Annotated in this window: 53 protein-coding genes (1 of these 53 running past the window's edge); 33 read left to right on the top strand and 20 right to left on the bottom strand. The window is 71.9% G+C overall.

Features of this window, described 5'->3' with window-relative positions; all coding sequences use genetic code 11:
• Positions 1-884, bottom strand: partial view of a phosphatidylglycerol lysyltransferase domain-containing protein gene (locus ABB07_RS17310; RefSeq protein WP_208899551.1) — the 5' end (the start) only. It extends 931 nt beyond the left edge of the window; the window shows 884 of its 1,815 coding nt (coding positions 1-884); its start codon is at positions 882-884; its stop codon lies beyond the left edge, outside the window.
• A gap of 227 nt (positions 885-1,111) precedes the next feature.
• On the opposite strand from ABB07_RS17310, the gene ABB07_RS17305 reads away from it, so the two are divergent.
• Together ABB07_RS17305 and ABB07_RS17300 are read left to right on the top strand one after the other, a co-directional pair.
• Positions 1,112-2,236, top strand: coding sequence for an alpha/beta hydrolase (locus ABB07_RS17305; protein WP_208896711.1), 1,125 nt, complete (start codon positions 1,112-1,114; stop codon positions 2,234-2,236).
• Positions 2,237-2,331: 95 nt separating this feature from the next.
• On the top strand, positions 2,332-3,828 hold the full coding sequence (locus ABB07_RS17300) for a hypothetical protein (RefSeq protein WP_208899550.1): 1,497 nt from the start codon (positions 2,332-2,334) through the stop codon (positions 3,826-3,828).
• Positions 3,829-3,902: 74 nt separating this feature from the next.
• Here the strand turns inward: ABB07_RS17300 and ABB07_RS17295 are convergent, their stop codons facing one another.
• Positions 3,903-5,234 carry a PH domain-containing protein gene (locus tag ABB07_RS17295; protein ID WP_208899549.1) on the bottom strand — a complete coding sequence of 444 codons (1,332 nt, stop codon included), beginning with the start codon at positions 5,232-5,234 and terminating at the stop codon, positions 3,903-3,905.
• Positions 5,231-5,734 (bottom strand): PH domain-containing protein, encoded by a 504-nt coding sequence (locus ABB07_RS17290; protein ID WP_208899548.1) that lies wholly within the window; start codon positions 5,732-5,734, stop codon positions 5,231-5,233. Before ABB07_RS17290 ends, ABB07_RS17295 begins: the two co-directional genes overlap by 4 nt.
• Positions 5,735-5,765: 31 nt before the next feature.
• On the opposite strand from ABB07_RS17290, the gene ABB07_RS17285 reads away from it, so the two are divergent.
• Complete coding sequence (locus ABB07_RS17285; protein WP_208899547.1) at positions 5,766-6,917, top strand: NADH-quinone oxidoreductase subunit D; 1,152 nt, start codon at positions 5,766-5,768, stop codon at positions 6,915-6,917.
• A 24-nt stretch (positions 6,918-6,941) separates the two neighbouring features.
• On the opposite strand, the gene ABB07_RS17280 is transcribed toward ABB07_RS17285, so the two are convergent.
• Positions 6,942-8,120, bottom strand: coding sequence for an SAM-dependent methyltransferase (locus ABB07_RS17280; protein WP_208899546.1), 1,179 nt, complete (start codon positions 8,118-8,120; stop codon positions 6,942-6,944).
• Between the two features lie 118 nt (positions 8,121-8,238).
• Between ABB07_RS17280 and ABB07_RS17275 the strand changes: the two genes are divergently transcribed.
• Together ABB07_RS17275 and ABB07_RS17270 are read left to right on the top strand one after the other, a co-directional pair.
• A complete protein-coding gene (locus ABB07_RS17275) occupies positions 8,239-9,447 on the top strand; it encodes a sensor histidine kinase (protein ID WP_208899545.1) in 1,209 nt (402 codons plus the stop codon).
• A 68-nt stretch (positions 9,448-9,515) separates the two neighbouring features.
• A complete protein-coding gene (locus tag ABB07_RS17270; RefSeq protein WP_208899544.1) occupies positions 9,516-10,187 on the top strand; it encodes a response regulator transcription factor in 672 nt (223 codons plus the stop codon).
• A gap of 629 nt (positions 10,188-10,816) precedes the next feature.
• Here the strand turns inward: ABB07_RS17270 and ABB07_RS17265 are convergent.
• Entirely contained in the window at positions 10,817-11,920 is a 1,104-nt protein-coding gene (locus ABB07_RS17265) for a DUF5937 family protein (RefSeq protein WP_208899543.1), read from the bottom strand.
• Between the two features lie 174 nt (positions 11,921-12,094).
• Here ABB07_RS17265 and ABB07_RS17260 point away from each other — a divergent pair, with 174 nt between their 5' ends.
• Entirely contained in the window at positions 12,095-12,295 is a 201-nt protein-coding gene (locus ABB07_RS17260) for a hypothetical protein (RefSeq protein WP_208899542.1), read from the top strand.
• Here ABB07_RS17260 and ABB07_RS17255 read toward each other — a convergent pair whose 3' ends face one another.
• The gene (locus tag ABB07_RS17255) at positions 12,296-13,477 is read right to left on the bottom strand and encodes a threonine aldolase family protein (RefSeq protein WP_208899541.1); all 1,182 of its coding nucleotides are present in this window, start codon (positions 13,475-13,477) and stop codon (positions 12,296-12,298) included.
• 263 nt (positions 13,478-13,740) lie between these two features.
• Here ABB07_RS17255 and ABB07_RS17250 point away from each other — a divergent pair, with 263 nt between their 5' ends.
• From ABB07_RS17250 to ABB07_RS17205, 10 genes are all read left to right on the top strand, one after another.
• Positions 13,741-14,706 carry a Rossmann-like and DUF2520 domain-containing protein gene (locus tag ABB07_RS17250; RefSeq protein ID WP_208899540.1) on the top strand — a complete coding sequence of 322 codons (966 nt, stop codon included), beginning with the start codon at positions 13,741-13,743 and terminating at the stop codon, positions 14,704-14,706.
• A complete protein-coding gene (panC, locus tag ABB07_RS17245; protein ID WP_208899539.1) occupies positions 14,703-15,695 on the top strand; it encodes a pantoate--beta-alanine ligase in 993 nt (330 codons plus the stop codon). Before ABB07_RS17250 ends, panC begins: the two co-directional genes overlap by 4 nt.
• Positions 15,692-17,401, top strand: a complete 1,710-nt coding sequence (locus ABB07_RS17240; RefSeq protein WP_208899538.1) for an L-aspartate oxidase — start codon at positions 15,692-15,694, stop codon at positions 17,399-17,401. The genes panC and ABB07_RS17240 overlap by 4 nt, the downstream gene beginning before the upstream one ends.
• Before the next feature lie 29 nt (positions 17,402-17,430).
• Positions 17,431-18,408, top strand: coding sequence for a carboxylating nicotinate-nucleotide diphosphorylase (gene nadC, locus ABB07_RS17235; protein WP_208899537.1), 978 nt, complete (start codon positions 17,431-17,433; stop codon positions 18,406-18,408).
• A gap of 5 nt (positions 18,409-18,413) precedes the next feature.
• Positions 18,414-19,211 carry a type III pantothenate kinase gene (locus ABB07_RS17230; RefSeq protein ID WP_055708030.1) on the top strand — a complete coding sequence of 266 codons (798 nt, stop codon included), beginning with the start codon at positions 18,414-18,416 and terminating at the stop codon, positions 19,209-19,211.
• Positions 19,212-19,471: 260 nt separating this feature from the next.
• Entirely contained in the window at positions 19,472-20,167 is a 696-nt protein-coding gene (locus tag ABB07_RS17225) for a hypothetical protein (RefSeq protein WP_208903484.1), read from the top strand.
• Between the two features lie 199 nt (positions 20,168-20,366).
• Complete coding sequence (locus ABB07_RS17220; protein WP_208899536.1) at positions 20,367-20,546, top strand: hypothetical protein; 180 nt, start codon at positions 20,367-20,369, stop codon at positions 20,544-20,546.
• 176 nt (positions 20,547-20,722) lie between these two features.
• The gene (locus ABB07_RS17215; protein ID WP_244189398.1) at positions 20,723-21,172 is read left to right on the top strand and encodes a BlaI/MecI/CopY family transcriptional regulator; all 450 of its coding nucleotides are present in this window, start codon (positions 20,723-20,725) and stop codon (positions 21,170-21,172) included.
• 9 nt (positions 21,173-21,181) lie between these two features.
• On the top strand, positions 21,182-21,715 hold the full coding sequence (locus tag ABB07_RS17210; RefSeq protein ID WP_208899534.1) for an amino-acid N-acetyltransferase: 534 nt from the start codon (positions 21,182-21,184) through the stop codon (positions 21,713-21,715).
• 214 nt (positions 21,716-21,929) lie between these two features.
• The gene (locus ABB07_RS17205; protein WP_030872805.1) at positions 21,930-22,265 is read left to right on the top strand and encodes a histone-like nucleoid-structuring protein Lsr2; all 336 of its coding nucleotides are present in this window, start codon (positions 21,930-21,932) and stop codon (positions 22,263-22,265) included.
• On the opposite strand, the gene ABB07_RS17200 is transcribed toward ABB07_RS17205, so the two are convergent.
• Positions 22,244-22,984 (bottom strand): SCO3374 family protein, encoded by a 741-nt coding sequence (locus tag ABB07_RS17200; RefSeq protein WP_208899533.1) that lies wholly within the window; start codon positions 22,982-22,984, stop codon positions 22,244-22,246. The two genes, ABB07_RS17205 and ABB07_RS17200, sit on opposite strands and share 22 nt — an antisense overlap.
• Before the next feature lie 430 nt (positions 22,985-23,414).
• Here ABB07_RS17200 and ABB07_RS17195 point away from each other — a divergent pair, with 430 nt between their 5' ends.
• The gene (locus tag ABB07_RS17195) at positions 23,415-25,940 is read left to right on the top strand and encodes an ATP-dependent Clp protease ATP-binding subunit (RefSeq protein WP_208899532.1); all 2,526 of its coding nucleotides are present in this window, start codon (positions 23,415-23,417) and stop codon (positions 25,938-25,940) included.
• A gap of 78 nt (positions 25,941-26,018) precedes the next feature.
• Here the strand turns inward: ABB07_RS17195 and ABB07_RS17190 are convergent, their stop codons facing one another.
• Together ABB07_RS17190 and ABB07_RS17185 are read right to left on the bottom strand one after the other, a co-directional pair.
• Positions 26,019-26,636: an HAD family acid phosphatase gene (locus ABB07_RS17190; RefSeq protein ID WP_208899531.1), complete on the bottom strand. Its 618-nt coding sequence runs from the start codon at positions 26,634-26,636 to the stop codon at positions 26,019-26,021.
• Positions 26,637-26,779: 143 nt separating this feature from the next.
• Entirely contained in the window at positions 26,780-27,379 is a 600-nt protein-coding gene (locus tag ABB07_RS17185) for a TetR/AcrR family transcriptional regulator (protein ID WP_208899530.1), read from the bottom strand.
• Positions 27,380-27,528: 149 nt separating this feature from the next.
• Between ABB07_RS17185 and ABB07_RS17180 the strand changes: the two genes are divergently transcribed.
• From ABB07_RS17180 to ABB07_RS17170, 3 genes are all read left to right on the top strand, one after another.
• Positions 27,529-29,085 (top strand): MDR family MFS transporter, encoded by a 1,557-nt coding sequence (locus ABB07_RS17180; protein WP_425264729.1) that lies wholly within the window; start codon positions 27,529-27,531, stop codon positions 29,083-29,085.
• A 109-nt stretch (positions 29,086-29,194) separates the two neighbouring features.
• The gene (locus ABB07_RS17175; RefSeq protein ID WP_208899528.1) at positions 29,195-29,665 is read left to right on the top strand and encodes a helix-turn-helix transcriptional regulator; all 471 of its coding nucleotides are present in this window, start codon (positions 29,195-29,197) and stop codon (positions 29,663-29,665) included.
• The gene (locus ABB07_RS17170; RefSeq protein ID WP_208899527.1) at positions 29,662-30,108 is read left to right on the top strand and encodes a VOC family protein; all 447 of its coding nucleotides are present in this window, start codon (positions 29,662-29,664) and stop codon (positions 30,106-30,108) included. Before ABB07_RS17175 ends, ABB07_RS17170 begins: the two co-directional genes overlap by 4 nt.
• A gap of 54 nt (positions 30,109-30,162) precedes the next feature.
• On the opposite strand, the gene ABB07_RS17165 is transcribed toward ABB07_RS17170, so the two are convergent.
• Positions 30,163-30,915, bottom strand: coding sequence for an SDR family oxidoreductase (locus tag ABB07_RS17165; RefSeq protein WP_208899526.1), 753 nt, complete (start codon positions 30,913-30,915; stop codon positions 30,163-30,165).
• 114 nt (positions 30,916-31,029) lie between these two features.
• Between ABB07_RS17165 and ABB07_RS17160 the strand changes: the two genes are divergently transcribed.
• Positions 31,030-31,611 (top strand): TetR/AcrR family transcriptional regulator, encoded by a 582-nt coding sequence (locus ABB07_RS17160; protein ID WP_208899525.1) that lies wholly within the window; start codon positions 31,030-31,032, stop codon positions 31,609-31,611.
• 100 nt (positions 31,612-31,711) lie between these two features.
• On the opposite strand, the gene cseC is transcribed toward ABB07_RS17160, so the two are convergent.
• The 5 genes from cseC to ABB07_RS17135 form a co-directional block, all read right to left on the bottom strand.
• Entirely contained in the window at positions 31,712-33,070 is a 1,359-nt protein-coding gene (gene cseC / locus ABB07_RS17155) for a two-component system sensor histidine kinase CseC (RefSeq protein ID WP_208899524.1), read from the bottom strand.
• Between the two features lie 10 nt (positions 33,071-33,080).
• Positions 33,081-33,785 (bottom strand): two-component system response regulator CseB, encoded by a 705-nt coding sequence (cseB, locus tag ABB07_RS17150; RefSeq protein ID WP_208899523.1) that lies wholly within the window; start codon positions 33,783-33,785, stop codon positions 33,081-33,083.
• A gap of 42 nt (positions 33,786-33,827) precedes the next feature.
• Entirely contained in the window at positions 33,828-34,472 is a 645-nt protein-coding gene (locus ABB07_RS17145) for a hypothetical protein (RefSeq protein ID WP_208899522.1), read from the bottom strand.
• Complete coding sequence (locus tag ABB07_RS17140) at positions 34,460-34,999, bottom strand: SigE family RNA polymerase sigma factor (RefSeq protein WP_055703482.1); 540 nt, start codon at positions 34,997-34,999, stop codon at positions 34,460-34,462. Before ABB07_RS17140 ends, ABB07_RS17145 begins: the two co-directional genes overlap by 13 nt.
• Positions 35,000-35,276: 277 nt before the next feature.
• Positions 35,277-36,152, bottom strand: coding sequence for an HhH-GPD family protein (locus ABB07_RS17135; protein WP_208899521.1), 876 nt, complete (start codon positions 36,150-36,152; stop codon positions 35,277-35,279).
• 181 nt (positions 36,153-36,333) lie between these two features.
• Here ABB07_RS17135 and ABB07_RS17130 point away from each other — a divergent pair, with 181 nt between their 5' ends.
• Positions 36,334-37,137, top strand: coding sequence for a hypothetical protein (locus ABB07_RS17130; RefSeq protein ID WP_208899520.1), 804 nt, complete (start codon positions 36,334-36,336; stop codon positions 37,135-37,137).
• A 195-nt stretch (positions 37,138-37,332) separates the two neighbouring features.
• Here ABB07_RS17130 and disA read toward each other — a convergent pair whose 3' ends face one another.
• Both disA and radA read right to left on the bottom strand, forming a co-directional pair.
• Positions 37,333-38,457 carry a DNA integrity scanning diadenylate cyclase DisA gene (gene disA / locus ABB07_RS17125; protein WP_055703485.1) on the bottom strand — a complete coding sequence of 375 codons (1,125 nt, stop codon included), beginning with the start codon at positions 38,455-38,457 and terminating at the stop codon, positions 37,333-37,335.
• An 81-nt stretch (positions 38,458-38,538) separates the two neighbouring features.
• The gene (gene radA, locus ABB07_RS17120; RefSeq protein WP_208899519.1) at positions 38,539-39,948 is read right to left on the bottom strand and encodes a DNA repair protein RadA; all 1,410 of its coding nucleotides are present in this window, start codon (positions 39,946-39,948) and stop codon (positions 38,539-38,541) included.
• A 200-nt stretch (positions 39,949-40,148) separates the two neighbouring features.
• Here radA and ABB07_RS17115 point away from each other — a divergent pair, with 200 nt between their 5' ends.
• Positions 40,149-41,924, top strand: coding sequence for a BACON domain-containing protein (locus ABB07_RS17115; RefSeq protein ID WP_244189397.1), 1,776 nt, complete (start codon positions 40,149-40,151; stop codon positions 41,922-41,924).
• Between the two features lie 260 nt (positions 41,925-42,184).
• Here ABB07_RS17115 and ABB07_RS17110 read toward each other — a convergent pair whose 3' ends face one another.
• Positions 42,185-42,937: a DUF3109 family protein gene (locus tag ABB07_RS17110; protein WP_425264812.1), complete on the bottom strand. Its 753-nt coding sequence runs from the start codon at positions 42,935-42,937 to the stop codon at positions 42,185-42,187.
• 188 nt (positions 42,938-43,125) lie between these two features.
• Here ABB07_RS17110 and ABB07_RS17105 point away from each other — a divergent pair, with 188 nt between their 5' ends.
• From ABB07_RS17105 to ilvD, 4 genes are all read left to right on the top strand, one after another.
• Positions 43,126-44,058 carry a Ppx/GppA family phosphatase gene (locus ABB07_RS17105; RefSeq protein ID WP_208899517.1) on the top strand — a complete coding sequence of 311 codons (933 nt, stop codon included), beginning with the start codon at positions 43,126-43,128 and terminating at the stop codon, positions 44,056-44,058.
• A 148-nt stretch (positions 44,059-44,206) separates the two neighbouring features.
• Positions 44,207-45,019: a sugar phosphate isomerase/epimerase family protein gene (locus ABB07_RS17100; protein WP_208899516.1), complete on the top strand. Its 813-nt coding sequence runs from the start codon at positions 44,207-44,209 to the stop codon at positions 45,017-45,019.
• A gap of 14 nt (positions 45,020-45,033) precedes the next feature.
• Positions 45,034-45,663 carry a TetR/AcrR family transcriptional regulator gene (locus tag ABB07_RS17095; protein ID WP_208899515.1) on the top strand — a complete coding sequence of 210 codons (630 nt, stop codon included), beginning with the start codon at positions 45,034-45,036 and terminating at the stop codon, positions 45,661-45,663.
• A 124-nt stretch (positions 45,664-45,787) separates the two neighbouring features.
• A complete protein-coding gene (gene ilvD, locus ABB07_RS17090) occupies positions 45,788-47,641 on the top strand; it encodes a dihydroxy-acid dehydratase (RefSeq protein WP_208899514.1) in 1,854 nt (617 codons plus the stop codon).
• Positions 47,642-47,696: 55 nt separating this feature from the next.
• Here the strand turns inward: ilvD and ABB07_RS17085 are convergent, their stop codons facing one another.
• Complete coding sequence (locus ABB07_RS17085; protein ID WP_208899513.1) at positions 47,697-49,793, bottom strand: serine/threonine-protein kinase; 2,097 nt, start codon at positions 49,791-49,793, stop codon at positions 47,697-47,699.
• A gap of 176 nt (positions 49,794-49,969) precedes the next feature.
• On the opposite strand from ABB07_RS17085, the gene ABB07_RS17080 reads away from it, so the two are divergent.
• The 6 genes from ABB07_RS17080 to proC all read left to right on the top strand — a co-directional run bounded on the left by ABB07_RS17080 (position 49,970) and on the right by proC (position 54,453).
• A complete protein-coding gene (locus ABB07_RS17080; RefSeq protein WP_208899512.1) occupies positions 49,970-50,284 on the top strand; it encodes an SH3 domain-containing protein in 315 nt (104 codons plus the stop codon).
• Positions 50,285-50,333: 49 nt separating this feature from the next.
• Entirely contained in the window at positions 50,334-50,858 is a 525-nt protein-coding gene (locus tag ABB07_RS17075) for an EamA/RhaT family transporter (RefSeq protein ID WP_208899511.1), read from the top strand.
• A gap of 210 nt (positions 50,859-51,068) precedes the next feature.
• Positions 51,069-51,848 (top strand): class I SAM-dependent methyltransferase, encoded by a 780-nt coding sequence (locus tag ABB07_RS17070; RefSeq protein WP_208899510.1) that lies wholly within the window; start codon positions 51,069-51,071, stop codon positions 51,846-51,848.
• Positions 51,849-51,961: 113 nt separating this feature from the next.
• The gene (locus tag ABB07_RS17065; RefSeq protein ID WP_208899509.1) at positions 51,962-52,762 is read left to right on the top strand and encodes an ABC transporter ATP-binding protein; all 801 of its coding nucleotides are present in this window, start codon (positions 51,962-51,964) and stop codon (positions 52,760-52,762) included.
• Entirely contained in the window at positions 52,759-53,550 is a 792-nt protein-coding gene (locus ABB07_RS17060; RefSeq protein ID WP_208899508.1) for an ABC transporter permease, read from the top strand. Before ABB07_RS17065 ends, ABB07_RS17060 begins: the two co-directional genes overlap by 4 nt.
• A 90-nt stretch (positions 53,551-53,640) precedes the next feature.
• On the top strand, positions 53,641-54,453 hold the full coding sequence (gene proC / locus ABB07_RS17055; protein ID WP_208899507.1) for a pyrroline-5-carboxylate reductase: 813 nt from the start codon (positions 53,641-53,643) through the stop codon (positions 54,451-54,453).
• A 58-nt stretch (positions 54,454-54,511) separates the two neighbouring features.
• On the opposite strand, the gene trpS is transcribed toward proC, so the two are convergent.
• Positions 54,512-55,540, bottom strand: coding sequence for a tryptophan--tRNA ligase (gene trpS, locus ABB07_RS17050; protein WP_208899506.1), 1,029 nt, complete (start codon positions 55,538-55,540; stop codon positions 54,512-54,514).
• Positions 55,541-55,980: the final 440 nt, after the last annotated feature.

Below are 55,980 nucleotides of genomic sequence, written 5' to 3'. Positions count from 1 at the left end.
CCGATGGGGTCGCCGCTGGCGAGCATCACGCCGGAGACGACGCGGTAGGTGACCGCGGCCTTGCCGCTGGGGGAGAAGACGACCGCCTTGTCGCGGCGCAGCGCGAAGTGGCCGAGGGAGTCGCGTCCGCCGTGCTTCTCCAGCAGGGCCCGCAGCCGGGACTCGTCCTCCTCGGTGAGGCGGGCGGCCGGGTGCTCGGGGCGGAAGGCCAGGTAGATGGTGGTGACGGCGGTGATCCAGCCGAGCGCGCCGAGGGAGAAGGCGACGGTCCAGGAGGTGTTGCCCTGGTAGTCGACCGGGCCCTCGAAGCCGAACAGGCCGTAGACGACGTGCGTCAGCCGATCGGCCAGGCTCGGATCGCCGATGGTCCGGTGCGGGTGGACGCTGACGATGACGAGTCCGAGGACGAGGGAACCCGCGCTCATGAGTACGAAGTTGGTAAGAGCGCGCCACCTGCTGCGGGGGTCCGGCAGGGCCGCGAACTGGTCGCGATGGAGCAGCAGCGGCACGAGCAGCGCCACCGCGATGAGCACGCCGACGACCGAGTGCCGGTACGCGAACTGTGCCGCCGCGCCCGCCGGCAGCAGCGCGACCGCGGCCCGCCACGCCCGGCGCTTGCACCGTTTGAGACCGTGCGCGAGCAGCAGCAACAGCACGCCGGAGCTCAGCGAGAGCGCGGCCGCGAAGGGGCCGAACGAGCCCGGCAGCACCTCGGCGATGGCGTGCATACGGCTGTGACGGAAGCGCGGGAACACGCCCGCGGCAATGTCCAGGACGCCCACGAGAGCGGCCGCCCTGCCGACGAGGACGGGAACGGCCTCGGGGCGCGGGCCGCGCAGTATGCGCCGCGCCCGGCTGGATCGGCTCGGAACCCCGCCCGACATTTCCCCATCTATCCTGACAGACATCGCATCCCGTAGTTCTGCGAGAGACCTTGGACCCGGGCCCCTATCGGGCATCCGGCGACATTGCGCCCTCTAGGACGGTGTCTCGGGGAGAGAGGTTCACTCCCCACCGGAAAGTCGGGTCAAAGGCCAAGGAAAGCCCCGGGCAAGCCTTCGCAACGAAGCGTGGGTGGCGCCGGGCGGAAAGCGCAGGCAGGAAACAGCCCATGGGACTCACGAGCAACAAAGTGCTGATGCTGGCGATCGTCCTCGCCGTGCTGCTGTTCGTCTGCACGGTGTGGTTGTGGCCGCGGCTGGCCCGGCAGAGCTGGCGGGCCGTCAGCGGGCGGGTCGGCCTGCTGCTCACCACCCAGCTGGCGCTCTTCGCCTCGGTGGGCCTCGCCGCCAACCAGGCGTTCGGTTTCTACGCCAGCTGGGCGGACCTGTTCGGCCAGGAGAACGCCCCGGGCGTGGTCGTCGACCATATAGCGGGCGGCGCCGACAGTCCCATCCAGGTGGTCGCCACGTCCAAGGTCATCGGTGCGAGCAGCACGCTGCCGCAGGTGGCCGGGCAGGTGCAGAAGGTCGATGTCATCGGCCGTACGACCCACCTGTCCACGCCGGCGTTCGTCTATCTGCCCCCGGAGTACTTCCAGCCGAAGAACAGCGGGCGCAAGTTCCCGGTGTCCGTGGTCCTCACGGGTTACCCCGGCACGGCCGAGGCGCTGGTGAACAAGCTGAACTACCCCAGTACGGCTCAGGGGCTGGCCCGGCAGGGGAAGATGCAGCCGATGATCCTGGTGATGCTGCGGCCGACCGTGGCGCCGCCGCGCGACACCGAGTGCGTCGACGTTCCCGGTGGCCCGCAGAGCGAGACGTTCTTCGCGAAGGACCTGCGCGAGTCGGTGATGGCCCACTACCGGGTCGACAAGACGCCCGCCAGCTGGGGCATCGTCGGGGACTCGACCGGCGGTTACTGCGCGCTGAAGATCGCCATGCACCACCCGGGTTCCTACGCGGCCGCCGCCGGCCTGTCGCCGTACTACAAGGCGCCGATCGACCCCACGACCGGGGACCTCTTCCACGGCGACAAGAACCTGCAGAATCGATCCGACCTGTTCTGGACGATCAAGCATCTGACCGCGCCCGAGACGTCGCTGCTCGTCACCAGCAGCAGGGTCGGTGAGCACAACTACAAGGACACGCTCAAGTTCATCAAGAGTGTGCAGGACACGAACGTGACCAGGATTTCGTCGATCATCCTTCCCAGCGGCGGGCACAACTTCAACACCTGGCGGCGGGAGATCCCCGCCACGCTCCAGTGGCTCAGCTCGCGACTGGTCGCCCACTGAGCCTCCTGGCCTGATACCGCGTGAGGCCCAGGATGTGGCCGTGTTTTTACGGGGCGGGGGTCCACGATTCGCCTACGCGCGGTAAGTTTCTGGCCATGCCACGTGGACGCCACCGCCATTCACCACCTCTGCACCGGCTGTTGCCCCCGTCGGCGATCGCCGGCGTGTCCCTCGTCTGCGCGCTGGGTCCCTGGGTGTTCTCCGAGGCCACGGTGTTGCGCGCGCTGGCCGGGGCCGCCGCGGCCACGGCCGTGGTGGGCGCGTTCGTGATGCGTCGCTGGGACATCCATGCGGGCAAGCAGGTCGCCGACCTCACACGCGCGCGTGCCAGCGACGAGTGGCGGTACGAGGAGCGGGTCGCCGAACTGGAGACCGACCTGGAGGAGTCGCGCGAGCTGCGCACGAAGCTGGAGCAGCGGCTGCGCGCCAAGCGCACGGAGCTGGCCGGCCTGCGCAACGAGCACGCGGCCCTGCTGCGCCGGTACGCCACGGCGGAGACCGAGCGCGCGAGCGCGCTGGAGGGGCGCCGGCTGCTGGAGCTCGAGGCGGCCGTGCCCTCGTCCTCGCCCGCGCTGCCGCCCGCGCGCCGCGCCGAGCCGGACCTGGAGCCGGCCGAGGTGACGGCGACCGAGGAGCCCGCCGAGGCTGCTCAGACCGCCGAGGCCGGAGCGGACTCGGGGGACGGGCCGACGGCGTACGCGGTGTTCTCGCCCGAGGGCGCACAGCTGTACCGGCGGGCCCTCATGGCCCTGGCCGGGTTCGACGGCGAGGCCTCGCGTGACCCCGAGGACGCCGACAGGGGCGCCGAGGCTTCCGTGGACACGGCCACGCCCGCGGCGTCCGATGCGGCTGCCGTGGATACGGCCCCGGAGGCGCCGGCTTCCGAGACCGGTGAGGCCGACGCCGGTGCGCCCGACGCCGGTGAGACCGGGGCCGTCGCGGGTGCTGCAGCGATCGGCAAGGCGGATGTCCTCAAGGCCGATGTCTCCGACGCGGATGTCTCCGAGGCCGCTGTCCGCAAGGCCGCTGTCCGCCAGGCCGACGCGGGCGGTGCCGAGCCCGCCGCGCAGCCGGTAGGCGCTGCGGGAGACACCGGTGACGACGCGGCGGCGGACGGTGTCACGGACGCCGCCGGTGTCTCCGTGAGCGAGGCCGGTGCGCCGGCCGGCCAGGAGGACGAGGCACAGGGGCAGCCCGGGGCGGCCGGCGGGCACGCGCGCGCGGCCGCCGACCCCATGGCACCGGCCGAGCCCGCCCAGCCCGTGGCGCCGCTGCCCGCCGGGCACTTCACGGTGCCGACCGCGGTGGCCGTCGTACCGGCCGCGCCCACCCGGCGCCCGGCCGTCGAGGGCGGATTCGACTTCTTCGGCACCCAGAAGGACGCCCCGAAGGCCGCGCTGGACTCCGTGCAGAACGAGGATCTCGCCGACGTCGTCGGCCCGGAGGCCCTCGCGGTGCACAAGGCGGAGACCGAGGCCGCGTTCAAGGACGCCGACGCGCGGTCGGCCGGTGTCGGTCAGGTCATCGACCTGACCGCGCACGACGAGACCGAGCAGATCGACGTCCAGGGACTGCGCACCGCGGCTTCCTGAGACCGCACCGGTAGAGCCGTTCAGGCCCGGCTTCCCGCGCGGGGAGCCGGGCCTCATGTCATTCCGGCCTCATGTCATCCGGTCATCCAGCGGTCGGGGCGGGCGTCCCGGCGGCCCGTACGGGACCGCTCCGCCTGGTCGTGCAGGAGCCGTGCGGCCTCCCGCGCGTCCCGCAGACCGGCCGTCACGGTCTTGTCGGCCCCGGTGTCCACGTGGACGTCGGCGAGCCGCCAGAGACGCTGCCAGGGCCCCTGACTCAGCCGCACGCTCTGCACCTTGGCGTGCGGGACCAGCGAGAGCCGGCGGCGCAGCAGACCGTGCCGGGCGGCGAACACCGCACCGGTGACCGCGACGCGGCGCCCGCGCCACCACACCGGCACGCACCAGCGGGCCCGCCCGGGCGGCCGTGACAGCTCCTGAGGCACCGTCACCCCGGGCAGCACGCGCGCGAGGACCGCCTCGGCGACCGGGAGCGGAGCGACCGGTACCAGCACCGAGTTGGCGGACCCGGCCACGTCCAGTTCCACCCGCACCCATCCCAGTCCCCGCCACAGCAGCGGCTGCACGATCCGCACGGTCTGCACCCGGCCGGGCGGGACCGTCTCGTGCGTACGGTCGAGCAGCCCGTGGTCGATGCGCAGCCCGTCCGGCGACTCGCTCACCTTCCAGTCGAACTCGCCGGCGAACCGTCCCGCGCTGCTCGCGCCGGCCGCGCCGAACAGCGGCAGGGCGGTCGCGAGGACCGTCCACAGGTTGTGGGTGGTGAGCCACAGCACGGCCGGCACGACGAGCGCGGCGCACAGCGAGCCCCAGGTGGCGCCCGTCAGCAGCAGGGAGAGCGCCAGCGCGCGTGGGGGCACGCGCAGCAGCTCCTGCGCCGGAGCCTCGCCGACTTCGCGCGCCGTCTCGGGCGCGAAACCCGCCGCGCGCGCCAGCAGCTCCGCGCGCAGGGCGCGCGCCTCCTGCTCGCCGAGGAAGGCCAGCTCGTCCTTGTCGTCGGCACCGACGACGTCGATCCGCAGCTTGGCGACGCCCGCCACGCGCGCGAGGAGGGGGCGGGTGACGTCCACGGCCTGGATGCGCTCCAGCCGGATGTGCGCGGTGCGCCGGAACAACAGGCCGGTACGGATGCGCAGTTCGGTGTCGGTGACGGCGAAGTGCGTGAACCACCAGGACAGGAAGCCGTAGAGGCCGGCCACCGGCACCAGCACCGCGAGCCCCAGCAGCAGCGCGGTGGTGGTCAGCCGCGCCAGCTGCGCCTGCGTCCCGTTCGGGTCGTGCACCGCCCAACCGGCGACCACGGCGACCGGCGCCCACGCCCGGCGCAGCGGCGTGACGGGGTGCAGCCGGCGCTCGGCCACCGGCGCGGGCGCCGGTATCTCCGCGTCGTGGTCCGGGGCCGTCACAGGCCCGCCGATCGCGCCTCGCCCAGCTCGGTGAGCCGGTCGCGCAGCCGTTCGGCCTCGGCCGGGTCCAGGCCGGGGATGGTGGCGTCGGTCGCGGCGGCCGCCGTATGCAGCTGCACGGTGGCCAGCCCGAAGCGCCGCTCGAGGGGCCCGGAGGTCACCTCCACCAGCTGCATCCGCCCGTACGGCACCACCGTCTCCTCGCGCCAGAGGACACCGCGGCTGATCAGCAGGTCGTCCGCCCGCTCGGCGTACCGCCACGAGCGCCAGTTACGGCCCACCAGCCGCCAGCACCACGCGGCGCCGGCCACGGGCACCAGGGCGAAGGCGGCCCACGGGGGACCCACGAGCAGGCCCAGGAGCAGCCCGGTGACGACGGCGAGCGCCGCCGCCCACACCACCACGAGCAGCCGCCGCACCCGCATCAGAGCGGGCCGCAGCCCCCGCCACACCAGCTCGGCCCCCGGTGTCCCGGTCTCCTCCGGGCTCCCCGTTTCCATGCGGCCAGGGTACGTAGGGGAAACTGGGGCCATGACTCCTACGACGGAGACCACGGTCGGGATCGGCGGCGCCGCGGAAAGCACCGACATGGTGCTCAACATCGGGCCCCAGCACCCGTCCACGCACGGCGTGCTGCGGCTCAGGCTCGTGCTGGACGGGGAGCGCATCGTGCGCGCGGAGCCGGTGATCGGCTATATGCACCGCGGCGCCGAGAAGCTCTTCGAGGCGCGTGACTACCGCCAGATCATCGTGCTCGCCAACCGCCACGACTGGCTGTCGGCGTTCTCGAACGAGCTGGGCGTGGTCCTCGCCGTGGAGCGGATGCTCGGCATGGAGGTGCCCGGGCGGGCGGTGTGGATGCGCACGCTGCTCGCCGAGCTGAACCGGGTGCTGAACCACCTGATGTTCCTCGGCTCCTACCCGCTGGAGCTGGGCGGCATCACCCCGGTGTTCTACGCGTTCCGGGAGCGCGAGGTGCTCCAGAACGTCATGGAGGAGATCTCCGGCGGGCGCATGCACTACATGTTCAACCGCGTCGGCGGCCTCAAGGAGGACCTGCCGGCCGGGTGGACCGCACGCGCGCGTGCCGCCGTCGCCGACGTGCGCTCGCGCATGGACGTCTTCGACGACCTGGTGCTCGGCAACGAGATCTTCCGGGGGCGCACGCGAGGCGTGGGCGTCCTCACCGCCGAGACCGTGCACGCCTACGGCGTGAGCGGGCCCATCGCACGCGCCTCGGGCGTCGACTTCGACCTGCGCCGCGACGAGCCGTACCTGGCGTACGGCGACCTCCAGGACACCCTGAAGGTCGTCACCCGGAGCGAGGGCGACTGCCTCGCCCGCTTCGAGGTTCTGCTGGAGCAGACCCACAACGCGCTCGACCTCGCGGACGCCTGCCTGGACCGGCTCGCCGAGCTGCCGCCCGGGCCGGTCAACCAGCGGCTGCCGAAGGTGCTGAAGGCGCCCGAGGGGCACACGTACGCGTGGACCGAGAACCCGCTCGGGATCAACGGCTACTACCTGGTCAGCAAGGGCGAGAAGACGCCGTACCGGCTGAAGCTGCGCTCAGCCTCGTACAACAACATCCAGGCGCTGACCGAGCTGCTGCCGGGGACGCTGGTGGCGGACATGGTGGCCATTCTGGGCTCGATGTTCTTCGTGGTCGGCGACATCGACAAGTAGGCCGGCCCCAGGGACCGGGCCGGCTCAGGCGAGCGGGTCCGGAAATCCAACTAGAGGGTCCGGAATTCCAACCGGCTGGACCAGCCAGCCGAAGTCGCCGAGACCGCCGGGGGCGGTGAGTTCGGCGGCCTCTCCAGCGCTCGCGAGGGCGCGCACGTAGGCCGCGGGGTCCGTGGAGGCAAGGGCGAGCGGGGGGCGTGCGCCGGTGATGTCGAGGGCGCGGAGAGCGGCGCGCTGCGTGAGGAGGCGCGCGGGGGGCAGTGCTGGGCGGGAGGAGGGCTCCTGCGCTGTGCCGAAGGGCGTGTGCGGCGCGTGTGCCTCATGTGCCTCGTGTGCCGTGTCGCAGGGTGCCGGCGAGGGCGGGTGCGCCGTGGCAGCCGCCGCGCACGCGTCCAGCGCGACGTGCGCCGTGATGTCGCACGACCCGTCCGGCACCGGCGCCGTCTCGCGCCCCTCCCGGAAGCCGGTCAGCGTCCCGAACGGGGGACGCGTGCCGACGGTGTGCGCGTAGTCCACGGCCACCGCGAGCCCGCGCACCACCCGCTCCACCGCCCGCGCCCACGCCAGGTCCCGGGGCAGCCCGATCTCCGCGCGCAGCCCTTCCTCGGGCGGCAGCGGCCACCACCGGGCCAGCCAGTCCGCCTCCGCGCCCGTCACCGGTTCCCCGAGCCGTTCGGTGCCGTCGTCGGCGACGAGCACCAGCCGGGGCACACCGTCCGGGTCGACCTCGGCCACGTCCACGGGCACGTTGTCCAGCCACTCGTTGGCGAACAGCAGACCCGTGACGGCGGCCGGGGGCGTGTCCAGCCAGGTGATGCGTGCGTCCAGTCCGGCCGGGCGGTCGGCGAGCTCCACGGCGTACCCACGCGCGCGTGCCGCCACGTCGGCCGGCAGGGCGGCCAGCACCCCGGTGACCAGTTCGCCCCGCCCCGCGCCCATGTCGACGAAGTCCAGCACCGGCGGCCGCCCCAGCGCCTCGTCGACCCGGCACAGCAGCCGGGCCACGGCCCGCGCGAACAGCGGGGAGGCGTGCACGGACGTACGGAAGTGCCCGGCCGGGCCCTCCGGACGGCGGTAGAAGCCGCCGGGCCCGTACAGCGCCGCCTCGGTCGCCGCACGCCAGCCGCGCCGGCCGCGCCCGGCGCGCCCGCCGTTTCCGTCGCCGGGACTCCGTCCCGCCCGCCGTGCCGTCTCATCCGTCACCGGACCAGACTAGGCACACAGGTGATCACTTCCTCCACCTTGCGGAGTACGCGCCCCGGGCGCGGATCGGCCCTCCGGTTGACCCCTGCACGCATCCGGTTTCCCTACTCTGGGTTACGTGCAGCGCCTCTACGACTTCCTCCGCCGCCACCCGACCGGGGTCGACGCCTTCTGGGCCGTCGTCCTGTTCGGGCTGTCCGGAGCGGTCGTGGCGAGCATGAGCCTGCGGCCCGGCGCGCACCGCATGCCGCTCGCCGCGGGGATGGCCGTGTCCGCCGTCCTGTGCGCCGTCGTCGCGCTGCGCCGCCGCTTCCCGGAGCCGATGCTGCTGGTCGCCCTCGCGGCCGGCCTGGCCCAGCTGGTGCTGGACGTCGAGACGACCGCCGCCGACTTCGCGCTGCTGGTGATCACCTACACGGTGGCGGCGATCGGCGCACGCTGGGCCTCCCGGCTCGCGCTCGCCGCCAGCCTCGTCGCGGCGACCCTCGCGCAGCTCCGCTGGCCGGCCGAGCACAGCAGCCTCCTCGGGCAGACCGCCATAGTCGTCTTCCAGACGGTGCCCTTCGCGCTCGCCTGGGTGCTCGGTGACTCCATGCGCACCCGGCGCGCCTACTTCGCCCAGCTGGAGGAGCGCGCGGCCCGTCTGGAGAAGGAGCGCGAGGCGCAGTCCAAGGTCGCGGTGGCCGCCGAGCGCGCCCGCATCGCGCGCGAGCTGCACGACGTGGTGGCGCACAACGTGTCGGTGATGGTGGTGCAGGCCGACGGCGCCGCCTACGTCCTCGACGCCGCCCCCGACCAGGCGAAGAAGGCCCTGGAGACGATCTCCTCCACCGGCCGTCAGGCCCTCGCCGAGATGCGCCGCCTGCTGGGCGTGCTGCGCACCGGCGAGCACCAGGAGAGCGGGGAGTACGTCCCGCAGCCCGACGTCGACCAGATCGACGAGCTGATCGAGCAGTGCCGCAGCTCCGGACTCCCGGTCGACTTCAAGGTCGAGGGCACCCCGCGCCCGCTGCCGAGCGGCGTGGAGCTGACGGCGTACCGGATCGTGCAGGAGGCACTCACCAACACCCGCAAGCACGGCGGGCCCAACGCGGGCGCGAGCGTCCGGCTGGTCTACTTCGACGACGGGCTCGGGCTGCTCGTCGAGGACGACGGCAAGGGCGCGCCGCACGAGCTGTACGAGGAGGGCGGCGCCGACGGCCAGGGGCACGGCCTGATCGGTATGCGTGAACGGGTCGGCATGGTCGGCGGCACCCTGGACGCGGGCCCGCGCCCGGGCGGAGGATTCCGCATCAGTGCCCTGCTCCCGCTCAAACCGGCGCACTGACGCGGCCGCACGCGTCTGGTTGACACCTGTAACACCGGTACCACCGAATTCCGACCGAAAGAGGCCCGATGACGATCCGCGTGATGCTCGTCGACGACCAGGTGCTGCTGCGCACCGGGTTCCGGATGGTGCTCGCCGCCCAGCCGGACATGGAGGTCGTGGCGGAGGCGGGTGACGGCGTCGAGGCCCTGCAGGTGCTGCGGTCCACGCCGGTCGACGTCGTCCTGATGGACGTCCGCATGCCCAAGCTGGACGGCGTCGAGGCCACCCGGCGGATCTGCGCCGAGCCCGACCCGCCCAAGGTGCTGATCCTGACCACCTTCGACCTGGACGAGTACGCCTTCTCCGGGCTGAAGGCGGGCGCCTCCGGTTTCATGCTGAAGGACGTGCCGCCCGCTGATCTGCTCGGCGCGATCAGGGCCGTGCACAGCGGTGACGCGGTCGTGGCGCCCTCCACCACCCGGCGCCTGCTGGACCGCTTCGCGCCGATGCTGCCGGCCACCGGCAAGGAGCCGCAGCACAAGGAGCTGGAGCGGCTCACCGACCGGGAGCGCGAGGTGATGGTGCTGGTCGCGCAGGGCCTTTCCAACGGTGAGATCGCGGCCCGGCTGGTGCTCAGCGAGGCGACGGTGAAGACCCACGTGGGCCGCATCCTGACCAAGCTCTCCCTGCGCGACCGGGTGCAGGTCGTGGTGCTCGCCTACGAGACGGGACTGGTCCGCGCGGGTGGCCACGGCTGAGACAGACGCTGCCGCCCGCTCCCGTACCCACGGCCGGGACCGGCCCTGCCACCTGCTCCCGGTGCCTTGGCTGGGACCGGACTGGGGCGGCTGCTCCCGGTGCTGTGGCTGGGGCCGGGTTGGGGCGGCTGCTCTTGGTGTCGTGGCTGGGGCCGGGTTGGGGCGGCTGCTCTTGGTGTCGTGGCTGGGGCCGGGTTGGGGCGGCTGCTCCCGGGTGCCGTGGTTCGGACTGGGCTGGGGCGGCTGCCCCGGCGCCACGGCTCGCACCGGCTGCGGTGGCGGGTGCCGGCGCGTCCATGGCGCTCCGGGGCCCGGTCGCGCCGGGGGCCCCGCGGACCCATGGCTGCGACCGGCACTGTCGGCTGCCCGGCCCGGATACGGCCAGCACTGACCCCTGTCGGCCGTCTCCCAGGCACCCTGGCACGCGCTCTCCCGCCTGCCCCGCTGGCGCCCTCGCACTGGCCCTCCCGCCTGCCCCACGGGCACCCTGGCACGCGCCCTCCCCGCCTGCCCCGCGGAATCCCTGGCACGCGCCCTCCAGCCTGCCGTGGTCACGGCCGAGCGGCACCGTCACCGGCATGACCACCGGCCCCCGGGGTCAAGGCTGACGCCCGCTGCGGTGAGGGGCCTCAGCGCAGGACGCCCTCGATGAAGTCGCTGCCCAGCCGGGCCACCGCCGCCAGGTCCAGCTGGTGCTGGACGTACCGGCCCCGGCGGCAGTCGGTGATCAGGCCCGCCTTCTTCAGCACCGCCAGGTGCCGGGATATCTCGGGCGCCGACATGCCGTGTGCGTCGGCCAGTTCGCTCGTGGTGTGCGGGGCCCGCGCCAGATGCCGGCACAGCCGCATCCGCACCGGGTGGGCCAGCGCCTCCATGCGGCGGGTGAGCTGTTCGACGGACGGGGCCTGCGGGCGGGAGCCGCTCGCCGGGTAGGTGATCGTGGGCTGCCAGCCGTACCGGTGCAGGACCATCACGTGCGGCCAGCCGAGGCTGGTCGGGACGAGGACCAGCCCGCCGTCGCCGGTCGCGGTGCGGCCCACCAGGAGTTTGTCGACCGTGATGAGCGCGGCCTCCTCGTCCAGGGAGACGGCCCCGGACAGGGCCGCGAGCGCCTCCCCGAGGCCCTTGCGGCGCAGCAGCTCGGTCTTGTGCCGGGCGTCGGCGGCGAGCTGCGGCTGGAGACGGGCCCAGGTGTCGGCGAAGAACGCCTCGTCGCAGTCGAGCATCAGCTCCCGGAACCAGGCACGGACGGCGGGCGGGTCCTCCAGCAGCCGGCGCGTGAACCGCTCCTGCACCACACCGCGCGCGGCGGCCAGTTCCAGCGAGCGGCGGCGCAGCTCCGGGTCCTCGAGCGGGCCGGGTTCCCGGACGTCGTAGCGCAACTGGCAGGTGAACTCCAGGGCCGCCGTGACGAACTGGTCGTCCGCCAGTTTGTCGAGCAGATCCAGTTCCTCGGCGAGGGTGGCGGCGGGGAGCGCGCGGCCGCCGGGGATGCCCGCGAACGGGGCGAAGACGTCGGAGAACGTCGTACGCCACAGGAAGTCGGCCTCGCACAGCCGGTCCGCCAGGCAGGGGTCCAGCCGGGAGGAGACGGCGGTCGCCCAGCCCTGCAGGCCGGGGTGGTGGCCGGGCTCGCTGAGGGCGTGCAACGCCATCCCCAGCTCCGCCAGCGGAGAGGGCACGACGACAACCCGCTCCAGCGGCAGTCCGGTGATGTCGATGGTCACGCTCATGCCCTCCATCGTGCACCCGGCCACTGACAGAGCCGCCGTGGATTGACGGCAGGTGTCAATCCACGGGACAGCCGTCCCGGCCGGCAGCAGGCTGGAGGCACCGGGGCAGCCGCGGAGCCCGGCCGGACACCCGTCCGTCACCGACCAGTTCACGTCCCGAGAAGGCGATCCGTCATGAGCATCACCCAGCAGTACCTCCTGGACGGTTACCGCGCCCGCGTGCTCGGCGAACCGGAGCCGCCCGCGCCCGGCCGGCACGACGCCGGCCTGGTCCGCGAACTGCTCGACCACCGGCGCTTCCACGCGGTCATCGCCGGGCGCCCGGCGCGAGGGCGCGTGCGGCACGCCCTGCGCCGGTGGCTGCGCGCCTTGTGATCACCCCGTGGGCAGGCGCTCCACGAAGTCGGCGACGGCCGCCCGTACGTCGTCCGCCGTCCACTCCAGGCCCGGCGCGCGCACGGCGACCTCGCTGAAGGACAACCCGGGACCGCGGCGGTCCCAGGGCACGGCGAAGAGGTAGGTCCCCGTCTCCTCGGCCTGGCGCACCGCCGCCTCCGTCAGGACGTCCGGGTCGTACGGCAGCCAGACCTGGAAGTCGTGGGTGTGCGGCTCCTCGGGGTGCACGCGCGCCCACGGGACCCCCGCCGCCGCGAAACCCTCCCGCAGCGCGGCGGCGACCACGCGCGCGTGCCGCACGTAGTCCGGCAGCCGGGGCAGCTCGCGCTCCAGACCGGCGAGCGCCGACAGCGCGGTGGGGAACTGCTGGAAGACCATGCCGCCGTACCGGTGCCGCCACGTCTTCGCCTCGTCCACCAGCGTCTTCGGACCGGCCAGCGCGGCGCCGCCGAAGCCGTCGAGGGACTTGTAGAACGACACGTAGACGCTGTCGGCCAGGTCCGCGATCTCCTTCAGGGACCGGCCGAAGTGGACGGTGCACTCCCAAAGGCGCGCACCGTCGAAGTGCACCACCGCGTCGCGCTCCCGCGCGGCCCCGACGACCTCGGTCAGCTCCTCCCAGGTGGGCAGCACGAAACCGGCGTCCCGGAGCGGCAGTTCCAGCATCAGCGTGCCGAAGGGCTCGTCGAAGTCGCGTATCTCGGCGGCGGTGGGCAGCCGGGGCTCGCCGGTCACGCGCACCGGACGCAACCCGCTGACCTCGCTGAAGGCATGCCGCTCGTGCACCTCCGGGTGGGCCAGGGCGTGCAGGGCGACCGCGCGGTTGCCGGTGCGGCCCGCCCAGCAGCGCAACGCCACCTGCTGGGCCATCGTGCCGGTCGGGAAGAACGCGGCGGCCTCCGTGCCGAGCAGGGCCGCGACCCGTTCCTCCAGGTCGGCCACGATCCCGTTGCCGTAGATGTCCCCGTGCCGGTCCAGGTCGTACACCTCGGGTGCCGCTTCCTGGAGAGCCGCCAGCCGCTCGCGGATCGTGCGCTGGAAGCCCGGGCGCGACAGCACACGCTCCGCCTTCGCGAAGGCGCCCCGGCGCCGCTCCCGCATCCGTTCCCGTTCGGACTGCGCCGTCTGCTGTCCGTCGCTCGGTTCCGCCGTGTCAGTCATGGGCGGATCATGCCGCGCGGGTGCCCGCCCGGGCAGCCGGATTTCTGCGCACGCACGCGTGGCGACTTTCTGCGCACGCACGCGTGGCGACGCTGCGAGCCGAGGCGCGGCCGGGGCACCGGTCGGACACGCGACTGCGGCCCGTACACGTGGCGTAACCCACAGCCTGTGGACAACCGATCGGCGCCGGACCGAGATAGCGTTAACATGACGAGAAATCGTCCGGTACCCAGAGCGGACTGGAACGGGAAGGCCGCCGTCGCGTGAGTACAGTCCACCAGCAAGACCTCAAGGACCGCCCAGCGCGGCTCACCGTCGGCGTCGTCGGCGCCGGCCGCGTGGGCCCCGCGCTCGCCGCGTCCCTCCAGCTCGCCGGGCACCGCCCGGTGGCCGTCTCCGGCGTCTCCGACGCCTCCCGGCGGCGTGCGGAGACCATGCTCCCGGATGTGCCGCTGGTGCCGCCCGCCGAGGTCCTGCGGCGCGCCGACCTGGTGCTGCTCACCGTCCCCGACGACGTCCTGCCGGGCCTGGTCACCGGTCTCGCCGAGACCGGTGCGGTACGGCCCGGCCAGCTGCTCGTGCACACCTCCGGGCGGTACGGCGCGCGCGTCCTCGACCCCGCCCTGCGCGCGGGCGCGCTGCCGATGGCCCTGCATCCGGCGATGACCTTCACCGGCACGCCCGTGGACGTCCAGCGGCTCGCCGGCTGCTCCTTCGGCGTCACCGCGCCCGAGGAACTGCGCCTGGCCGCCCAGGCCCTCGTCATCGAGATGGGCGGCGAGCCCGAGTGGATCAGCGAGCAGAACCGCCCGCTCTACCACGCGGCCCTCGCGCTCGGCGCCAACCACCTGGTGACCCTCGTCGCCCAGTCCATGGAGCTGCTGCGCACGGCGGGCGTCGAGGCGCCCGACCGGATGCTCGGCCCGCTGCTCGGCGCCGCCCTGGACAACGCGCTGCGCTCCGGTGACGCGGCGCTCACCGGGCCCGTCGCGCGCGGCGACGCCGGCACGGTCGCCGCGCACATCACCGAGCTGCGCAGGCACGCCCCGCAGACCGTCGCGGGCTATGTCGCGATGGCCCGCGCGACCGCCGACCGGGCGCTCGCGCACGGCCTGCTGAAGCCCGAACTCGCCGAGGACCTGCTCGGCGTGCTGGCCGACGGCACCGGCGGCACGCCCGGCCCGGGCGGCACGAACGGCACTCACGGCACCGAGGGGAACGACCGATGACCACCGCCCTGCTGAGCACCGCCGACGAGCTCCACGCGCGCGTGCGCCGCGGCCGCCGCGCCGTCGTGATGACCATGGGCGCCCTGCACGAAGGCCACGCCACCCTCATCCGCACCGCGCGCGAGATCGCCGGACCGGACGGCGAGGTCGTCGTCACCGTCTTCGTCAACCCGCTCCAGTTCGGCGCCGGCGAGGACCTGGACCGCTACCCGCGCACCCTCGACGCCGACCTGAAGATCGCCGAACAGGCCGGAGCGGACGCGGTGTTCGCACCCTCCGTGGACGAGGTCTACCCCGGCGGCGACCCCCAGGTCCGGATCACCGCCGGCCCCATGGGCGAACGCCTGGAGGGCGCCTCGCGCCCCGGCCACTTCGACGGCATGCTGACCGTCGTCGCCAAGCTGCTCCACCTCACCCGCCCCGACGTGGCCCTCTACGGCCAGAAGGACGCCCAGCAGCTGGCCCTGATCCGGCGCATGGTGCGGGACCTGAACTTCGGCATCGAGATCGTCGCCGTACCGACCGTGCGCGAGGAGGACGGGCTCGCCCTGTCCAGCCGCAACCGCTACCTCTCCCCGGACGAGCGCCGCACCGCGCTCGCGCTGTCCCGCGCGCTGTTCGCGGGCCGTGACCGGCACGCCGCGCAGGAGGCGCTGCGCGCGCGTGCCCGCGAAGTGCCCTCCACGCACGCGCGTGCCGAGGCGCTGAGCGCGCTCGGGGAGTCCCGCGCGGCCGCCGACGCGCACGCGGTCGCCACGGCGTCCCCGGGCGGCCCGGCGGCCGTCCGCGCGGCCGCCCGCCAGGTGCTGGACGAGGCCGCCCGCCTGGTCCCGCCGCTCGAACTGGACTACCTCGCACTCGTCGACCCGTCCGACTTCACCGAGATCGGCGACGACTTCACCGGCGAGGCCGTCCTCGCCGTCGCCGCCCGGGTCGGCACGACCCGGCTGATCGACAACCTTCCCTTGACCTTTGGAGCCGCCTCGTGACCAGCACAGGCACCAGCACCGGCATACGACTGCACGCGCCCGCCCCCGGCTGGGCCATCTCCGCGGACGTGGTCGTCGTCGGCTCCGGCGTGGCAGGCCTGACCGCGGCCCTGCGCTGCCAGGCCGCGGGCCTGACGACGGTCGTCGTCACCAAGGCCCGCCTGGACGACGGCTCCACGCGGTGGGCCCAGGGAGGCATCGCGGCCGCGCTCGGCGAGGGCGACACGCCCGAGCAGCACCTGGAGGACACCCTGGTGGCCGGCGTGGGCCTGTGCGACGAGGAGGCCGTACGGATCCTCGCCACCGAGGGCCCCGACGCGGTACGGCGGCTGATCTCCACCGGTGCCCACTTCGACACCGACGACGAGGGCGACATCCACCTCACCCGCGAGGGCGGCCACCACCGGCGCCGGATCGTGCACGCGGGCGGCGACGCGACCGGCGCGGAGGTCTCCCGGGCGCTCGTGGAGGCGGTACGCGCGCGTGGGCTGCACACCATCGAGAACGCGCTGGTGCTGGACCTGCTCACCGACGCCGAGGGCCGTACGGCGGGTGTCACGCTGCACGTGATGGGCGAGGGCCAGCACGACGGCGTGGGCGCCGTGCACGCCCCCGCGGTGGTGCTCGCGACCGGCGGCATGGGCCAGGTGTTCTCCGCGACCACCAACCCGTCGGTGTCGACCGGCGACGGCGTGGCGCTGGCCCTGCGCGCGGGCGCCGAGGTCAGCGACCTGGAGTTCGTGCAGTTCCACCCGACGGTGCTGTTCCTCGGCCCGGACGCCGAGGGCCAGCAGCCGCTGGTCTCCGAGGCGGTGCGCGGCGAGGGCGCCCACCTGGTCGACGCCGACGGGGTGCGCTTCATGGTCGGGCAGCACGAGCTGGCCGAGCTGGCGCCCCGGGACATCGTCGCCAAGGGCATCCTGCGGCGGATGCTGGAGCAGGGCGCCGAGCACATGTACCTGGACGCCCGGCACTTCGGCGCCGAGATGTGGGAGCACCGCTTCCCGACCATCCTGGCCGCCTGCCGCGCCAACGGCATCGACCCGCTCACCGACTTCATCCCGATCGCCCCGGCCGCCCACTACGCCTCCGGAGGCGTGCGCACCGACGCCCGGGGCCGTACCACCGTGCCGGGCCTGTACGCGTGCGGCGAGGTCGCCTGCACCGGCGTGCACGGCGCCAACCGGCTCGCCTCCAACAGCCTCCTCGAAGGCCTCGTGTACGCCGAGCGGATCGCCGCCGACATCACCGCCGCGTGGGCGGAGAACGGCCTCCACGCGCGTGTGCCCGTGCCGGTCGAGCACCCCGAGACGCCCGCGCACCCGCTGCTCGCCCCCGAGAGCCGGTTCGCCATCCAGCGGATCATGACCGAGGGCGCCGGCGTGCTGCGCTCCGAGGAGTCCCTCGCCCGGGCCGCCGAACAGCTGCAGCGGCTGCACACGGAGGCCCGCGACGCCCTGGAGGAGAACGGCAAGACCGCCGAGCCCGGCGTCGACACCTGGGAGGCCACCAACCTCCTGTGCGTCGCCCGCGTCCTGGTCGCGGCCGCGCGGCTGCGCGAGGAGACCCGCGGCTGCCACTGGCGCGAGGACCGCGCCGAGCGCGACGACACCCAGTGGCGGCGGCACATCGTCGTACGGCTGAACCCGGACCGGTCGCTGGCCGTGCACACCACCGACACCGCAGACTTCCCCCCTACCCGGTAACACCCAGCGCCCCAGGAGCAGTGACAGACGTGAGCACCGACGACCTTCCCCTCGCCCCGACCGGCGGCTGCGGCGACGGCTGTGCCTGTGGCGCGGACGGCGACGAGGAGTATCTGGAGAGCGGGCTCGACCCCGCGCTCGCCGAGCTGCTGGCCGCCGCCGGGCTCGATCCGATCGAGGTCGAGGACATCGCCAACGTGGCCATCCAGGAGGACCTGGACGGCGGGGTGGACGTGACGACCGTCTCGACCATCCCGGAGGAAGCCACCGCCACCGGCGACTTCACCGCGCGCGAGGGGGGCGTCGTGGCGGGTCTCAGGGTCGCCGAGGCGGTGCTCTCCGTGGTCTGCACGGACGAGTTCGAGGTCGAGCGGCACGTCGAGGACGGCGACCGTGTGGAGGCCGGGCAGAAGCTGCTGTCGGTCACCACGCGCACGCGTGACCTGCTGACCGCCGAGCGCAGCGCGCTGAACATCCTGTGCCGCCTGTCCGGCATCGCGACCGCCACGCGCGCGTGGGCGGACGCGCTGGAGGGCACCAAGACGAAGGTCCGCGACACCCGCAAGACGACCCCGGGCCTGCGCTCGCTGGAGAAGTTCGCCGTGCGCTGCGGCGGCGGAGTCAACCACCGCATGTCGCTGTCCGACGCCGCCCTGGTCAAGGACAACCACGTGGTGGCGGCCGGCGGCGTCGCGCAGGCCTTCAAGGCCGTACGGGAGAACTTCCCGGACATCCCGATCGAGGTCGAGGTCGACACCCTGCACCAGCTGCGCGAGGTCGTCGAGGCGGGCGCCGACCTGATCCTGCTGGACAACTTCACGCCCGACGAGTGCGCGGAGGCCGTCGGGATCGTCCACGGCCGGGCCCTGCTGGAGGCCTCCGGCCGGCTCACGCTCGACATCGCGCGCGTGTACGCCGACACCGGCGTGGACTTCCTGGCCGTCGGCGCGCTCACCCACTCCGCGCCGATCCTGGACATCGGCCTCGACCTGCGCGAGGCGGAGTAACCGCGATGCTCCTCACGATCGACGTCGGCAACACGCACACCGTCCTCGGCCTGTTCGACGGCGAGGACATCGTCGAGCACTGGCGCATCTCCACGGACGCGCGCCGTACGGCGGACGAGCTGGCGGTGCTGCTCCAGGGCCTGATGGGCATGCACCCGCTGCTCGGCGAGGAGCTGGGCGACGGCATCGACGGCATCGCGATCTGCGCGACCGTCCCGTCGGTGCTGCACGAGCTGCGCGAGGTCACCCGGCGCTACTACGGCGACGTCCCCGCCGTCCTGGTCGAGCCGGGCGTGAAGACGGGCGTACCGATCCTCACCGACAACCCCAAGGAGGTCGGCGCGGACCGGATCATCAACGCGGTCGCGGCCGTCGAGCTGTACGGCGGCCCGGCGATCGTCGTCGACTTCGGTACGGCGACCACGTTCGACGCGGTCTCCGCGCGCGGCGAGTACGTCGGCGGTGTCATCGCGCCCGGCATCGAGATCTCCGTGGAGGCGCTCGGCGTCAAGGGCGCGCAGCTGCGGAAGATCGAGGTGGCCCGGCCGCGCAGCGTGATCGGCAAGAACACGGTCGAGGCCATGCAGTCCGGCATCGTGTACGGCTTCGCCGGGCAGGTCGACGGGGTCGTGAGCCGGATGGCCCGGGAGCTCGCCGACGACCCGGACGATGTGCGCGTGATCGCCACGGGCGGGCTCGCGCCCATGGTGCTGGGGGAGTCCTCGGTGATCGACGAGCACCAGCCCTGGCTGACGCTGATCGGGCTGCGGCTGGTGTACGAGCGGAACGTGTCGCGGCTGTGAGCTGACCGGCGCGTGGTGTGACCGGCGCGTGAGCCGACCGCCGGCTGAGGTGACCGGCCCGTGGAGGACCGGTGCCTGGGAGGGGCGCCGGTTTTTCCGCCGCACGCGTGCGTGCCGCAGACCCGGTCGTGCGCGTGCCGTAGCCCCGGTCGAGGGAAACCCGGAGCGACACGCGACGGAAAGATCATCCCTATTCGTCACTTTTGTCCGATTAGCGGTAGCGTCGCCGCATGCCCACGCCATACGGATCCCGCGGCGGCATGGCGTTCGGCGTGGAGGAGCTGCGTGTGCTCCGCCGCGCCCTCGCCCTCGCCCTTCACCCCGGCCAAGCGTCCGCCGAGGACGTACAGGACTGCTTCCGGCTCGCCGAGTCGCTCGACGAGGCGATGTGCGAGGGGGCGAGACTGCGCGCTTTCCTGGTGGCCGACCTCGGCCGGTACCGGGCGGCGCTGCCGGGTACCGCCGCCGGCTACCTCACCCTTCTGGAGGAGGCGCTGGGCGCCGGGCACCGGCCGACGCCGGACGATCTCGCCGCGCTGCGGGCGCTGCGCGGGAACCCGGCGGCGGCCGCGCTGCTGGACCGCTGCCAGGCGCTGGCCGAGCAGGATGTACGGGCCCGGTTCGCGCAGGGCGCGCGCAAGGTGCCGGCCCCCGCCGTACCGCCCTCTCGCACCCGCCTGCTGGCCCTCCCCGGCGGCGGCGGAGCACCCGGGCCGGCGCAGGACCAGGAGCGCGCCGGAGAGCCTCAGAAGCCCGCACAGAAGCCCCCGCAGAAGCCCGCCCCGAAACCCGCGCCGACGCCCGGGGAGCGGCCCGGCACGGAGCCCGGGGCGCCGAAGCGGCCCATCCCCACGCCGGGGGAGGTCTTCCCGCGCCGCAAGCCGGCCCCTCCGGCGAACCCGACCGAAACCCGCACTGAAACCCGCACCGAAACCCGCCAGCTGGCCGCCGGCTGACCATCCCCGCCCTCCGGCCGGCCCCGCCCTGCCGCCGGCACCACGTGTACAGCCACCGTCGCCGGGCCGGGTGGCCCTGGCGGGCCGGACGCGCCGTCGGCGGCTCGCGCGTTGCCGGAGGCGCAGGTGGGGCGATGGGGCCGAGGGGTTTGCGCACCCCCGCACCTTTCAGGTGTGGTCCCGTGGCTACTCTGGGGGCATGGACTACGTCTCCGCGCTCGTGCCCCCGGTCGTGATGGCCGTGTTCTTCATCGGCGTGGTCAGGGTGATCGTGAAGACCCAGGGCGGGGCCGCCAAGGCCAAGGAGGACGCGGCCGTCGACGCCGCCCTCGCGCGCGCGGAGAGCGCGCGTCAGACCTCCGTCGGCGGCGACGCCTGAGACAGTCTGCAGAGCCCCCCTCCGTAACTGCGGGCTCTGCGCCCCGTAACTGCGAGCTCTGCGCCCCTTTTGTTCGCGTTCGCGGACTTAGTGCACGTCCGGCACGCCATTGCCGGGATCTCCCACTATTGTTCTGAGTTGTGCCTCGCCCATTGGGAGAACTCGAAGACGCGGTCATGACGCGGGTGTGGAAGTGGAACCGCCCGGTGACCGTTCGAGAAGTCCTGGAAGACCTCCAGCAGGAACGCTCGATCGCGTACACCACCGTGATGACCGTTTTGGACAATCTCCATCAGAAGGGCTGGGTGCGCCGGGAGGCGGAAGGGCGGGCCTATCGATATGAGGCCGTCTCGACGCGAGCCGCCTACGCCGCCGCCCTCATGAACGACGCCTGGTCGCAGAGCGACAACCCGGCCGCCGCACTCGTCGCCTTCTTCGGGATGATGAGCGAGGAACAGCGCCAGGCGCTCCGGGACGCGGTACGCATCGTCCAGGGCCCGGAAACCCCGCAAGCCCCGGAAGCCCGGCAACAGGAAGCCGTACAACAGCAAGCCCCGGAACAGGAAGCGCCCGAAGCCCGGGAAGAGGAGAACCCCGGCTCGGCACCTGACGCGGACGGGCGATAGCGTCCGCTCATGTCAGCAGAGCGCCCCGAAGTCTCCGCAAAAGCCATCACGGTCCGCCGCGCCCGGACCAGCGATGTCCCGGCCGTGCGCCGCCTCCTCGACGCCTACGCCCGCGACCGCATCCTGCTCGACAAAGCCACGGTCACCCTTTACGAGGACATCCAGGAGTTCTGGGTCGCGGAACGCGACGACAACGCCGAGGTGGTCGGCTGCGGCGCGCTGCACGTCATGTGGGAGGACCTCGCGGAAGTCCGCACTCTCGCGGTGAAGCCCGGCCTGAAGGGCGCCGGCGTCGGCCATCAGTTGCTGGAGAAGTTGCTGCAGACCGCCCGCTGGCTCGGCGTTCGCCGGGTTTTCTGCCTGACCTTCGAAGTGGACTTCTTCGGGAAGCACGGCTTCGTGGAGATCGGGGAGACGCCGGTCGACACCGATGTGTACGCGGAGCTGTTGCGTTCCTATGACGAGGGCGTCGCGGAGTTCCTCGGTCTCGAACGAGTGAAACCGAACACCTTGGGCAACAGCCGGATGCTTCTGCATCTGTGATCGTCATTGCCCGGGTGCCCTATGTCCGAAACGCGCATGTTTCCGGACGGAGGGGCTCCGTCGCTCCTCTACCGCTCCTCTCCCAGGGGTTTGTGTTTTTCCGGCAAAAGCGGTTTGCTTTCCGACGTACTGCAGTACTGCATATAACAGGGGCGGCGAAACGGCGGACGCCGCACACCCCTGGCCCTCAACGTTATCGATGAAAGGAAATCCGGTGGCACAGAAGGTTCAGGTCCTTCTTGTCGACGACCTCGACGGCGGCGAGGCGGACGAGACGGTGACGTTCGCGCTGGACGGCAAGACGTACGAGATCGACCTCACGACTGCCAATGCGGACAAGCTGCGCGGCCTTCTCGACCCCTATGTGAAGGGTGGCCGTCGTACCGGTGGCCGTGCTTCGGGCGGACGCGGAAAGGCGCGTGCCGCTTCCGGCGGCAGCCAGGACACCGCGGCGATCCGCGCCTGGGCGAAGGAGAACGGTTACGAGGTCAACGACCGCGGCCGTGTTCCCGCGTCCATTCGCGAGGCTTACGAGAAGGCCAACGGCTGATCCCGCCGGCAGGCGGCCGGCAGTCCCGCGCGCGGGCGCCGCAGCCGGACCCGGTGACACTGAGCTGCCACCGTGTCCAGCAGTCGTACGAGATCGGGGGCGCCCTTCGCGCGCCCCATGGCCGGCATCGCCGGCAACGAGGCCTCGGCCTCGCCTCCGGGCCCAGGGGGCCGCAGCCATACGGCGGCCCCCTGCATGGACCCGGCCCACCCGGCCCCCTGCATGGACCCGGCCCACTCGGCCTCCTGCCCGGACCCGGCCCACTCGGCCTCCTGCCCGGACCCGGACCGTCCGGCTCCCTCGGGCACGTTCGCCGGCGGGACCGGCGCCTCCATCGCGTCGCCCGCCCCCAGGACCCGTAGGTCGAGGGCCACGGCGCTCCACTCCAGCCAGTCCAGCAGCCCCGGCAGCTCCTCCGCGCTGCCCGCGGCCACCAGCAGCTCCATCCGGCCGCCCCGAAGGGCCACCGGAGAGCCCGGCGCGAGATGCCGGAGCGCCCCCGCGCCCGCCTCGGCCGGCACGTCCAGGACGTCGAACCGCACCCCGGTGAGCAGCCGCAGCGGCCGTCCGGGCACTGTCGCCCAGCCCAGATCGTTCTCGTACCAGTGCCGGACCCGGGCGTCGGGGCCGGCCAGGAGATCACCGGTGTCCGGTACGTCCGGATCCAGAGGGCGACGGGGAAGGGGGACCGTTGAGGCCGTGTGGACCGAGCCAACCATGCCAAGCGCAACCGCCGAAACGACCGCCGGGTTACGCCAGGTGTCAACGTGATCGCGCAGAGTGTAGAAAGAGGGGCGCGCGGGAGCGCGGGGGAGGCGCAAGGTTGTTCGCCCATAGCGGAGGGAACCGGTGCGCGCCGCATGGAGTGTCAGTCCCAGCGGGTAAGACATCCCTAGTGGGAGGGGGCGACACGCAGGACGGGACGTCTCACGTTCGCCATCGGCGTACTGGCGAGTGGGGTAACTGCCTGGCCTGCGGGAACATCGTCTCGCACCATCGGGTTGGAGCAGATGTCGGCGCACACGGTCAGGAGGCCATCGACGGTGTCGGCAGTTGGAATGAGCGGTCCCCGCTTGCGGGACTAAGCTGCGGAAGGACAGGGAGGGGAAGTTCCCCCCACTGCCTGACCGCTCTGAGGAGCGATTAACGATGTTCGAGAGGTTCACCGACCGCGCGCGGCGGGTTGTCGTCCTGGCTCAGGAAGAAGCCCGGATGCTCAACCACAACTACATCGGCACCGAGCACATCCTCCTGGGTCTCATCCACGAGGGCGAAGGTGTCGCCGCTAAGGCCCTGGAGAGCCTCGGCATTTCGCTTGAGGCGGTCCGCCAGCAGGTGGAGGAGATCATCGGCCAGGGCCAGCAGGCCCCGTCCGGGCACATCCCCTTCACCCCCCGTGCCAAGAAGGTCCTGGAGCTGTCGCTCCGCGAGGCCCTTCAGCTGGGCCACAACTACATCGGCACGGAGCACATCCTGCTCGGCCTGATCCGCGAGGGCGAGGGCGTCGCCGCCCAGGTCCTGGTCAAGCTGGGCGCAGACCTCAACCGGGTGCGGCAGCAGGTCATCCAGCTGCTCTCCGGTTACCAGGGCAAGGAGACCGCCACCGCCGGCGGCCCGGCCGAGGGCACCCCCTCGACCTCTCTCGTCCTGGACCAGTTCGGCCGGAACCTCACCCAGGCCGCTCGTGAGTCCAAGCTCGACCCGGTCATCGGGCGCGAGAAGGAGATCGAGCGGGTCATGCAGGTGCTGTCCCGCCGTACCAAGAACAACCCGGTGCTGATCGGTGAGCCCGGCGTCGGCAAGACCGCCGTCGTCGAGGGCCTCGCCCAGGCCATCGTCAAGGGCGAGGTGCCCGAGACCCTCAAGGACAAGCACCTCTACACCCTGGACCTCGGCGCCCTGGTCGCCGGTTCCCGCTACCGCGGTGACTTCGAGGAGCGCCTGAAGAAGGTGCTCAAGGAGATCCGCACCCGCGGCGACATCATCCTGTTCATCGACGAGCTGCACACGCTGGTCGGTGCGGGTGCCGCCGAGGGCGCCATCGACGCGGCGAGCATCCTCAAGCCGATGCTGGCCCGTGGCGAGCTGCAGACCATCGGTGCGACCACCCTGGACGAGTACCGCAAGCACCTGGAGAAGGACGCGGCCCTGGAGCGCCGCTTCCAGCCCATCCAGGTCGCCGAGCCGTCCCTGCCGCACACGATCGAGATCCTCAAGGGCCTGCGCGACCGCTACGAGGCGCACCACCGCGTCTCCATCACGGACGAGGCCCTGGTCCAGGCGGCCACCCTGGCCGACCGGTACATCTCCGACCGCTTCCTGCCGGACAAGGCGATCGACCTGATCGACGAGGCCGGTTCCCGGATGCGCATCCGCCGGATGACCGCTCCGCCGGACCTGCGCGAGTTCGACGAGAAGATCGCCGCCGTCCGCCGGGACAAGGAGTCCGCGATCGACTCGCAGGACTTCGAGAAGGCCGCCTCCCTGCGGGACAAGGAGAAGCAGCTCCTTGCCGCCAAGGCCAAGCGGGAGAAGGAGTGGAAGGCCGGCGACATGGACGTCGTCGCCGAGGTCGACGGCGAGCTGATCGCCGAGGTCCTCGCCACGGCGACCGGCATCCCGGTCTTCAAGCTGACCGAGGAGGAGTCCTCCCGTCTGCTCCGCATGGAGGACGAGCTCCACAAGCGGGTCATCGGCCAGAACGACGCCGTCAAGGCGCTGTCGAAGGCGATCCGCCGTACGCGCGCGGGCCTGAAGGACCCCAAGCGTCCCGGTGGTTCGTTCATCTTCGCGGGCCCGTCGGGTGTCGGTAAGACCGAACTGTCCAAGGCGCTCGCCGAGTTCCTCTTCGGCGACGAGGACGCGCTGATCTCCCTCGACATGTCGGAGTTCAGCGAGAAGCACACGGTGTCGCGTCTCTTCGGTTCGCCCCCCGGCTACGTGGGCTACGAAGAGGGCGGCCAGCTGACCGAGAAGGTCCGCCGCAAGCCGTTCTCCGTCGTCCTCTTCGACGAGGTCGAGAAGGCCCACCCGGACATCTTCAACTCGCTGCTGCAGATCCTGGAGGACGGTCGCCTGACCGACTCCCAGGGCCGGGTCGTGGACTTCAAGAACACGGTCATCATCATGACGACCAACCTCGGCACCCGGGACATCTCCAAGGGCTTCAACCTCGGCTTCGCCGCCGCGGGTGACACGAAGACCAACTACGAGCGCATGAAGAACAAGGTGTCGGACGAGCTCAAGCAGCACTTCCGCCCCGAGTTCCTCAACCGCGTCGACGACGTGGTGGTCTTCCCGCAGCTGACGCAGTCGGACATCCTGCGGATCGTCGACCTGATGATCAGCAAGGTGGACGAGCGCCTGAAGGACCGGGACATGGGCATCGAGCTCTCCCAGTCCGCCAAGGAGCTGCTGGCCAAGAAGGGTTACGACCCGGTGCTGGGCGCGCGTCCGCTGCGCCGCACGATCCAGCGCGAGGTCGAGGACACGCTCTCGGAGAAGATCCTCTTCGGCGAGCTGCGTCCCGGTCACATCGTGGTCGTGGACACCGAGGGCGAGGGCGAGTCCCAGACCTTCACCTTCCGCGGTGAGGAGAAGTCGGCGCTGCCCGACGTCCCGCCGATCGAGCAGGCGGCCGGCGGTGCCGGGCCGAACCTGAGCAAGGAGGCGTAAGCCTCCGGCCGACGGGCCGAGTCGAAGGGGCCGGTGCTCACAGCACCGGCCCCTTCGCATGCCCGCACGGGCCGTGGCTTACGACAACTGCCCGTTGTAGTCCGGCAGTTTGAAAGTCTTCTCGGCGTGGCCGCCGGACAGGTCGGTGGCGCTGTTGCCGATGTTCGCGATGATCGTGTAGCCCTTGTTCTCGATGTCGGCGCGCTGGGCGGTCTTGTAGGCGGCGACGTCCTTGAAGAGGTCGAACAGGCCGCGCACATAGAGGCCGGAGACGTCGTAGCCGTCGTGTTCGAGGTTGTACTCGGTGGGCAGGTAGATGATGCCCGGGCGGGCCGTGACGAAGAACAGCGAGACGCCGTGCTCCTGGGCGTACTTCGCGACGTTCAGGACCGGCTTGTTGGCCGGCTGGGGGTAGCTGAAGCCGAAGTCGGTCTCCAGCGTGGTGTTGTCGATGTCGAAGACGATGGCCTGCTTCTCGCCCGGTGCGGCGTCGGCGATCCGCTCCTTCAGATACGGCAGGGCCTGGTCCATCACGGCCTGGCAGTCCTTCTGCCAGGTGGCGTAGTCCACCTTGGTGGCGGAGCCGCCGGTGGCCGCCGTGTCGTCCGCCGCGTGGGCCGGGGCGGCCATCGCGGCCAGGGCGGCCACGGAGACGGCGGTGGCGGATATGCGGTGCGCCCAGGGGCGTCTGGTCATCGGTGGGGGGTCCTCTCACGTCCGTACGCGTGCCTGAAATGTCAGGGGCATGATCTGAGGTGAGGATGGCGCGAGAGGAACCGTAGGGTTACCGAACGGTAGGTGGCCAGAGGTGTGCGTCACATTTCGTGTCGCGGTCCGGGTCAGTCCTGCCGGCGGGCGTGTTCATGTGCCTGGGTGATCAGGTCCAGGGCCACTTCGAGAACCGCCGTGCGCTTCGTCTCGAAGTCGCCCTGGAGGTCCTGCATCAGGAACATCCCCGCGTGCAGGGTGAACATCGCGCTGACCGAGCGCACTTGGTCGACGAGTTCGGCCTTCGGGTCGATCAGGATGTCCCGCAGATCGCGCATCCGGTCCTTGAAGGTGTCACCGATGCGCAGGTCCCGGACCGTGCCCTGGTTGTCGTGCATGAAGCGGAAGAGCGGTTCGGCGTCGGCGAGCACGCGGCTGTAGCGCCGTACCACCTCCTCCTTGGTCTCCAGGGTGTGTGGCTGCCTGCGACCCCACTCGATCAGGTCCTCGATCGGTTTCGTCAGGTCCTCGAAGAGGCTGACGATGATCTCTTCCTTCGTCTTGAAGTGGTAGTACAGGGCCGCCTTCGTGACGTCGAGACGCTCGGCGATCTCGCGCAGGGAGGTCTTCTCGTAGCCCTGCTCCGCGAAGAGTTCGAGCGCGACGTCCTGGATGCGCTGGCGGGTGTTGCCGCGGCGCTGGTGCTTGGTGCCGTCCATGGTGACGCCCATCCTCGTACTCCTTGCGCTCCCGCAGAAACTTACTTGACGCCCGGCTAGTGACGGGTCTACCTTCCCCAGTGTAGTGAACTAGCCGGGCGGCAAGTAAGTAGCCGCCGCAGGGGGATTGGGAAGAGATGGCGGACACGGTCGAAAGCGTCATGGAAAGCAAACAGGAGGGCAAACAGCCCAGAAGCGTGCGCGTCGTCCTGCTCGCGCTCATGATCGCGATGATGCTCGCGATGCTCGACAACATGATCGTGGGTACGGCGATGCCGACGATCGTGGGCGACCTGGGCGGCCTGGAGCACCTGTCCTGGGTGGTCACCGGCTACACCCTGGCCACCGCGGCCTCCACCCCGATCTGGGGCAAGCTCGGCGACATGTACGGGCGCAAGAGCTCGTTCCTCGCCTCGATCGTGCTCTTCCTGATCGGCTCGGCGCTCAGCGGCATGGCCCAGAACATGGGCGAGCTCATCGGCTTCCGGGCCGTGCAGGGCCTGGGCGCGGGCGGTCTGATGGTCGGCGTCATGGCGATCATCGGCGATCTGATACCGCCGCGGGAGCGCGGCAAGTACACCGGCATGATGGCCGGTGTCATGGCGCTGGCGATGATCGGCGGCCCGCTGGTCGGCGGCACCATCACCGACAACTGGGGCTGGCGCTGGTCCTTCTACATCAACCTGCCGCTCGGCGCCGTGGCCCTGGCCCTGGTCAGCGCCGTGCTGCAGCTGCCGAAGAAGCGGTCGCAGGCGCGCATCGACTACTGGGGCGTCCTGCTGCTGACCGTCGGCATCACCTCGATCGTGCTGGTCACCACCTGGGGCGGCTCCGAGTACGCCTGGACCTCCGCGCGGATCATGGAGCTGATCGGCATCGGCGTGGCCGCGCTGATCGGCTTTGTGTTCTGGCAGTTCAGGGCCGCCGAGCCGGTGGTGCCGATGCACATGTTCGCCAGCCGCAACTTCACCCTGATGTCCGTCATCGGCTTCATCACCGGCTTCGTGATGTTCGGCGCCACGCTCTACCTGCCGCTCTACCAGCAGTCGGTGCAGGGCGCCTCGGCGACCAACTCCGGTCTGCTGCTCCTGCCCATGCTCGGCGCGATGCTCGTGACCTCGATGGTCGCGGGCCGGGTCACCACCAACAGCGGCCGCTACAAGGTCTTCCCGATCGTCGGCGGTGCGCTGATGATCGTCGGGCTGTATCTGCTGTCGCTGATGGACACGGGCACCACCCGGCTGACCTCCGGCATCTTCATGGCGGTGCTGGGCCTGGGCATGGGCTGCCTGATGCAGATCACCATGCTGGTGGCGCAGAACAGCGTGGAGATGAAGGACATGGGCGTCGCGTCCTCGTCCACCACCCTCTTCCGTACGCTCGGCTCCTCCTTCGGCGTGGCCATCATGGGCGCGCTGTTCAACGACCGGGTCAAGCACGTCATGGCCGAGCGGGCCGGCGCGCTGGGCAAGGGCGTCACCGAGAAGTCCGCGCAGCTGGACGCCAAGAGCCTGGCGAAGCTGCCGGCTGTGGCGCGGGAGGCGTACCAGCACGCCGTGTCCGCCGGTACGCACTCGGCCTTCCTGCTGGGCGCGGTGGTCGCGGTGATCGTGCTGATCGCGGCGCTGTTCGTGAAGGAGGTTCCGCTGAAGAGCGGGAAGCCTTCGGCGGACAGCGGCGACGAGGTGGCTCCGGTGCAGGTCGTCGAGGCCGTCTGAACCGCTGCTGAGCCGAAGACCCCGGGCAGGTGTCCGCCCCTGGGGTCTTCTTCTTACGTGTTTGCGCTGGTCGAAGCCATTGTCAGTGCCCCGTGCCACCATCGGCTGCATGGACAAGGTACGGCGGCTGCGTCTGGCCAAGGACGCCATGGACCGGGACTGGGCGGACCCCGGTCTCGATCTGGACGCCGTCGCGGCGTGTGCCGGGTACTCGCGGTATCACTTCCTGCGGGCCTTCAAGGACGTCTACGGCGAGACGCCGGGCCAGTATCTGACCCACCGGCGGATCGAGCGGGCCGAGGAGATGCTGCGCTGTGCCAATCTCACCGTGACCGAGATCTGCACCCTGGTCGGCTTCAGCAGCCTCGGCACGTTCTCCGCCCGCTTCAAGGCCCGCACCGGGCTCACCCCGAGCGAGTACCGCGCGCGGCACGTGGGACGCGGGGCCTCGCTGATACCCGGGTGCTACGCCATGCTCTGGGCCGGCGGATTCAGCACCGCAAGATCGGAGAAGCGCCCCGGGGCCGGCCCTGCCTACGGTGACGAGAGGAAATCCGCCGACAGGAGAGCAGAACCATGATCAAGGGGCTTGCCATCACCACCGTCTGGGTCCTGGACCAGGACCGGGCCAAGGAGTTCTACACCGAGAAGCTGGGGCTCGAGGTGCGTACGGACATGACCATGGGGGACGGCGGCATGCGCTGGCTCACCGTCGGCGCCCCCGGCCAGCCCGACGTGGAGCTGACGCTGATGGTGCCCGGGCCTCCGGCGATGGACCCAGAGTCCGCGGAGATGATGCGGAAGCTCGTCGCCAAGGGGGCGCTCGGCGCGGGGGTGCTGGCGACCGATGACATCCACGGCGACTACAAGAAGCTCAAGGAGCGCGGGGTGGAGTTCCTGCAGGAGCCCCAGGAGCGGCCGTACGGCACGGAGGCGCTGTTCCGGGACGACTCCGGGAACTGGTTCTCGTTCACCCAGCGGCGGGAGGGTGGCCTGGATCTGGAGCGGGACTGGGCCTGCTGAGCCCTGCGCCCTGCCCTGAGCTCTGAGCCCTGCGTCCTGCGGACGGGGCGCTCGTCAGCGGCCCGTTGCCAGCGTCGCCCCGCCCGTCGCCTCCAGGACCACTCCGGTCACGAATGCGTTGGCCGCGAGCATGTGGATCGCCCGGGCGATGTCCTCCGGGCGGCCGACGCGGCCGACGGGGGTGGTCGCGGCGAAGCCGTCGAAGAGGGACTGGCGCTGTTCCGCCGGCACGCCGTCCCACCAGGGCGTGTCGACGACGCCGGGGGAGACGGCGTTGATCCGGAGCGGGGCCAGTTCCACCGCGAGGGGCGGGACCATCGCCTCCAGGGCGCCGTTGATCGCGGCGAGGCCCGCGGTGCCGGGCAGGGCGGCGCGGGCGGAGGCGGCGGTCACCAGCGTCACCGAGCCGTCGCGGCGCAGCGCCGGCAGGGCGGCCTGGAGCACCTGGACGTGCGGCCAGAACTTGCCGTCGAAGCCCTTCGCCAGTTCCGCCAGGTCGAGTTGGGCGAAGGGGCCGCCGCCCTTGCTGCCGCTGAGCGCGAGGACCAGGTGGTCGACGGGGCCGGAGCCGGCGAAGAAGGCGTCCACCGCGGCACGGTCGGCCGCGTCCAGCCGGTACGCCGAGACCTTGCCGCCGATCCGGTCCGCCGCCGCGTCGAGGCGGGGCCGGCTGCGGCCGGTGATGACCACCTCCGCGCCGTCCGCCGCGAAGTGGGCGGCCGACGCCTCGCCGATGCCGGAGCTGCCGCCCATCACGACGACGCGCTGTCCGGCGAGGTGGTTCACAGGGCTGTTCGCGGTGCTCATGAGGAGTGGCCTCCCACTTTGTCGAGAACATCGGTCTCGTTAAAGTGTTACCGAGACCGTTAGTCTCGTCAAGCGTGTTTCGGCGTGCCGTCACGCCTCGGGGAGGATGGGCCCGTGCACGACAGCAACGAACCCCGCCCGCACACCGGGCGCCGCCGCAATGAGGCCGCGCGCCGGGCGATCCTCGACGCCGCGCTGGAACTGCTCGCCGACGCCGACGGCGCCCCGGTGAGCGTGGAGACCATCGCGCGCGCGGCCGGGGTGGGAAAGCAGACCCTCTACCGCTGGTGGCCCTCGAAGGGAGCCGTCCTGCTGGACGCCCTCACCGACCGCGCCGCCCAGGACGTGCCCGCGCCGGACACGGGCAGCCTCCGGGCGGACCTGCGTGAGCTGGCGGTGGCCACGTTCGAGGCGTCGCGGCGTCCGCCGTCCGGCCCGGCTCTGCGCACCCTCGTCCGGGAGGCGGCCCGGGATCCGCATCTGGCCGAGCTGATGCGGACGTTCACCGAGTCGCGCCGGGCGGCTGTCCGGCGGGTCCTCGAACGGGGCCGGGAGCGAGGGGAACTGTCCGCCGACCGGGATGTCGACCTGCTGGTCGATCAGTTCTACGGGTTCTTCTGGTACCGGTTCCTGCTGGAGCACGGGCCGTTGGACAGGGCCACGGCGGTGGCGCTGGCCGACTCGCTGCTCGGGTAGCGCTTCGAGGGCCTGGTTGCCGTGCGTGGCCGGTTTCGGCGCCGTTGCGTTTGCTCGCGCCCCGCGGCGGCAGCCGCACATCGGGCACCGCCCCGCGCCCCTACGGGGTGCTGCCCCCCGACAACGGCATCATCGGATGGCTGCCCGTCGCGGTGGGCGCGTGTTCCGGGAGCCACAGGACCGCCACCGCGCCCTCCGCCGGGGTGCCGGCCTGGGTGCCCGCGGGGCGTACGTTGCGGAACGTCAGGCGGGCGCCCAGCACCCGGGCCTGGCCCGCCGCGATGGTCAGGCCCAGCCCGTGCCCCGTACCGGCGCGGTCCTTGCTGCCCGTGCGGAAGCGGCTCGGACCCTCGGCGAGCAGTTCCTCAGGGAAGCCGGGACCGTGGTCGCGGACCCGGATGACCCGGCCCTCGACGGTCACCTCGATCGGCGGCCTGCCGTGCCGGGCGGCGTTGGCGAGCAGGTTGAACAGCACCCGCTCCAGGCGGCGCGGGTCGGTGGTGACCTCCGACTCGTGCACCACCCGTACCTCGATCTCCGGGTCCTTGGCGGCCACGCGCCGGGAGACGAACTCGCCGAGCATGATGTCCTGCAGCTCCGCCCGCTCCGAGGCGCCGTCCAGGCGGGCCACCTCCAGGACGTCCTCGACGAGCGTCCGCATGGCCTTCGCCCGGTCCAGGACCAGTTCCGTGGGGCGGCCGGGGGGCAGCAGTTCCGCGGCGGTGAGCAGGCCCGTCACGGGGGTGCGCAGCTCGTGGGCGATGTCGGCGGTGACCCGCCGCTCGGCCTCGAGCCGCTGCTGCAGCGCGTCCGCCATGGCGTCGACCGCCCGGGCCAGATCGTCGGTCTCGTCCCGGACGACCCCGCCGATGGCCTCCCGCACCCGGACGTCGGTCTCGCCCTTGGCGACCTGGTTCGCGGCGGCCGCCGCCTTGCGCAGCCGCCCGGAGAGCTGCCCGCCGATCAGCACGCCGAGCGCGCTGCCGCCGAACACGACCGCGACGGAGCCGATGACCAGCGCCTGGTCGAGGTCCTTCATCACAGCCGTGGAGCGGTCCGGCAGGGGGCCGTGCGTCGACAGCACATGCCCGTCCTTGGTCGGCAGGGCCGCCCAGATGTCCGGCACCCCGCCGTGGTCGATGACGTCGCTGGCCTTCCTGCCGTCCACCATCTTCTGGCGCAGCGCGGCCGGCAGCTCGGGGTCGTCGACCTTGACGTTCGGGAAGTTCGGCCGCCGGCTCGTCTCGTAGTTGCGCTGCGCCCACTGGAGCCGCTGATTGGCCAGGTCGCGTGCGTTGTCGAGCATCGAGACCCGGGCCGCGTTGTGGACGACCAGGCTCAGCGTGATCGCGACCAGGCCGGCCACCAGCGCGATCGCCGCGCTGAGCTTCCATCTGAGCCCGGTGTGCAGGCCCGCGCGCTCCATGCGCCGGACCGAGTGCCGAAGGATCCCCCGCATGCCGCCCCGCTCAGGCCTTCAGCTTGTAGCCGAAGCCGCGGACCGTCTCGATCCGGTCCTGGCCGATCTTCTGGCGCAGCCGCTGCACATGCACGTCGACGACCCGGGTGTCCCCGCCCCAGCCGTAGTCCCAGACCCGCTCCAGCAGCTTGTCCCGGGAGAGCACGGTGCCCGGCGCCGAGGAGAACTCCAGCAGCAGCCGCATCTCGGTCGGGGTGAGCGCGACCGGCTGCCCGGCCCGGCGCACCTCCATGCCCTCGGTGTCGATCTCCAGGTCCCCGAAGGTGAGCACGCCCCCGCTCACCGGGTCCTCGGCCGCCTCGGCCCGGTCACCGCCGCCCGCGTGCCCGAAGCGGCGCAGCACCGCCCGGATCCGCGCGACCAGCACGGCGCCGTCGAACGGCTTGGTCACGTAGTCGTCGGCGCCCGCCTCCAGGCCGAGGACGACGTCGATGGAGTCGGCGCGTGCCGACAGCATGATCACCGGCACGGTCGACTCGTCCCGGATACGACGGCACAGGCTGACGCCGTCCAGACCCGGCACCATGACGTCCAGCAGGGCGATGTCGGGGCGGTTCGCCCGGAACGCCTCCAGGCCCGACAGGCCGTCGGGCATGGCGGTGACCGCGAAGCCGTCCCGCTCCAGGGCGAGCTGGGTGGCCTCGCGGATGACGTCGTCGTCCTCGACGAACAGGACGTGGGTCTGGTCTGCCATCCCGGTGCTCTCAGTCCTCGTGGTGTGCGTGCGTGTGGGGGGTCAGTTCGGCGCGGAGGCGTCGCCGCCGGTCTTGCTGTAGTAGTTGTCGTGTTTGTTCAGCACGGTGAACCGGCCCGCCTTCCACGTGTACGTGATCACGGTTTCCCGGGACGGGTTCGACAGCGTGTCGTCCGTGTCGTACACCTGCTTGGTCACGGTCAGGTCGGTGCCGTCGATCTCCGAGTACACCGGCGAGTCCTCCGCCGTGAACACATTTTTGTACGTGCCTCCGACGTCCCGGTACACGTAGGTGGCGATGCCCACACCGTCGCTGCAGCTCACCACGTTGAGGAGGACGTCGTTGACGGGTCCGTGGGTCAGATCGCCGTAGGTGACGTTGAGCGGGTAGTCGTCGTCGCTGCTGCACGGCTTCAGGGCCCGTTTCACCGTGCCGGAGACCTCCGGATCCTTCTTCAGCAGCGAGACCGCGTCCACCTGCTTGTACTCGGTCGGGCTCGGCGTGGGCGAGGCGACGGCTCCCGCGACCGCCGACGCGTGCGCCGGGCCCTCGTCCCGGGTGCCGGTGCCCCCCGTGCCGCACGCGGCGACGAAAAGGCCGAGGGCGGCGATCGCGGCCACCGCCGCGATCACCGCCTGTGAACTGCCTCGGACCCGGTCGGGCCCGGCCCCGGTCAGGCCGCGCAACGCTCCCGCTCCTCACGCTCCAGCGCGCGTGCGTCCAGATCGCGGGCCTCCAGCTCCTCGCGGAGCCGGGCGAGCGCCCGGTGCAGCGTGCTCTTGACCGTACCGGCCGACATGCCGAGGGCCGCGGCCGTCTCCTCCGTGGACATCTGCTCCCAGTGTCGCAGGACCACGACACTGCGCTGCTTCGGGGCGAGCACTTTCATGACGTCCATCAGCAGGGCCCGGTCGGCGTGCTGCTCGGTGGAGTCCTCCACGGACGCGTCCGGCAGCTGCTCGGTGGGGACCTCCTCCAGCTTGCGCGCCCGCCACCACTCCGTACGGGTGTTGATCATGACCCGGCGCAGATAGGCGTCGGCGAGCCGCTTGTCCGCGATGCCCTCCCAGCGGCCGTACGTCCGCACCAGCGCCGTCTGCAGCAGGTCCTGGGCGTCGACCGGGTCCGGGACCAGCCGGCGCGCGCTGCGCAGCAGCGCGTCCTGCCGGGTGCGGACGTACTCCTCGAACTCGAGCACCTCGCCCTGCGCCATGATCAACCGCCTCCGTTCCCCGTTCACTCCGGCTCCGTGCCTGAAGTCCTGCGTTCGTTCCCCGTGTCCGGTGGTCTGCCGGGCACGGAAAAGAAGTTAGGGAGTGGTTGTCACGGCGCTGTCCGAACCAGCCTGCGGCTAGCAATCGGCTATCCGTCGGTTGTGTAACAGCCGTAGGAACGGGGTAAAGCAGGTGGCTGTTATGTCCCTTTATGCTGGCCTTTGTCGGCTGGATCGGCCCGTAACAGAGGGGCGGTGACTGTGACTTGGCTGTACGTCAGCTGAGCGGCAGCCGATACAGGCCGCCCGGCAGCGGCTCCACCAGACCGTCCGCGACGAGCCCGTCGAGCGCGCGGGCACGCTGCACCGGCTCGTGCCACACCCGGTCCAACACCCCCTGCGGCACCGGCGCGTGCGCCTCCCGCAGCACGGCGAGCAGCTTGCCGCGCACCTGCCGGTCCGTGCCGGCGTACGTCTGTCCGCGGCGCGGCGGTCCCGCGTGCTCCGGCTTGCCGGCCAGCCGCCAGGCGCACTGCGCGGCGATCGGGCACCGCCCGCACCCCTCGTTCTTCGCCGTGCACACCAGCGCGCCCAGCTCCATCGAGGCGGCGGCCCAGCGCGCGGCCGTCCGCTCGTCCTCGGGCAGCAGCTCACGGGCGAGCCTGCGCTCGGCGGCCGTGGTCGCGTTCGGCGGGTACTGCACCCCCGTCACCGCCCGCGCGAAGACCCGGCGCACATTCGTGTCCAGCACCGGATGCCGCTGCCCGTACGCGAACGAGGCCACCGCGGCGGCCGTGTACTCGCCGATGCCGGGCAGCGCCAGCAGCTGCGCGTGATCCGTCGGTACGTCGCCGCCGTGCCGTTCCGTTATGGCGACCGCGGCGCCGTGCAGCCGCAGGGCCCGGCGCGGATAGCCGAGCCGGCCCCAGGCGCGCACCGCCTCGCCCGGCGCCTCCTTCGCCAGGTCCGCGGGTCGCGGCCAGCGGACCAGCCACTCCTCGTACACCGGTAGCACCCGGTTGACCGGGGTCTGCTGGAGCATGAACTCGCTGACCATCACACCCCACGGGCCTGCCTCCGGGCGGCGCCAGGGGAGGTCGCGGGCGTGGGCGTCGAACCAGGCGATCACGGGGGTGTGCAGCTTCTCAGTCATGGCCTTCCGATCCTGCCACGGCTCGGCGTGCGTGACGGGTGACGGCGCGGTCACCCAGCGTTGCGAAGGGTGAAGAACCCTGGGCGGTCACGGCAGTTGCCGGGATGATGATCCGGAAAAGTTGGTGCCCGCGCGGCGGGTGGGGCAAGCAAGCAGGGCGTTCTCTCGTACAGTTTCCGCCGTGGGATCTCTGCGCAATCCGGTCGGGCCGCTTCCCTCCTCCATCTACTGGCGAAGGAGGGTCGTACTGCTGTCGGTGATCGCCCTGTTGGCGCTGCTGATCGCGTGGATCGTCACGGCCGGCGGCGGGGGTGGCAAGAAGAACGCCGGCCGGTCCGACGGCAAGAATCCCGTGCCCACGATCACGCCGGGGCCGTCCTCGTCCGGGCCCGCGATCAGCCAGCACCCGGGCGGGCGCGACGGCTCGGGTGGCGGCTCCGGTGGCGGCGACTCCGGTTCCGGCGGCGACAGCGGCTCCGGCGCCGGTTCCGCGGGCGCCTCCGGCGGCGGTGGCGGCTCGAGTGCGGGCTCCGGCGGCGGCGACGTCGGTACGGGCGACGCGCTCCCCGCGTCCTCCTCGCTGCCCAACTGCTCTTCCTCGGCGGTGACGTTGAGCCTGCGGAGCCTGCGCAACTCCTACTCGCCGGACCAGACGCCGACCTTTGAACTCACCGCGAAGAACGGCTCGTCCGCCGACTGCAAGGTCGATCTCGGCCCGAAGAGCGCGGTGTTGACCATCACGCCGGCGGACGCGAGCGCCGCGTTCTGGTCGTCGGCCGACTGTCCGCGGGGCGCGGGCAGCCTGGTGTTCCGGGTGCCGGCGGGGCAGAGCATCACGTACACCGTGAAGTGGGACCGCAGGCCGAGTGCTCCGCAGTGTGCGACACCCTCCGGGGGTTCGGCCAAGGTGGGGACCTATCTGCTGGAGGCCAAGGCGCCGGGGTTCGGGAAGCTGCAGGCGTCGTTCGTGCTGTCGGCCGACTAGCCGACTAAGGGGTGGGGTGGCGCGGTTCGTGTCCGACTGCGGGTGAGTGGGGGCTTGTCGCGCAGTTCCCCGCGCCCCTTGGGTGGGCGAGCCGCAGCTTGCTTAAGGGGCGCGGGGAACTGCGCGAATAACCACACCGGACCCGCAGCCGCCGGACGACAACGCGCCCCGAGCTATTAGGCGCCCGGCTCAAACTTAGACGTACCGCTCCAAGATGGACGACTCCGCCAAACGCGACAAACCTTCCCGCACGCTCCGCGCCCGGGCCTCGCCCACGCCGTCCACGGTCTGCAGGTCGTCCACGCTCGCGGCGAGCAGCTTCTGCAGGCCGCCGAAGTGCTCCACCAGCCGGTCGATGATCGCGCCCGGCAGGCGCGGAACCTTGGCCAGCAGCCGGAAGCCCCGCGGGGACACCGCGGAGTCGAGGGTCTCCGGCGAGCCCGTGTAGCCCAGTGCCCGCGCCACCGTGCCGAGTTCGAGAAGCTCCGCGTGGGTCAGGGCGTCCAGCTCGGACAGCGCCTCCTCGACCGTGCGGGAGCGCTTGGCCGTCGGCTCGGGGACATAGTCCCGGACGACCAGCTCACGGTCGGGTTCGACACCCGCGATCAACTCCTCCAGCTGGAGCGCGAGAAGGCGGCCGTCCGTGCCCAGTTCGACCACGTATTCGGCGATTTCGGTGGCGATGCGCCGGACCATCTCCAGGCGCTGCGCGACGGCGGACACGTCCCGCACCGTCACCAGGTCCTCGATCTCCAGCGCCGAGAGGGTCCCGGCCACCTCGTCCAGCCGCAGCTTGTACCGCTCCAGCGTGGCCAGCGCCTGGTTCGCGCGGGAGAGGATCGCCGCCGAGTCCTCCAGGACGCGCCGCTGACCGTCGACGTAGAGGGCGATCAGCCGCATCGACTGGGAGACGGAGACCACGGGGAAGCCGACCTGCTTGCTGACCCGGTCCGCCGTACGGTGCCGGGTGCCCGTCTCCTCCGTGGGGATGGTCGGGTCCGGCACCAGCTGCACGCCCGCGCGCAGGATCTTCGACAGGTCCGACGACAGCACGATGCCGCCGTCCAGCTTGCACAGCTCGCGCAGCCGGGTGGCGGTGAACTCCACGTCCAGGACGAAACCGCCCGTGCACATCGCCTCGACCGTCTTGTCCGAGCCCAGCACGATCAGGCCGCCGGTGTTGCCGCGCAGCACGCGCTCCAGGCCGTCACGCAGGGCCGTACCAGGAGCCACGGCGCTCAGCGAGGCGCGCATCAGGCCATCGGAACCGGCACTCCCACCGATTTTTCCGGGAGCTGCTGCCCGGTCGTTGGCTGCCACTGCACTCCTCCGGTCGCAGGTTCTGACGCGCCCCCGTGACCCGCACTCGGTTCGTACGGACGGGCGAGACCAGGGCAAAGTCTACCGGCGGTCCTCCGCCTCCCGTGGGGCCTCTCGGCGACGGGAGCGCGGCAGCACCCGCAGCGCGTCCCCCATGTCGGCGACTTCCAGCACCTTCATACCGGCCGGCACCTTGCCCGGATCGGTCGGTACGAGCGCGTGCGTGAAGCCCAGCCGGTGCGCCTCGGCGAGCCTGCGCTGCACGCCCGTGACGCGTCTCACCTCGCCCGCGAGGCCCACCTCGCCGATCGCGACCAGGTTCTTCGGCAGGGGGGTGTCGCTGGCGGCGGAGGCCAGCGCGAGGGCGATGGCGAGGTCGGCGGCGGGCTCCGACAGCTTCACCCCGCCGACCGTCGCGGAGTAGATGTCCCGCTTGCCGAGCGCGCTGATCCGGCCGCGCTGCTCCAGGACCGCCAGCATCATCGACACGCGCGAGGTCTCCAGGCCCGAGGTTGTACGCCGAGGGGAGGGGATCTGGGAGTCGACGGTCAGCGCCTGCACCTCCGCCACCAGCGGGCGGCGGCCCTCCAGGGTGACGGTCAGACAGGTGCCGGGGACCGGTTCGTCACGACGTGTCAGGAAAAGTCCGCTTGGATCCGCGAGGCCCGTGATGCCCTCGTCGTGCAGCTCGAAGCAGCCGACCTCGTCCGTGGCGCCGTAGCGGTTCTTCACGCCGCGCACCAGGCGCAGGCGCGCGTGCCGGTCGCCCTCGAAGTGCAGCACGACGTCCACCAGGTGTTCGAGGAGGCGCGGGCCCGCGATCGCGCCGTCCTTCGTGACGTGGCCCACCAGGAGTGTGGACATCCCGCGCTCCTTGGAGGCGCGGATGAGCGCGCCCGCGACCTCCCTCACCTGGGCCATTCCGCCGGGCGCGCCCTCGATCTCGGGGGAGGCGACCGTCTGCACCGAGTCGAGGATCAGCAAGGAGGGCTTGACCTCGTCCAAGTGCCCGAGGACGGCCGACAGATCGGTCTCGGCGGCCAGATACAGCTCCTCGTGCAGGGCGCCGATGCGGTCCGCGCGCAGCCGCACCTGGCTCGCCGACTCCTCACCGGTCACATAGAGCGTGCGGTGCTCGGCGCTCGCGGACTTGGCGGCCACGTCCAGCAGCAGCGTGGACTTGCCGACGCCGGGCTCGCCCGCGAGCAGCACGACCGCGCCGGGCACCAGGCCGCCGCCGAGCACCCGGTCCAGCTCGGGCACGCCGGTCGAGCGGGCGGTGGCCTGCCGCCCGTCGACCTGGCCGATGGGCAGCGCGGAACTGGTCACGCGGCCCGGGGCCGTCGTACGCACCGCGGGCGCGCCGTACTCCTCGACCGTGCCCCACGCCTGGCACTCGGGGCAGCGGCCGAGCCACTTGGCCGTCTGCCAGCCGCACTCGGTGCAGCGGTAGGACGGGCGGTCCTTGGTGGTCTTGGTACGGGCAGCCATGCGGAAACCGTAGCCCGCGGCACTGACAACGGGTCCCCGGGCCGTGTGCGGGTGAACCGGTATCGGCCACCACCCGTCGGGTTCGAGCCGTGGAACAAACGGTTCCTGTCCCCTTATGAGGGATCGTTTCACCCGTACGGATTAAAAGAGCTCAAGCTTCAAGAAGGGGCACTCCACCGGCGCCTACGGTCGCACGGGTGATGAGCAGTAGTCCGCAGACCACCACCCGCAGCCCCGGCGCGCACGGGACGCGCGGCGAGGCCCGAGACGCACGAGCGGCGCGGGAGGGGCGCGAAGCAGGACAGGCCCGCGAGGTGCGGGAGGGGCGCGAAGCAGGCCCTGCCCGCGAGGCGCGGGAGGCACGCGACCGCGCCGCCGCGCGCACCCTCGCCCAGCGGCCGCCGGCACGCTACGAGCCGTACCTGGACGGGCTGTTCACCTACTGCCTGTCGGTCCTGTGCGACCACGACGCGGCCACCGCCGCCCTCGGTGACGTCCTCGCCCTGGCCGAGCGGCGCGGACACCGCGTCCCGGAGGCCGCCGACCGCAGGGCCTGGCTGTACGCGCTGGCCCGCTGGGCGTGTCTGCGCAAGCTGGCAGAGGCCAAGCAGAAACGTCAGGCCACCCACGCGGCGGGCCGCACCAGGGCCGCGGGGGAGGTCCCCGAACCGCCCCTCTCCCCGGACGTCCAGGAACAGCGGCGCCGCGAACTGGCCCTGCTGGCCTGGCCGGAGGCGGCCGGTACGACGCCCGAGCAGCGTGAGGCCCTGGAGCTGGCCGTCCGCCACCACCTGGCCGCGCCCGAGGTCGCCGCCGTGCTCGGCATGGAACCGGCCGCCGCGCGCGACCTGCTGGCCGCCGCCGCCTGCGAGGTCGAACGCACCCGCGCGGCGCTCGCCGTGGTCGAGACCGGCGGCTGTCCGAGCGTGGCCCACCTCACCGGGGACAGCGGCCTGGTCCTCAGCACGGCCCTGCGCCGGGAACTGGTCCGGCACGTGGACGACTGCCCGCGCTGCCGCCGCACCGCCGAGCGCGCCGTGCCCGGCCGCTGGCCCGGCGCCACGGTCACCCCGGCCGAGCTGCCCGTCCTGGAGGCCCCCCGGGCGGCCCTGCACATCGCCCTGACGCGCCACGCACGCGCGCGTGGCGCGGCGGCGCCCCGCTTCGACCGGCGCGGGTTCCCGATGGACCCCAAGGACCGCGCGGCCCGCCGCGACCGGCTACGCGCGCGTGCGGTGACGACGACGGTCGTCGCCACGGTGGTGGCCGCCCCCGTCCTGGCTCTGTGGGCCGCCTACCGGGGCGCGCCGACGGCGGACGGGGAAGGCCCCTCCGCCACCGCGCGCGAGGCCCAGGGCCCCGACGCCCTCGGCAGCGACACGGCAGGCGGTTACGAGAACGCCGGGAACGCGAGCGTGAAGCCCGGCGCGCACATCGGCGAGGACGGCAAGGCGGACGTCTCCGTGGAGGTCGTCAGCGTGACCGGAGCGGGCGACCAGGGCGCCGGCCGGCTCGACGTCAGCGCGGCGAACGACGGTGACACGACCCTCGTCACCCTCATCGCCTCCGGCTCCTCCCCGGTCCACTGGTCCGCGTCCACCTCGGCGCCCTGGCTCTACCTCAGCCGGTCCACGGGAACCCTCGGCCCCGGCGACACGTTGACGATCAAGGTGTACGTCGACCACCTCCGCGAGCCGGCCGGCCACTGGCAGGCGCAGGTGGCGATCTCCCCGGCCGGCGCGGTGGTCACCATCGACGGCTACGGCACGGCCCCCACCCGCCGCCCCACACCCCCGCCGGCCTCCTCCTCAGCGCCCGCTTCCACACCGCCCACCGACCCCCCGTCGACCCAACCGACACCACCGACCACCCCACCCAGCACCTCCACCGATCCGACCCCACCCCCTGACTCCCCGACGCCGACGCCCACGGGGACGCTGTCCGGCAGCGAGACGCCCAGCCCGTCGGGGGGCTAGAGGCGGGGCGCGTGGCCATGGGCGATCGGCAGATCCGTGCGGTGATCGGCAGATCCGTTCCAGGACGGCACGGTGCCCTGTTCCCGGCTGGGCGAGAGAGCCGCAGGTCAGGAGGTGCCGCGCCGGAGGGAAGGGCGGGAGGGGGAGCTCAGGCCCGCAGAGGGGGTGGAACGGATCTGCCCATCAGGGACCGAGAAGCCCGGGAGTCGAGAGCAGTGGGGGCTGAGAGGGCGGTGGGGCTGAAGTGACGGGCTCGGGAGTTACGTGGCCGGGTCGGCCGGGTGCGGGGCGATCAGGGGGAGCTGCGACGCCAGGCGCTGTTCGCAGAGCTCGACCAGACGGTCGTACCCGGCCTTGCCCATCAGCTCGGTCAGCTCCGCCCGGTAGGAGACGTAGACCGGCTCGCCCGCGCCGTGCGCGGAGGTCGCCGAGGTGCACCACCAGTGCAGGTCGTGGCCGCCCGGACCCCAGCCCCGGCGGTCGTACTCGCCGATCGACACCTGCAGGACCCGCGTGTCGTCGGGGCGGTCGATCCAGTCGTACGTCCGCCGGATCGGCAGTTGCCAGCACACGTCCGGCTTGGTCTCCAGCGGCTCCCGGCCCTCCCGCAGCGCGAGGATGTGGAGGGAGCAGCCCGCCCCGCCCGCGAACCCCGGCCGGTTCTGGAAGATGCACGAGCCCTGGAACGGGCGGGTCTGGCGGGAGCCCTCCTCGTCCTTGGCGACCCAGCCGTTCCGGGTGCCCTCGTCGTGGTTCTGCCAGATCTCCGGCGTGAGCCGTGCCACATGCTCGGCGACCCGCTTCTCGTCGTCCTCGTCCGAGAAATGCGCGCCCAGCGAGCAGCACCCGTCGTCCGCGCGGCCCGCCTGGATGCCCTGGCAGCCGCTGCCGAAGATGCAGTTCCAGCGAGAGGTCAGCCATGTCAGATCACAGCGGAAGACCTGCTCGTCGTCCGCAGGATCGGGAAACTCCACCCAGGCGCGCGCGAAGTCGAGCCCCTTCTCGTCGCTCATCTTCGGGGCCTTCTTCGACTTCGTGGACTTCTTGGACACGGACGACGCCTTCGCCTGCGCAGAATCCTTCGATCCCTTGGAGGATTTGTGGTCCTTCGCCTTTTTCGTCTTCGGCACCCGTCCAGGGTAAAGCGCCGAGGACCGCTCCGGGGACCGCCGTCGGGCGATCTGGCAGTAGCGTTCCGTATATGAGACTCGGTGTCCTGGACGTGGGTTCGAACACGGTGCATCTGCTGGTGGTGGACGCCCACCCCGGAGCGCGCCCGCTGCCCGCGCACTCCCACAAGGCCGAACTTCGGCTCGCCCAACTGCTCGACGACAGCGGTGCCATCGACGACGACGGCATACACCAGCTGGTCGCAGTCGTACAGGACGCGCTCCAGGCCGCCGAGGACAAGGGCGTCGAGGACCTGCTGCCGTTCGCCACCTCCGCCGTGCGCGAGGCCACCAACGCCGACGACGTCCTCGCGCGCGTGGCGCAGGAGACGGGCGTACGGCTCCAGGTCCTGACCGGTCCGGAGGAGGCCCGCCTGACCTTCCTCGCCGTGCGCCGCTGGTTCGGCTGGTCCGCCGGAAAGCTGCTGGTCCTGGACATCGGCGGCGGCTCCCTGGAGATCGCCTACGGCATAGACGAGGAGCCGGACACCGCCGTCTCCCTGCCGCTCGGCGCCGGCCGGCTCACCGCGGGCTGGCTGCCCGGCGACCCGCCCACCCCGGAGGCCGTACGCGCCCTGCGCCGCCATGTCCGTACCGAGATCGCCCGCACGGTCGGCGAATTCAGCCGCTTCGGCGCCCCCGACCACGTGGTCGCCACCTCCAAGACCTTCAAGCAGCTCGCCCGCATCGCCGGCGCCGCCCGCAGCGCCGACGGCCTCTATGTCCAGCGCGAACTCAAGCGCGAGTCCCTGGAGGCCTGGGTCCCGCGCCTGGCCGGCATGACGGCGGACCAGCGCGCCGAGCTCCCCGGGGTCTCCGAGGGCCGCGCCGGCCAGCTCCTCGCGGGCGCGCTGGTGGCCGAGGGCGCGATGGACCTGTTCGGGGTGGAGAAGCTGGAGATCTGCCCCTGGGCTCTGCGTGAGGGCGTCATCTTGCGGCGCCTTGATCACATGGGTTCGGATTAGAAGCCTGAGGGGCGCGGGGCTGTGTCGATATGCGGCTCCGCCGCGTGGGCGCGAGCGACCACCCAGCCGCACCCGCCCGAATGGCAAACCTCACAACGGCGAACAGGCACCCGACACCGGCACCACCGCACGCCGTAAGGTGACGCACGTGGCTGAACCAACGGACGTGCAGATCGCGCTGTCGACGGCCTCGGTATACCCGGAGTCCACCGCGACGGCCTTCGAGATCGCCGCGCGCCTCGGCTACGACGGCGTCGAGGTCATGGTGTGGACCGACCCGGTCAGCCAGGACATCGAGGCGCTGCGCCGCCTGTCGGACTACCACGGCATCCCGATCCTGGCGGTCCACGCCCCCTGCCTGCTGATCACGCAACGGGTCTGGTCGACGGACCCGTGGGTCAAGCTGCAGCGGGCCCGGGCGGCCGCCGAGAAGCTGGGCGCCTCCACCGTCGTCGTACACCCGCCCTTCCGCTGGCAGCGGCAGTACGCGCGCGACTTCGTCGACGGGATCTGGCGGATGGCGGACGAGACGGACGTGCGGTTCGCCGTCGAGAACATGTACCCCTGGCGCTACCGCGACCGCGAGATGCTCGCCTACGCCCCGGACTGGGACGTCACCCAGCACGACTACCGGCACTTCACGATCGATCTCAGCCACGCGGCGACGGCCCGTACGGACGCCCTGGAGATGGCCGGCCGCATGGGCGACCGCCTCGGCCACGTCCACCTGGCCGACGGCCGGGGCTCGGCCAAGGACGAGCACCTGGTGCCGGGCCGCGGCACCCAGCCCTGCGCGGAGCTGCTGGAGCACCTGACGCTGTCCGGGTTCGACGGCCATGTCGTCATCGAGGTCAACACCCGGCGGGCGATGTCCGGCGCCGAGCGCGAGGCCGACCTCGCCGAGGCCCTGGCCTTCGCCCGCAAGCACCTGGCGTCGGCGGTACGGGTGCCCCGGCGATGAGCGACACTGCGGCCATGAGCGAGCCCCTGCCTCCTGCCGGGAAGCAGCCGACGGCCCGCCGAAGGGGCCGCCCCCCGCGCGCCGAGTCGGCCGACACCCGTGATCGCATCCTCTCCGCCGCCCGTGCGGAGTTCTCCGAGCGCGGCTACGAGAAGACGTCCGTGCGCGGGATCGCCAAGGCGGCCGGCGTGGACTCCGCGCTGGTCCACCACTACTTCGGCACCAAGGAGCAGGTCTTCGAGGCGGCGATCGCGGTGGCCTTCGCGCCCGCGCTGAACGCCCCCGAGGCGGTGGCCGCCGGCCCGCTGGACGGGGTGGGGGAGCGGCTGACCCGCTTCATCTTCGGCGTCTGGGAGAACCCCACGACCCGTACGCCGCTCCTCGCGATCGTCCGCTCGGCCGTCAACAACGAGACCGCGGCCGCCGTGTTCCGCCGCCTGATCGCCTCCCAGCTGCTGCGCCGCATCGCCGCCCAGGTGGATCTCCCGGACCCGGAGCTGCGCGCCGAGCTGGCCGCCGCCCAGCTGGTGGGCGCGGCGATGATGCGCTACGTGATCAAGCTGGAGCCGCTGGCCTCGGCGGACCTGGAGCAGATCATCGCGCGCGTCGCCCCTGTCGTGCAGCACCACCTCACGGTCAGGTGAGACGGGCCGGATGAAACACGTGTCCCGCATTCCGGACAACCGTGTCCAGCGTTTGGAGCACCGGCGTACGCTCGTAAGCAGTCAGAAGTCTCTCTGATCGCAGTCTCTGAAGGAGCGAGCGACGATGCCCGAGCTGAGGTCCCGCACAGTCACCCACGGCCGCAACATGGCGGGCGCCCGCGCCCTTATGCGCGCCTCCGGTGTACCCGGTGCGGACATCGGCCGGAAGCCGATCATCGCCGTCGCGAACTCCTTCACCGAGTTCGTCCCGGGCCACACCCACCTCCAGCCGGTCGGCCGGATCGTCAGCGAGGCGATCAAGGAGGCGGGCGGCATCCCGCGCGAGTTCAACACGATCGCCGTGGACGACGGCATCGCGATGGGCCACGGCGGCATGCTGTACTCCCTGCCCTCCCGCGACCTGATCGCGGACTCGGTGGAGTACATGGTCGAGGCGCACTGCGCCGACGCCCTGGTCTGCATCTCCAACTGCGACAAGATCACCCCGGGCATGCTGATGGCGGCCCTGCGCCTGAACATCCCGACGGTGTTCGTCTCCGGCGGCCCGATGGAGTCCGGCCGCGCCACCCTGGTCGACGGCACGGTCCGCACCCTCGACCTGGTCGACGCGATCTCCGACGCCGTCAACGACAAGATCTCCGACGAGGACATCCTCCGGATCGAGGAGAACGCCTGCCCGACCTGCGGCAGCTGTTCCGGCATGTTCACCGCCAACTCGATGAACTGCCTGACCGAGGCCATCGGCCTCTCCCTCCCCGGCAACGGCTCGGTCCTCGCCACCCACACCGCGCGCAAGCAGCTCTACGTCGACGCGGCCCGCACGGTCATGGACCTCACCCGCCGCTACTACGAGCAGGACGACGACACGGTCCTCCCGCTGAACATCGCCACCTTCCAGGCCTTCGAGAACGCCATGGCCCTGGACATCGCGATGGGCGGCTCCACCAACACGATCCTGCACCTGCTGGCCGCCGCCCAGGAGGCGGGCGTCCCCTTCGGCCTGGAGCAGATCGACGCCGTCTCCCGCCGCGTGCCCTGCCTCGCCAAGGTCGCCCCGAACGTCGCGAAGAACCGCACGTACTACATGGAGGACGTGCACCGCGCCGGCGGCATCCCCGCCCTGCTCGGCGAACTGCACCGCGCGGGCCTCCTCAACGAGGACGTCCACGCCGTGCACAGCCCGTCCCTGGCCGACTGGCTGAAGACGTGGGACGTCCGCGGCGGCTCGCCCTCGCAGGAGGCGGTGGAGCTGTGGCACGCGGCCCCGGGCTGCGTCCGCTCCGCCGAGGCCTTCTCCCAGTCCGAGCGCTGGGCGGCCCTGGACGAGGACGCGGAGGGCGGCTGTATCCGCTCGGTCGAGCACGCCTACTCCAAGGACGGCGGCCTCGCGGTCCTCAGGGGCAACCTGGCGGTCGACGGCTGCGTGGTGAAGACGGCCGGCGTGGACGAGTCGATCTGGACCTTCGAGGGCCCGGCCGTCGTCTGCGAGTCCCAGGAGGAGGCCGTCCAGCGCATCCTCACCCACGAGGTCAAGGACGGCGACGTCGTCGTCATCCGTTACGAGGGCCCCAAGGGCGGCCCCGGCATGCAGGAGATGCTCTACCCGACCTCGTACCTGAAGGGCCGCGGCCTGGGCAAGACCTGCGCCCTGATCACCGACGGCCGCTTCTCCGGCGGCACCTCCGGCCTGTCCATCGGCCACGCCTCCCCCGAGGCGGCCTCCGGCGGCACCATCGCCCTGGTCCAGGACGGCGACCGCATCCGCATCGACATCCCGAACCGCACGATCGAGCTGCTGGTCGACGAGGCCGAACTGGCCCGCCGCGAGCAGGCGCTGAACGGCGTGTACGCCCCCAGGAACCGCGAGCGCAAGGTCTCCCAGGCCCTCCGCGCCTACGCGGCGATGGCGACCAGCGCGGACAAGGGCGCGGTGCGGGACGTGACGAAGCTGGGCTGAGCCCGGCACCGACGAGAAGGGGCCGCCTCCCGCAAGGGGGCGGCCCCTTCGTGCGTCACCAGGCCTTCGGGTCGCGTCCGTCGACGCCGAACACGGTGCCGTCGGGGGCGGTGGCGTAGACGCGGGAGCCGATGAGCAGCGGGGCCGGCACCTCGCCCGCGACCTCGCCCGGGTTCGTGCCGAGCCGCGGCGGAGTCTGTCCCACCAGGCTTCCGTCCGCCGCGTCGAAGGCGAGCAGGCGTCCGTCGGGAGCGGAGAAGTAGACGTGTTCCGCGGAGGCGACCGGCGCCGAACCACGGCTCACGGACGACTCGACGTGCCACAGCCGTCTGCCCGTGCCGAGGTCGAGAGCGTCCAGTGAGCCGCCGGTCGACAGCAGGTGCACGACATCGCCGCGTACGGCGGCCTGGGGCGCCGTGAGCGGGACGGGCAGCACGACCCGGCGCACGGACTTCGAGCCCGGCGCATACCGGACGACGGCGTTCGCGTCCCCCGAGGCGGGGTCGAAGGCCAGCAGGAACAAGGAACCGCCCTGGCTGCCGATGGGCTGCAGCGAGCCCTTCAGCCGCGCTTCCCAGCGCGCCGCACCGGTGCGCGGGTCCAGGGCGGTGACCCGCGTGTACGCCCCGTCCGACGAGGTGCTGGTCGCGTACGCCATCGGGTCGCCGTCGTAGGAGGCCAGAAAAGGGGTGCCGGGCCCGGACACCCGGCGACGCCACTTCGTGTCTCCCGAGGCTCCGGCCACCCCGGTGACCGTCCCGTCCGTGCCGGTGACGAGGAGCATGGATCCGGCGAACCGGATCCCCGTGTGCGCGGGCATGTCCCGGTGCCAACGAGGCGCGCCCGAGACGGGATCCAGGGCCACCACGCGCCGGCCGCCTTCCGTCGGCAGCAGCAGGCCGCCCGAGAGCGCGGGAGCATCGCTCGTCCGTTCCGCGGCGACCTGGCGCCGCCACAGGAGTGAGCCGTGGGCGGGATCCAGGGCGAACGCCAGGCCGGAACGGAAGCAGAACAACTTCCCGGCGCCGGGGACGCATTGAGGCATCCCGGAGCCCGTCCCGCTCGGCTTCGCCCGCCATGCGGCGAATCCGGCAGCGGTGGTGGCGGTGCCGGTCTCCTTCGCCGCGGGACCCGTCCCGCCACCCGGCCACAGCAGCCCGGTGAGCACCCCGGCCACGGCGAGGGCGAGCACCCCGGCGCCGAGGGCCGCTCGCTTGCCGAAGCGCCTGCGGGGTTCGGGCGCCGGCTCGGTGCCGGAGGACTCCCGCGCCGGCGCGTCGTCGTCGGTGCGCTGCGCCGGTATGAACGCCTGCGTGTCGTACGAGGCCGCGACCGACCGCAGCTCCCGCATCAGCTCGTCCGGAGTGGGCCGGTCCTCCGGCTCCTTGGCGAGACACCGCAGCACCAGCGGCGCGAGGCTCTCCGGCACCCCGGTCAGGTCCGGCTCGTCATGCACCACCTGATACGCGACGACGTACGGGCTGTCGGAGTCGAACGGCCCCCTCCCGGTCGCCGCGTGCACCATCACCGACCCGAGGGCGAAGAGGTCGGCGGCCGGCCCCACTTCCCGCGGCCGCCGGAACTGCTCGGGTGCCATGAAAGGCGGAGTGCCGATCAACTTGCCGGTCTCCGTGCGCAGTTCGCTGTCCTTCGGCCGGGAGATGCCGAAGTCGATGACCTTCGGCCCGTCCTCGGCCAGCAGCACGTTGCTCGGCTTGAGATCACGGTGCACGACCCCCACCCGATGGATGTCACGCAACGCCTCGGCGAGCCCGGCCATCAGCCGCCGCAGCTGGGCAGCCGACATCGGACCGTTCCGCTTCACGTGCTCCGAGAGGGTCGGACCGGGAATGAACAGCGTGGCCATCCAGGGCCTTTCGGCCTCCGGATCGGCGTCGACGACCGGCGCGGTGAAGGCGCCGCTCACCCGTCGGGCGGCGGCCACCTCCTGCCGGAAACGCCCTCTGAACTCGGGATCCTTGGCGAACTCGGCGTGTACGACCTTCACCGCGAGCTTCAGCCCCGAGGTGCTGCGGGCCAGGTGCACCACGCCCATGCCGCCGGACCCCAGACAGGACTCCAGGACGTACTGGCCGGCGTACTCGGGAAGTTCCGCTTCCGCGCCCGCTCCGGGCCTGCGCTGTGGCGTCATGGACCACCCCCGTGCTGTTCGTCCGCGCGCGCGACGCACGGAGCCTAGTCGATGACTCGTGCGAGACCGAGGCGGCTTGCTAGCCTGCGCGCGCGAGTTCCTAACGTCCGTTCCGGAACTCGGTTCCAGGGAGACGACGGGCCCCGCCACAGGGGGCCCAGCGGGGGAGGACTGCCATGTCTGTCGAGCACACGGAAGCCGCGAGCGGCGGCGAGCACGAGTCGCTCACCGCGGAGTCGGCCGTACACACGTACCCGGTCGCCCCGGGCGTCCGCCTGAACGTCCGCAGCGGCCCCGGCACCAACTACAGCATCATCCGGGTCCTCACCGAGGGCACCCGGGTCCCGATCTTCTGCCAGGCGCCAGGGACGACGGTGACCGGGCCGTACGGCACGACCAACATCTGGGACAACATCAACAACGGCGAGTACGTGTCCGACGCCTACGTCCAGACCGGCAGCGACGGCTACATCGCCTCGCGCTGCGCCTGACGCCCGACCCCGCCCGGAGCCCGCCCCCGCCCGGCGCCATAATCGTCCCGTGAGCGACGAAAACGGCACCCCGGACGGCCCGGCGGGCTCCTCGGGCGGTACGGCCCAGGGCGGCGGCCCCCGCCCGGAGCCCCTCCGCTTCTTCGGCACCACCTGGGTCGACCACGACAACGGCTACGCGGCCCGCCGCGCCGGTGCCGCCGTCGGCTCCCTCGCCGCGGCCGTCGCCTCCTGCCTGGTCCTCCGCTTCGCCTACGAGGGCATCCGGATCGCCGACACCGGCTCCTTCGTCACCGTGCTGATCATCGCCATGTTCGCGATCTGCAGCGCGCTCGCCTTCCGCAACACCTGGGAGGGCTTCGACAAGCGCCACGACCCCCAGCGCCAGGCCTCTTTGCGCGGCCTGCTCGCCATCGGCTTCGTCGGCTCCCTGCTCGCCTACTTCTTCCGCTCCCTCACCGAGGCGCCGGGCGAGAAGCTGCACCGCGCGGAGTACGAGTCGGCCCGAGCGGAGTACGAGCGCCGCACCTCCCGGCGCACCGGCAACCCCTCGAAGAAGAAGCGGCGCCGCTGACACCGGCTCCGGCGGTCGGCGAAGGGGGCCGGTAACACCGGTCTCCGGTGGCCAGGCCGGCCCGCCATCCTGTGCCCTCTGCCCTCCGTCGCCATTCCGGCTCCCCGCCCCGAAATACCTGAAGAGACCCCTGAAGAAACCCCCGAAGAAACCCCTCCCGTCGCCGAAAACCACCTGCCGTCGCCTCCCCTCGGCCCACACCATGGCCGTATGACCGTGACGCAACCGCCCCCGCCCTCCGCCCGCGCGCACTCCTTCAACTCCGCCGCCGCCCAGTACGCCGCGAACCGCCCGTCCTACCCGCCCGCCCTCTTCGACGCCGTCGAGGAACTGGCCGGCCGGTCACTGACCGGTGCCCGGGTCGTGGACGTCGGGGCCGGTACCGGCATCGCGACCGCCCTCCTGCAGGCCCGCGGCGCCGACGTGCTCGCCGTGGAACCCGGTGCGGGCATGGCCGCCGAGTTCCGGCGTGGGCTGCCGCGTCTCCCGATCGTCCGCGGCAGCGGCGACGCCCTGCCCGTCACCGACGCATACGCCGACTTCGTCACCTACGCCCAGGCCTGGCACTGGACCGACACCGCCCGCTCGGTGCCGGAGGCGCTGCGGGTCCTGCGGCCGGGCGGTGCGCTGGCGGTGTGGTGGAACACCGACGCGCTGGACGTCGACTGGATCGCCGACGCAGCCGACCGCACCGGCCGCTTCCTCGGCATCGACATCGCCGCCGAGAAGCGCAAGGCCGGCGAGCGAACCGACCTTGCCGACCCCAGCGGACGCCTCGACTTCACCCGCCGTGACGTCCGCTGGAGCCGCCGCGTCACGATCGACACCCACCTCGCGAACATCGGCAGCCACTCCGCGTTCCTCCTCACCCCCGAGGACCGCAGGACCGCCTTCCTGGCAGAGGAGCGCGCCCAGCTGCTGAAGGTCTTCCCGGACGGCATGGTCGAGGAGACCTACGACGTGCTGCTGCTCGTCGCCACCAAGCCCTGACCAGCGAAGAAGCGTCGCTGCGAGCGGCGGCCCGGCTCGACCGGCCGCCGCTTTCGCATGTCCGCCCGGCCGGTCCCTTGACGCGTGGGCCCTCCGGGCAGATTATTCATCGCATGATGAATTATGTGCCGGAGCCACCACCCCGGCCCTCCACCGCCGCCGTCCACGCCCAGGACCTCACCGTCGTACGCGGCCCCCGCACCGTCCTCCACCACCTCGACTTCTCGGTCCCCCGCGGCCAGGTCACCGGCCTGCTCGGTCCGTCCGGATGCGGCAAGTCGACCCTCATGCGCTCGATCGTGGGCACCCAGGCCAAGGTCACCGGCACCCTCCAGGTCCTCGGCCACCCGGCAGGCCACCCCGCCCTGCGCTCACGCATCGGCTATGTCACCCAGGACGCCTCCGTCTACGACGACCTGACCGTCCGCCAGAACCTCGAATACTTCGCCGCGATCCTCGACCCCGGCCGCACGGCCGCCGAACGCCGCCACGAACACGTCATCCGGGCCATCACCGACGTCGACCTCACCAGCCACGCCGACGCCCTCGCCGGCAACCTCTCCGGCGGCCAGCGCAACCGCGTCTCCCTCGCCGTGGCCCTGCTCGGCGCCCCCGAACTCCTCGTCCTGGACGAACCCACCGTCGGCCTCGACCCCGTCCTGCGCCGCGACCTGTGGCACCTCTTCCACGACATCGCCGCCACCCGCGGCGCCACCCTCCTCGTCTCCTCCCACGTCATGGACGAGGCCGAGCGCTGCCACCGCCTCCTGCTCATGCGCGAGGGCGAGATCCTCGCGGACGACTCCCCGGACGCCCTGCGCACCCGCACCGGCAGCGACACCGTCGAGGCCGCCTTCCTCCACCTCGTCGACGAGGCAGCCGCGGCAGCCCGCCCCAAGGAGAGCACCCGATGAGCACGACGAGCAGCGCGAGCACCACGACCGCCCCGGCCCCGACCGGTGTCATCAACGCCGGCCGCACCACCGCCACCGCCGCCCGGGTCCTGCGCCAGCTGCGCCACGACCCGCGCACCATCGCGCTGATGATCCTCGTCCCGTGCCTGATGCTGATCCTGCTGCGCTATGTCTTCGACGGCAGTCCCCGCACCTTCGACAACATCGGCGCCTCCCTGCTCGGCATCTTCCCGCTGATCACGATGTTCCTGGTCACCTCCATCGCCACCCTGCGCGAACGCACCTCCGGCACCCTCGAACGCCTCCTCGCCATGCCCCTCGGCAAGGCCGACCTCATCGCCGGCTACGCCCTCGCCTTCGGCGCCCTCGCCATCGTCCAGTCCGCCCTCGCCACCGGGCTCGCCGTGGGGGTGCTCGGCCTCGACGTCACCGGCTCCCCCTGGCTGCTCCTCCTCGTCGCCCTCCTCGACGCCCTGCTCGGCACGGCCCTCGGGCTCTTCGTCTCGGCCTTCGCAGCCTCGGAGTTCCAGGCGGTCCAGTTCATGCCCGCGGTGATCTTCCCCCAGCTCCTCCTCTGCGGCCTGTTCACGGCCCGCTCGAACATGCACCCCGTCCTGGAGGCCGTCTCCGACGTCCTGCCCATGTCGTACGCCGTCGACGGCATGAACCAGGTCCTCCGCCACACCGACATGACGGCCACCTTCCTGCGGGACGTCCTGATCGTGGCGGGCTGCGCGCTGCTGGTCCTGGGACTGGGGGCGGCGACACTGCGACGGCGCACCGCGTAGCCCGGGGGAGCGGAACAGGCCCGGTCCAGATCCGTTCCGCCCACCGGACAGCCGATCGCCACCACACCCGCCGGTGCCAGACTGAACCCCATGAGCCAGAAAGTCGCAGTCCTCGGCACCGGCAAGATCGGCGAAGCCCTGCTCAGCGGAATGATCCGGGCCGGCTGGGCCCCCGCCGACCTCCTGGTCACCGCCCGCCGCCCCGAACGCGCCGAAGAACTCCGCACCCGCTACGGAGTCAGCCCGGCCACCAACGCCGAGGCCGCCAAGACCGCCGACACCCTCATCCTCACGGTCAAGCCGCAGGACATGGGCGCCCTCCTGGACGAGCTCGCCCCGCACGTCCCGGCCGACCGCCTGATCATCAGCGGCGCCGCCGGCATCCCCACCTCCTTCTTCGAGGAGCGCCTGGCCGCGGGCATCCCGGTCGTCCGCGTCATGACCAATACCCCGGCCCTCGTCGACGAGGCCATGTCGGTCATCTCCGCCGGCAGCCACGCCACCGAGGAGCACCTCGCGCACGCCGAGGAGATCTTCGGTGCCGTCGGCAAGACACTCCGCGTCCCCGAGACCCAGCAGGACGCCTGCACCGCCCTGTCCGGATCCGGCCCCGCGTACTTCTTCTACCTGGTCGAGGCCATGACCGACGCCGGCATCCTGCTCGGCCTGCCCCGCGACAAGGCCCACGACCTCATCGTCCAGTCCGCGATCGGCGCCGCCGTGATGCTCCGCGACAGCGGCGAACACCCCGTCAGGCTCCGCGAGAACGTCACCTCCCCGGCCGGCACGACGATCAACGCCATCCGCGAACTGGAGAACCACGGCGTACGAGCCGCCCTCATCGCCGCCCTCGAAGCCGCCCGCGACCGCAGCCGCGAACTCGCCTCCGGCAAGAAGGACTGACCCGGCGCCGGGGGCGACGGCTCACCACCGGCTGTCCGCCCCCGCACGCACGGGCCCGCTAACGACCGGCCCCGCTCAGCGCCGTCTCGAACACCGGCGGCAACAGCCCGATCGCCCGGTAGGCCGCATCGACGGTCGGCCGGGCCATCGCCCGCGCCTTCTCCGCACCATCCCGCAGCACCCCCTCCACATAGCCGGGATCCGCGCACAGCTCCCTGTGTCTGGCCTGCACGGGCCTGAGGACCTCCACCACCGCCTCCGCGGTGTCCTTCTTCAAGGCGCCGTACGAGTCGTAAACGTCTGCCAGTGACTCAGGGTTCCCGCCCGTGCACGCAGCGAGAATCTCCAGCAGATTCGCGACCCCGGGCCGCCCCGCACGGTCGTACGCCACGTCCCGCCCGCTGTCGGTGACGGCCCGCATGACCTTCTTCCGCACGTCGTCCGGCTCGTCGAGCAGATAGACGACACCCAGCCCCGACTCGTCCGACTTCCCCATCTTCGACGCCGGGTTCTGCAGGTTCATCACGCGCGCCGCCACCGCCGGACGGGTCGCCCTCGGCACCACGAAGGTGTGCCCGTACCGCTGGTTGAACCGCACCGCCAGGTCCCGCGCCAGCTCGACGTGCTGCACCTGGTCGTCCCCGACCGGCACCTCGTCCGCGCCGTAGCCCAGGATGTCCGCGGCCATCAGCACCGGATACGTCAGCAGCGACAGCCGTACGGTCCCGCCGCGCTCCCGCACCTTCGCGGTCTTCTCCTTGTACTGGATCATCCGGCGCATCTCACCGTCGGTCGCCACGCACTCCAGCAGGTACGACAGCCTCGTGTGCTCGTCGACATGGCTCTGCAGGAACACCGTGCACACCCCGGGATCCAGCCCGGCCGCCAGCATCAGCGTCGCCGTCTGCCGGCTGAGCCTCAGCAATCGCGCCGGATCCTGGTCCACCGTCAGCGCGTGCAGGTCCACGACGCAGAACAACGAGTCGGCCTGGTACTGGTCCGTCTCCACCCACCGCCGCAGGGCTCCCAGGTAGTTGCCCAGCGTCAGGTGCCCGGTCGGCTGAATCCCGCTGAAGACCCGTGTCATCTCCACTCCACCTCCTGGTCGGGACCGCCGCTCCTGCGGCCGGCCCCCGGAGTCCGGAGGAGATACGAGAACGGCCGCCGAAGCGGCGGCCGTTGGATGCATACGTGAGTACGGCCGCCGTCAGGCGGCCCACCAAAGCTGGGTACACGTACGCGTCGTCATGTCGACCAGAGTACGCCTCCGGAGTGCCCACGGGGCAAGAGTTGACACCCGACACGCCGATCCGTAGTGTTCTCCGGGTTGTCCGACGTGAGCGCCGACTCCGGTCGGTCCCCGGACAGCCACTCCGCAAGTACCAGCCAGCATTCGACGCTGCGGCGCCGACTGCTTCTGCATGCGTATTTATGGAATGAGGAAACCGCGTTCGAAAGGACGCAGCCCCCGATTAGCTCGGGAGCACGGAATCCGCTAAAGTCTCACTCGTCGGAACGGCCCAACGG

Source organism: Streptomyces incarnatus (assembly GCF_001027185.1).
GTDB lineage: Bacteria > Actinomycetota > Actinomycetes > Streptomycetales > Streptomycetaceae > Streptomyces > Streptomyces puniciscabiei.
This window is presented reverse-complemented; position numbering and strand designations above follow the sequence as displayed.

What these genes read in the sequence shown, in the direction of transcription:
- ABB07_RS17195 (WP_208899532.1), top strand. Translation starts at nt 23,415, where the DNA reads ATGTTCGAGAGGTTCACCGACCGCGCGCGGCGGGTTGTCGTCCTGGCT.
- ABB07_RS17210 (WP_208899534.1), top strand. Translation starts at nt 21,182, where the DNA reads ATGTCAGCAGAGCGCCCCGAAGTCTCCGCAAAAGCCATCACGGTCCGC.
- ABB07_RS17185 (WP_208899530.1), bottom strand. Translation starts at nt 27,379, where the DNA reads ATGGGCGTCACCATGGACGGCACCAAGCACCAGCGCCGCGGCAACACC.
- ABB07_RS17070 (WP_208899510.1), top strand. Translation starts at nt 51,069, where the DNA reads ATGACCGTGACGCAACCGCCCCCGCCCTCCGCCCGCGCGCACTCCTTC.
- ABB07_RS17200 (WP_208899533.1), bottom strand. Translation starts at nt 22,984, where the DNA reads ATGGTTGGCTCGGTCCACACGGCCTCAACGGTCCCCCTTCCCCGTCGC.
- ABB07_RS17260 (WP_208899542.1), top strand. Translation starts at nt 12,095, where the DNA reads ATGAGCATCACCCAGCAGTACCTCCTGGACGGTTACCGCGCCCGCGTG.
- ABB07_RS17180 (WP_425264729.1), top strand. Translation starts at nt 27,529, where the DNA reads ATGGAAAGCAAACAGGAGGGCAAACAGCCCAGAAGCGTGCGCGTCGTC.
- ABB07_RS17065 (WP_208899509.1), top strand. Translation starts at nt 51,962, where the DNA reads ATGATGAATTATGTGCCGGAGCCACCACCCCGGCCCTCCACCGCCGCC.
- ABB07_RS17060 (WP_208899508.1), top strand. Translation starts at nt 52,759, where the DNA reads ATGAGCACGACGAGCAGCGCGAGCACCACGACCGCCCCGGCCCCGACC.
- proC (WP_208899507.1), top strand. Translation starts at nt 53,641, where the DNA reads ATGAGCCAGAAAGTCGCAGTCCTCGGCACCGGCAAGATCGGCGAAGCC.
- ABB07_RS17165 (WP_208899526.1), bottom strand. Translation starts at nt 30,915, where the DNA reads ATGAGCACCGCGAACAGCCCTGTGAACCACCTCGCCGGACAGCGCGTC.
- ABB07_RS17270 (WP_208899544.1), top strand. Translation starts at nt 9,516, where the DNA reads ATGACGATCCGCGTGATGCTCGTCGACGACCAGGTGCTGCTGCGCACC.
- panC (WP_208899539.1), top strand. Translation starts at nt 14,703, where the DNA reads ATGACCACCGCCCTGCTGAGCACCGCCGACGAGCTCCACGCGCGCGTG.
- cseC (WP_208899524.1), bottom strand. Translation starts at nt 33,070, where the DNA reads ATGCGGGGGATCCTTCGGCACTCGGTCCGGCGCATGGAGCGCGCGGGC.
- ABB07_RS17290 (WP_208899548.1), bottom strand. Translation starts at nt 5,734, where the DNA reads ATGGAAACGGGGAGCCCGGAGGAGACCGGGACACCGGGGGCCGAGCTG.
- ABB07_RS17115 (WP_244189397.1), top strand. Translation starts at nt 40,149, where the DNA reads ATGAGCAGTAGTCCGCAGACCACCACCCGCAGCCCCGGCGCGCACGGG.
- ABB07_RS17230 (WP_055708030.1), top strand. Translation starts at nt 18,414, where the DNA reads ATGCTCCTCACGATCGACGTCGGCAACACGCACACCGTCCTCGGCCTG.
- cseB (WP_208899523.1), bottom strand. Translation starts at nt 33,785, where the DNA reads ATGGCAGACCAGACCCACGTCCTGTTCGTCGAGGACGACGACGTCATC.
- ABB07_RS17140 (WP_055703482.1), bottom strand. Translation starts at nt 34,999, where the DNA reads ATGGCGCAGGGCGAGGTGCTCGAGTTCGAGGAGTACGTCCGCACCCGG.
- ABB07_RS17110 (WP_425264812.1), bottom strand. Translation starts at nt 42,937, where the DNA reads ATGAGCGACGAGAAGGGGCTCGACTTCGCGCGCGCCTGGGTGGAGTTT.
- ABB07_RS17265 (WP_208899543.1), bottom strand. Translation starts at nt 11,920, where the DNA reads ATGAGCGTGACCATCGACATCACCGGACTGCCGCTGGAGCGGGTTGTC.
- ABB07_RS17105 (WP_208899517.1), top strand. Translation starts at nt 43,126, where the DNA reads ATGAGACTCGGTGTCCTGGACGTGGGTTCGAACACGGTGCATCTGCTG.
- ABB07_RS17170 (WP_208899527.1), top strand. Translation starts at nt 29,662, where the DNA reads ATGATCAAGGGGCTTGCCATCACCACCGTCTGGGTCCTGGACCAGGAC.
- ABB07_RS17215 (WP_244189398.1), top strand. Translation starts at nt 20,723, where the DNA reads ATGACGCGGGTGTGGAAGTGGAACCGCCCGGTGACCGTTCGAGAAGTC.
- ABB07_RS17220 (WP_208899536.1), top strand. Translation starts at nt 20,367, where the DNA reads ATGGACTACGTCTCCGCGCTCGTGCCCCCGGTCGTGATGGCCGTGTTC.
- ABB07_RS17300 (WP_208899550.1), top strand. Translation starts at nt 2,332, where the DNA reads ATGCCACGTGGACGCCACCGCCATTCACCACCTCTGCACCGGCTGTTG.
- ilvD (WP_208899514.1), top strand. Translation starts at nt 45,788, where the DNA reads ATGCCCGAGCTGAGGTCCCGCACAGTCACCCACGGCCGCAACATGGCG.
- ABB07_RS17225 (WP_208903484.1), top strand. Translation starts at nt 19,472, where the DNA reads ATGGCGTTCGGCGTGGAGGAGCTGCGTGTGCTCCGCCGCGCCCTCGCC.
- ABB07_RS17175 (WP_208899528.1), top strand. Translation starts at nt 29,195, where the DNA reads ATGGACAAGGTACGGCGGCTGCGTCTGGCCAAGGACGCCATGGACCGG.
- ABB07_RS17305 (WP_208896711.1), top strand. Translation starts at nt 1,112, where the DNA reads ATGGGACTCACGAGCAACAAAGTGCTGATGCTGGCGATCGTCCTCGCC.
- ABB07_RS17285 (WP_208899547.1), top strand. Translation starts at nt 5,766, where the DNA reads ATGACTCCTACGACGGAGACCACGGTCGGGATCGGCGGCGCCGCGGAA.
- ABB07_RS17255 (WP_208899541.1), bottom strand. Translation starts at nt 13,477, where the DNA reads ATGACTGACACGGCGGAACCGAGCGACGGACAGCAGACGGCGCAGTCC.
- ABB07_RS17095 (WP_208899515.1), top strand. Translation starts at nt 45,034, where the DNA reads ATGAGCGAGCCCCTGCCTCCTGCCGGGAAGCAGCCGACGGCCCGCCGA.
- radA (WP_208899519.1), bottom strand. Translation starts at nt 39,948, where the DNA reads ATGGCTGCCCGTACCAAGACCACCAAGGACCGCCCGTCCTACCGCTGC.
- ABB07_RS17080 (WP_208899512.1), top strand. Translation starts at nt 49,970, where the DNA reads ATGTCTGTCGAGCACACGGAAGCCGCGAGCGGCGGCGAGCACGAGTCG.
- ABB07_RS17135 (WP_208899521.1), bottom strand. Translation starts at nt 36,152, where the DNA reads ATGACTGAGAAGCTGCACACCCCCGTGATCGCCTGGTTCGACGCCCAC.
- ABB07_RS17085 (WP_208899513.1), bottom strand. Translation starts at nt 49,793, where the DNA reads ATGACGCCACAGCGCAGGCCCGGAGCGGGCGCGGAAGCGGAACTTCCC.
- ABB07_RS17190 (WP_208899531.1), bottom strand. Translation starts at nt 26,636, where the DNA reads ATGACCAGACGCCCCTGGGCGCACCGCATATCCGCCACCGCCGTCTCC.
- trpS (WP_208899506.1), bottom strand. Translation starts at nt 55,540, where the DNA reads ATGACACGGGTCTTCAGCGGGATTCAGCCGACCGGGCACCTGACGCTG.